This is a genomic window from Streptomyces rugosispiralis (assembly GCF_024505145.1).
Taxonomy (GTDB): domain Bacteria; phylum Actinomycetota; class Actinomycetes; order Streptomycetales; family Streptomycetaceae; genus Streptomyces; species Streptomyces rugosispiralis.
Map to the genome: position 1 here is coordinate 56,989 of NZ_JANIAA010000025.1, position 57,671 is coordinate 114,659.

The 57,671-nt window shown below is 70.3% G+C and carries 47 protein-coding genes and 1 pseudogene (1 of these 48 running past the window's edge); 27 read left to right on the forward strand and 21 right to left on the reverse strand.

Translation table 11 applies throughout. The features are described 5' to 3' along the window. A protein-coding gene (locus NP777_RS29925; protein WP_256653290.1) for a hypothetical protein crosses the window boundary here: on the forward strand, nt 1-530 show its 3' portion. 58 nt of this gene lie to the left of the window's left edge; the window shows 530 of its 588 coding nt (coding positions 59-588); its start codon lies off the left edge, out of view; the stop codon is at nt 528-530. Between the two features lie 524 nt (nt 531-1,054). Here NP777_RS29925 and NP777_RS29930 read toward each other — a convergent pair. Both NP777_RS29930 and NP777_RS29935 read right to left on the reverse strand, forming a co-directional pair. After that, the gene (locus NP777_RS29930) at nt 1,055-2,410 is read right to left on the reverse strand and encodes a diaminopimelate decarboxylase (protein ID WP_256653291.1); all 1,356 of its coding nucleotides are present in this window, start codon (nt 2,408-2,410) and stop codon (nt 1,055-1,057) included. A 105-nt stretch (nt 2,411-2,515) separates the two neighbouring features. After that, on the reverse strand, nt 2,516-3,532 hold the full coding sequence (locus NP777_RS29935; RefSeq protein ID WP_256653292.1) for an MDR family NADP-dependent oxidoreductase: 1,017 nt from the start codon (nt 3,530-3,532) through the stop codon (nt 2,516-2,518). Between the two features lie 222 nt (nt 3,533-3,754). Here NP777_RS29935 and hutU point away from each other — a divergent pair, with 222 nt between their 5' ends. From hutU to hutI, 4 genes are all read left to right on the forward strand, one after another. After that, nucleotides 3,755-5,413 (forward strand): urocanate hydratase, encoded by a 1,659-nt coding sequence (gene hutU / locus NP777_RS29940; RefSeq protein WP_256653293.1) that lies wholly within the window; start codon nt 3,755-3,757, stop codon nt 5,411-5,413. A gap of 161 nt (nt 5,414-5,574) precedes the next feature. After that, the gene (locus NP777_RS29945; protein ID WP_256653347.1) at nt 5,575-6,762 is read left to right on the forward strand and encodes an allantoate amidohydrolase; all 1,188 of its coding nucleotides are present in this window, start codon (nt 5,575-5,577) and stop codon (nt 6,760-6,762) included. Beyond that, nucleotides 6,753-8,195 carry a formimidoylglutamate deiminase gene (locus NP777_RS29950; protein ID WP_256653294.1) on the forward strand — a complete coding sequence of 481 codons (1,443 nt, stop codon included), beginning with the start codon at nt 6,753-6,755 and terminating at the stop codon, nt 8,193-8,195. Before NP777_RS29945 ends, NP777_RS29950 begins: the two co-directional genes overlap by 10 nt. Nucleotides 8,196-8,239: 44 nt before the next feature. Beyond that, nucleotides 8,240-9,418: an imidazolonepropionase gene (gene hutI, locus NP777_RS29955; protein ID WP_256653295.1), complete on the forward strand. Its 1,179-nt coding sequence runs from the start codon at nt 8,240-8,242 to the stop codon at nt 9,416-9,418. Between the two features lie 140 nt (nt 9,419-9,558). Here the strand turns inward: hutI and NP777_RS29960 are convergent, their stop codons facing one another. Then, complete coding sequence (locus NP777_RS29960; RefSeq protein ID WP_256653296.1) at nt 9,559-10,506, reverse strand: RNA polymerase sigma factor SigF; 948 nt, start codon at nt 10,504-10,506, stop codon at nt 9,559-9,561. Nucleotides 10,507-10,759: 253 nt separating this feature from the next. Here NP777_RS29960 and NP777_RS29965 point away from each other — a divergent pair, with 253 nt between their 5' ends. The 6 genes from NP777_RS29965 to NP777_RS29990 all read left to right on the forward strand — a co-directional run bounded on the left by NP777_RS29965 (nt 10,760) and on the right by NP777_RS29990 (nt 16,352). Beyond that, a complete protein-coding gene (locus NP777_RS29965; RefSeq protein ID WP_198280435.1) occupies nt 10,760-11,128 on the forward strand; it encodes an STAS domain-containing protein in 369 nt (122 codons plus the stop codon). A gap of 183 nt (nt 11,129-11,311) precedes the next feature. Beyond that, complete coding sequence (locus NP777_RS29970) at nt 11,312-11,821, forward strand: ATP-binding protein (protein WP_256653297.1); 510 nt, start codon at nt 11,312-11,314, stop codon at nt 11,819-11,821. Between the two features lie 170 nt (nt 11,822-11,991). Further along, a complete protein-coding gene (locus NP777_RS29975) occupies nt 11,992-12,759 on the forward strand; it encodes an LPXTG cell wall anchor domain-containing protein (RefSeq protein WP_256653298.1) in 768 nt (255 codons plus the stop codon). Between the two features lie 194 nt (nt 12,760-12,953). Continuing rightward, entirely contained in the window at nt 12,954-13,895 is a 942-nt protein-coding gene (locus NP777_RS29980; protein WP_391858601.1) for a COG1470 family protein, read from the forward strand. Beyond that, nucleotides 13,892-14,959 (forward strand): hypothetical protein, encoded by a 1,068-nt coding sequence (locus NP777_RS29985; RefSeq protein ID WP_256653300.1) that lies wholly within the window; start codon nt 13,892-13,894, stop codon nt 14,957-14,959. Before NP777_RS29980 ends, NP777_RS29985 begins: the two co-directional genes overlap by 4 nt. A gap of 1 nt (nt 14,960) precedes the next feature. Further along, the gene (locus tag NP777_RS29990) at nt 14,961-16,352 is read left to right on the forward strand and encodes a hypothetical protein (protein WP_256653301.1); all 1,392 of its coding nucleotides are present in this window, start codon (nt 14,961-14,963) and stop codon (nt 16,350-16,352) included. 87 nt (nt 16,353-16,439) lie between these two features. On the opposite strand, the gene NP777_RS29995 is transcribed toward NP777_RS29990, so the two are convergent. Then, nucleotides 16,440-17,966: a peptide MFS transporter gene (locus NP777_RS29995; RefSeq protein ID WP_256653302.1), complete on the reverse strand. Its 1,527-nt coding sequence runs from the start codon at nt 17,964-17,966 to the stop codon at nt 16,440-16,442. A gap of 326 nt (nt 17,967-18,292) precedes the next feature. Here NP777_RS29995 and NP777_RS30000 point away from each other — a divergent pair, with 326 nt between their 5' ends. Together NP777_RS30000 and NP777_RS30005 are read left to right on the forward strand one after the other, a co-directional pair. Continuing rightward, the gene (locus NP777_RS30000) at nt 18,293-18,973 is read left to right on the forward strand and encodes a response regulator transcription factor (RefSeq protein WP_020870789.1); all 681 of its coding nucleotides are present in this window, start codon (nt 18,293-18,295) and stop codon (nt 18,971-18,973) included. A 21-nt stretch (nt 18,974-18,994) separates the two neighbouring features. After that, complete coding sequence (locus NP777_RS30005; RefSeq protein ID WP_256653303.1) at nt 18,995-20,245, forward strand: ATP-binding protein; 1,251 nt, start codon at nt 18,995-18,997, stop codon at nt 20,243-20,245. Nucleotides 20,246-20,359: 114 nt separating this feature from the next. On the opposite strand, the gene NP777_RS30015 is transcribed toward NP777_RS30005, so the two are convergent. Beyond that, the gene (locus NP777_RS30015) at nt 20,360-20,887 is read right to left on the reverse strand and encodes a GtrA family protein (protein ID WP_256653304.1); all 528 of its coding nucleotides are present in this window, start codon (nt 20,885-20,887) and stop codon (nt 20,360-20,362) included. Between the two features lie 183 nt (nt 20,888-21,070). Here NP777_RS30015 and NP777_RS30020 point away from each other — a divergent pair, with 183 nt between their 5' ends. From NP777_RS30020 to NP777_RS30030, 3 genes are all read left to right on the forward strand, one after another. After that, complete coding sequence (locus NP777_RS30020) at nt 21,071-22,189, forward strand: 5-(carboxyamino)imidazole ribonucleotide synthase (protein WP_391858602.1); 1,119 nt, start codon at nt 21,071-21,073, stop codon at nt 22,187-22,189. After that, complete coding sequence (gene purE, locus NP777_RS30025; RefSeq protein ID WP_256653305.1) at nt 22,186-22,710, forward strand: 5-(carboxyamino)imidazole ribonucleotide mutase; 525 nt, start codon at nt 22,186-22,188, stop codon at nt 22,708-22,710. Before NP777_RS30020 ends, purE begins: the two co-directional genes overlap by 4 nt. Nucleotides 22,711-22,964: 254 nt before the next feature. Further along, nucleotides 22,965-24,164, forward strand: coding sequence for a dipeptidase (locus NP777_RS30030; RefSeq protein ID WP_256653306.1), 1,200 nt, complete (start codon nt 22,965-22,967; stop codon nt 24,162-24,164). An 82-nt stretch (nt 24,165-24,246) separates the two neighbouring features. Here NP777_RS30030 and NP777_RS30035 read toward each other — a convergent pair whose 3' ends face one another. Together NP777_RS30035 and NP777_RS30040 are read right to left on the reverse strand one after the other, a co-directional pair. Continuing rightward, nucleotides 24,247-24,615 (reverse strand): VOC family protein, encoded by a 369-nt coding sequence (locus NP777_RS30035; RefSeq protein WP_256653307.1) that lies wholly within the window; start codon nt 24,613-24,615, stop codon nt 24,247-24,249. 93 nt (nt 24,616-24,708) lie between these two features. After that, nucleotides 24,709-26,049, reverse strand: a complete 1,341-nt coding sequence (locus NP777_RS30040; protein ID WP_256653308.1) for a UDP-glucose dehydrogenase family protein — start codon at nt 26,047-26,049, stop codon at nt 24,709-24,711. A 165-nt stretch (nt 26,050-26,214) separates the two neighbouring features. Between NP777_RS30040 and NP777_RS30045 the strand changes: the two genes are divergently transcribed. The 3 genes from NP777_RS30045 to NP777_RS30055 all read left to right on the forward strand — a co-directional run bounded on the left by NP777_RS30045 (nt 26,215) and on the right by NP777_RS30055 (nt 29,334). Beyond that, a complete protein-coding gene (locus tag NP777_RS30045; protein ID WP_256653309.1) occupies nt 26,215-27,390 on the forward strand; it encodes an acyl-CoA dehydrogenase family protein in 1,176 nt (391 codons plus the stop codon). A 224-nt stretch (nt 27,391-27,614) separates the two neighbouring features. Continuing rightward, entirely contained in the window at nt 27,615-28,532 is a 918-nt protein-coding gene (locus NP777_RS30050) for a radical SAM protein (protein WP_256653310.1), read from the forward strand. 7 nt (nt 28,533-28,539) lie between these two features. Continuing rightward, entirely contained in the window at nt 28,540-29,334 is a 795-nt protein-coding gene (locus NP777_RS30055; RefSeq protein ID WP_256653311.1) for a protein kinase, read from the forward strand. A 309-nt stretch (nt 29,335-29,643) separates the two neighbouring features. Here the strand turns inward: NP777_RS30055 and NP777_RS30060 are convergent, their stop codons facing one another. Beyond that, the gene (locus tag NP777_RS30060; RefSeq protein ID WP_256653312.1) at nt 29,644-30,984 is read right to left on the reverse strand and encodes a tetratricopeptide repeat protein; all 1,341 of its coding nucleotides are present in this window, start codon (nt 30,982-30,984) and stop codon (nt 29,644-29,646) included. Between the two features lie 745 nt (nt 30,985-31,729). Between NP777_RS30060 and NP777_RS30065 the strand changes: the two genes are divergently transcribed. From NP777_RS30065 to NP777_RS30075, 3 genes are all read left to right on the forward strand, one after another. Continuing rightward, entirely contained in the window at nt 31,730-31,975 is a 246-nt protein-coding gene (locus NP777_RS30065) for a hypothetical protein (RefSeq protein WP_256653313.1), read from the forward strand. A gap of 157 nt (nt 31,976-32,132) precedes the next feature. Beyond that, nucleotides 32,133-32,579: a glycine-rich domain-containing protein gene (locus tag NP777_RS30070; protein WP_256653314.1), complete on the forward strand. Its 447-nt coding sequence runs from the start codon at nt 32,133-32,135 to the stop codon at nt 32,577-32,579. Nucleotides 32,580-32,661: 82 nt separating this feature from the next. Further along, entirely contained in the window at nt 32,662-33,510 is an 849-nt protein-coding gene (locus tag NP777_RS30075; protein ID WP_256653315.1) for a protein kinase domain-containing protein, read from the forward strand. A 349-nt stretch (nt 33,511-33,859) separates the two neighbouring features. Here the strand turns inward: NP777_RS30075 and NP777_RS30080 are convergent, their stop codons facing one another. Beyond that, nucleotides 33,860-35,179, reverse strand: a complete 1,320-nt coding sequence (locus NP777_RS30080; RefSeq protein ID WP_256653316.1) for an LCP family protein — start codon at nt 35,177-35,179, stop codon at nt 33,860-33,862. Between the two features lie 107 nt (nt 35,180-35,286). Between NP777_RS30080 and NP777_RS30085 the strand changes: the two are divergent. Together NP777_RS30085 and NP777_RS30090 are read left to right on the forward strand one after the other, a co-directional pair. Continuing rightward, nucleotides 35,287-35,541, forward strand: a pseudogene (locus tag NP777_RS30085) (acyl-CoA thioesterase); the annotation flags it as partial. Between the two features lie 113 nt (nt 35,542-35,654). Then, on the forward strand, nt 35,655-36,194 hold the full coding sequence (locus NP777_RS30090; protein WP_256653317.1) for an acyl-CoA thioesterase: 540 nt from the start codon (nt 35,655-35,657) through the stop codon (nt 36,192-36,194). A gap of 56 nt (nt 36,195-36,250) precedes the next feature. On the opposite strand, the gene NP777_RS30095 is transcribed toward NP777_RS30090, so the two are convergent. The 4 genes from NP777_RS30095 to NP777_RS30110 all read right to left on the reverse strand — a co-directional run bounded on the left by NP777_RS30095 (nt 36,251) and on the right by NP777_RS30110 (nt 42,363). Beyond that, nucleotides 36,251-37,390 carry a methyltransferase domain-containing protein gene (locus NP777_RS30095; RefSeq protein ID WP_256653318.1) on the reverse strand — a complete coding sequence of 380 codons (1,140 nt, stop codon included), beginning with the start codon at nt 37,388-37,390 and terminating at the stop codon, nt 36,251-36,253. Next, nucleotides 37,387-38,274 carry a radical SAM protein gene (locus NP777_RS30100; protein ID WP_256653319.1) on the reverse strand — a complete coding sequence of 296 codons (888 nt, stop codon included), beginning with the start codon at nt 38,272-38,274 and terminating at the stop codon, nt 37,387-37,389. The genes NP777_RS30095 and NP777_RS30100 overlap by 4 nt, the downstream gene beginning before the upstream one ends. Nucleotides 38,275-39,148: 874 nt before the next feature. Continuing rightward, nucleotides 39,149-40,378: a helix-turn-helix domain-containing protein gene (locus NP777_RS30105; protein ID WP_256653320.1), complete on the reverse strand. Its 1,230-nt coding sequence runs from the start codon at nt 40,376-40,378 to the stop codon at nt 39,149-39,151. Between the two features lie 527 nt (nt 40,379-40,905). Beyond that, entirely contained in the window at nt 40,906-42,363 is a 1,458-nt protein-coding gene (locus NP777_RS30110; protein ID WP_256653321.1) for an LCP family protein, read from the reverse strand. A 221-nt stretch (nt 42,364-42,584) separates the two neighbouring features. On the opposite strand from NP777_RS30110, the gene NP777_RS30115 reads away from it, so the two are divergent. Further along, nucleotides 42,585-43,601 (forward strand): glycosyltransferase family 2 protein, encoded by a 1,017-nt coding sequence (locus NP777_RS30115; protein ID WP_256653322.1) that lies wholly within the window; start codon nt 42,585-42,587, stop codon nt 43,599-43,601. A gap of 133 nt (nt 43,602-43,734) precedes the next feature. Here NP777_RS30115 and NP777_RS30120 read toward each other — a convergent pair whose 3' ends face one another. The 4 genes from NP777_RS30120 to NP777_RS30135 form a co-directional block, all read right to left on the reverse strand. Then, the gene (locus tag NP777_RS30120; protein WP_256653323.1) at nt 43,735-45,363 is read right to left on the reverse strand and encodes an LCP family protein; all 1,629 of its coding nucleotides are present in this window, start codon (nt 45,361-45,363) and stop codon (nt 43,735-43,737) included. Between the two features lie 69 nt (nt 45,364-45,432). Next, complete coding sequence (locus tag NP777_RS30125) at nt 45,433-47,124, reverse strand: LCP family protein (RefSeq protein WP_256653324.1); 1,692 nt, start codon at nt 47,122-47,124, stop codon at nt 45,433-45,435. Nucleotides 47,125-47,350: 226 nt separating this feature from the next. Further along, nucleotides 47,351-48,469 (reverse strand): LCP family protein, encoded by a 1,119-nt coding sequence (locus NP777_RS30130; protein WP_256653325.1) that lies wholly within the window; start codon nt 48,467-48,469, stop codon nt 47,351-47,353. Nucleotides 48,470-48,822: 353 nt separating this feature from the next. Beyond that, the gene (locus NP777_RS30135) at nt 48,823-49,575 is read right to left on the reverse strand and encodes a TIGR03089 family protein (protein WP_256653326.1); all 753 of its coding nucleotides are present in this window, start codon (nt 49,573-49,575) and stop codon (nt 48,823-48,825) included. Between the two features lie 128 nt (nt 49,576-49,703). Between NP777_RS30135 and NP777_RS30140 the strand changes: the two genes are divergently transcribed. Then, nucleotides 49,704-51,389: a peptidoglycan recognition protein family protein gene (locus NP777_RS30140; protein WP_256653327.1), complete on the forward strand. Its 1,686-nt coding sequence runs from the start codon at nt 49,704-49,706 to the stop codon at nt 51,387-51,389. A 71-nt stretch (nt 51,390-51,460) separates the two neighbouring features. Next, on the forward strand, nt 51,461-52,567 hold the full coding sequence (locus NP777_RS30145; protein ID WP_256653328.1) for a sugar phosphate nucleotidyltransferase: 1,107 nt from the start codon (nt 51,461-51,463) through the stop codon (nt 52,565-52,567). 397 nt (nt 52,568-52,964) lie between these two features. On the opposite strand, the gene NP777_RS30150 is transcribed toward NP777_RS30145, so the two are convergent. The 4 genes from NP777_RS30150 to NP777_RS30165 form a co-directional block, all read right to left on the reverse strand. Beyond that, nucleotides 52,965-53,876 carry a DNA-3-methyladenine glycosylase family protein gene (locus tag NP777_RS30150; protein ID WP_256653329.1) on the reverse strand — a complete coding sequence of 304 codons (912 nt, stop codon included), beginning with the start codon at nt 53,874-53,876 and terminating at the stop codon, nt 52,965-52,967. Nucleotides 53,877-54,211: 335 nt separating this feature from the next. Further along, nucleotides 54,212-55,546: a coenzyme F420-0:L-glutamate ligase gene (locus NP777_RS30155; RefSeq protein WP_256653349.1), complete on the reverse strand. Its 1,335-nt coding sequence runs from the start codon at nt 55,544-55,546 to the stop codon at nt 54,212-54,214. A gap of 119 nt (nt 55,547-55,665) precedes the next feature. After that, on the reverse strand, nt 55,666-56,652 hold the full coding sequence (gene cofD, locus NP777_RS30160) for a 2-phospho-L-lactate transferase (protein WP_256653330.1): 987 nt from the start codon (nt 56,650-56,652) through the stop codon (nt 55,666-55,668). 49 nt (nt 56,653-56,701) lie between these two features. Beyond that, the gene (locus tag NP777_RS30165; RefSeq protein ID WP_256653331.1) at nt 56,702-57,223 is read right to left on the reverse strand and encodes a cysteine dioxygenase; all 522 of its coding nucleotides are present in this window, start codon (nt 57,221-57,223) and stop codon (nt 56,702-56,704) included. Nucleotides 57,224-57,671: the final 448 nt, after the last annotated feature.

Sequence of the window (57,671 nt, forward strand, 5' to 3'; positions counted from 1 at the left end):
GGTGGCTGTGGTGGCCCGGTGTGCTGGCCGCGGGGATCGGGGCGCTGGTGCCGGGGTTGACCGGGCGCCGGATCGGAGTGCTCGCCGGGGCGGCGCTCTTCCTGATCGCGGGGGTCGTGGTGTTCGTGGTGCGCCGGAAGCGGTATCTGGAGCTGGCGCGCGACGCCTCGCGCGCGGGCAAGGCGGTCTTCCTCCAGGACCGCGCGGTGACCGTACGGACCCGGCGGCGCGCCCTGCGGTGGTGGCTGCTGTCGGCCTTCCTCGCCGCGGTGGGCTCGTCCTTCGCCGTTCCGGCGGCGGGCGGGATGCTGCTGGCGGGGCTGGGCGCCGGGCTGTGGGCCAAGGCGCTGTGGCTGGGCCGCTGGGAGCGTGCGCACGACGCGCTGCTGTGGGTGCGCACGGAGCGGGTCTCCCGTGGGCGGCCCGCGGGCAAGGCGGTGGACGGCTATCAGACGACGGGGATCGTGGCCGGTGACGCGGGGCCGGGTGGCGCGAGGCGCTCCCGCGCGGTCGCGGCGGCCGCGCGCTGAGGGGGTTGTCCCGGCGTGGTTGCCCCGGTGGAGTTGCGCGGCGTGGGTGCGTGCCGCGCCGTCTCGCGCCTTCGGCGCATCTGAGCATGGGGCCGGGGGTGCCCTGGCCGGGGTCCGTCGCCGGCGGACTGTCCGTGGGGGCGGGCCCCGGTTGCGGCGGCGCTCCTGTCCGGGCCTCGCGCCGATCCGGACAGCGGGGGTTGGGGTACCCCTCTCGAAAACGTTTGACAAATTAGTTGCGCCAGATCAAGCATTTTTTGAAGGGGGTGCCCCGCCCGGCGCCCGGCCATCCGGGGGGAGCGGCCCTGGGCGGCAACCGAGACCGTCCGCTCAGCAGCGGTCCGGCAACGGCCTCGGCTCCAGGTCACAGAGGCCGCCACCGGGCTTCGCCCCCACCGGCCGGTGGCGGGCGACGCGGCCCGCGCCCGCCGCCACCTGCCCCGATGCTCAATCAACGCCGGCCCAGACGAAAGCGTCACTTGTACGGCGGACTTCGGAGCCCCACAGCCTGGGCGCCCCGCGCCCTACCGCAACCGGCTCAGGCCCAGCGCATGCTTCGCGCCGCTCTCGGCCACGATCTCGTTCACCGTCTGCGGCTCCCGTACCGTCGCGAAGCGCACATCGGCGCCCGTCGCGTCGAAGCCGTAGATCCCCGGGCGGGGCAGGCTGTTGTACGCGAAGTGGTTGGAGAAGTAGTACGCGCCGGTGTCCAGCAGGGCCACCAGGTCGCCCGCCGCCAGTTCCGGCAGTGGCCGGTCGCGCGCGACCAGGTCGCCCGCGAAGCAGCAGGGACCGGCGATGTCCTGGGGGACCGGGCCGTCGCCGGTCTCCGCCTTGGGGCGGCCCTCCGCGTCGTAGGCCAGTACGCGCAGCGGCCAGGCGTCCGGGGCGAAGACCGTACGGGTGGCGAGTTGGGCGCCCGCGTGGGTGACCGCGATCGGGCGGCCGCCCGCGGACTTGGCGTATTCGACCCGCGCCAGCACCAGGCCGGACTTGGCGAGCAGGGACCGGCCGAACTCGGTCACCAGCTTGTACCGCCCGTCGAGGAGCCCCGGCACGGTGGTCCGCAGTAGCTGGGCGTACTCCCGGTAGCCGGGGGTGACCTCGTCGGAGGTGAAGTTCACCGGGAGGCCGCCGCCGATGTCGAGGGCGTCGATCTGCCGTCGGCCGACCGCCTCGTTGATCTCCTCGGCCAGTTCGTAGGCCGCCCGTATGCCCGCCGCCATCAGCTCCAGCGGACAGCCCTGGGAGCCGACGTGCGCGTGCAGCCGGGTCAGCCAGGGGCGCTCGGCGAAGGCGCGCACGACCCATGCGCGTGCCCCCGGGTCCTGGAGGGCCACGCCGAACTTGGAGGTCGCCGTGGCCGTGCTCATCGCGTCGATGCTGCCGCCGCCCACCTGGGGGTTGATCCGCAGGCCAAGGGGCGAGGGCGGGGCCGCGCGGTGCCCCACCAGCGCGTCGAGCCGCTCCAGCTCCTGGGGGTTGTCGGCGTTGACGGCGATGCCCAGGTCGAGGGCCTCGCGCAGCTCCGCGACGGTCTTGGCGGGGGAGTCCAGGACGATCCGGTCGGGCGTCACGCCCGCCGCGCGGGCCAGCGCCAGCTCGCCTGGGCTGGCCACCTCGCAGCCCAGGCCCTCGTCGGCCAGCAGCCGCAGAACGGGGACGAGCGCGGCGGCCTTGACCGCGAAGGCGTGCAGGATGGGGGTGCCGGGCGCGACGACCTCCTCGAAGGCCGCGCGCAGCCCGGCGGCCGCCGAGCGGATCCCGGCCACGTCCAGCAGCCCCACGACGGGCTGGTCCGGGCCGAGCAGCCGCTGTTCCACGGCCGCCCGTACGGCTTGTTCGCGCCGGGTGGCCATCGCAACCGCTTTCGACGTCATGCCTTCAGCCAACCATCCGGAGCGGCCGCGGACCAGCTCCGCGCGGGGTGCTCCGGGGGCGGCGGCGCCGGGTGGTCGTGGGGAGCGCGGTCTGCGGCCGCGGACCTACAGCTCCACCAGCACCGCCCCGAGATGGCGGCCCGCCACCAGCTCGCACAGCGCCCCCGGCGCCCGGTCGATCCCCGTCAGCCGGGTGTACGGGTAGATGAGCGCGCCCTCGCGCAGCGCCCGGCCGAACTCGCTCAGATACCCGGGCATGGCGTCCTGGTGGTCCACCGCGCTGATGCCGCACAGCGTGATGCTCCGGGTGATCAGGGCCAGGGTGCTGATCGCGGTCGGGGTCAGCGCGTCGTCGGAGAGCTGTGCGGCCAGCGCGCCGACCAGGGCGAACCGGGCGTTGCGGCGGGCCAGTGCCAGGGCGGCCCGCAGCTGTTCGCCGCCGACGGTGTCGAAGAGGACGTCGATGCCGTCGGGGGCGGCCGCGCGCAACTGCTCCTCGATCGATCCGGCGCCGCGCAGGACGACCGCGTCGTAGCCCAGCTCCCGCGTCAGCCGGTCGGCCTTGTGCCGGGAGCCGGTGGAGCCGATGACCCGGGCGGCGCCGTGCAGCCGGGCGAACTGCCCGGCCAGGGAGCCCACCCCGCCAGCCGCGCCGGTGACGAACACCGTGTCGCCGCGCCGCACCCCGGCCCCGCGCACCACCCCCAGCCAGGCGGTGAACCCCTGCGAGAGATGGGCGGCGGGGTCCGGCAGCACCTCGGGGTCGACGGGCGAGACCTCGGGGGCGTTCAGCACCGCGTACTCGCGCCAGCCCGCGCGGTGGCGGACGAGGGTCCCGGGGGCGAGATCCGTGCCCGGCGCCCGGACCACCTCGCCGAGGGCCGCGCCCCGCATCACCTCGCCTGCCCTGTGCAGCAGCTGGGGCAGGCCGAAGGCGTCCGGGTCGGCGAGCGTGAGCGGGCGCATCACGGCGGCGACGCTCATCAGCCGGTTGCGCACCAGCACCTGACCGGGGCCGGGGGTGGGTACGGGAGCGGTGACGACCTCGAAGTGACCGGGGGTGAGCTCCCCATCGGGCAGGGCCGCCAGACGGACCTCGCGGTGGGTGGCGGGGAGGGACACGAAGGGCTCCTCGGCGGGCGTGGGGGATACGACCTGGTGACGCTACCCCTTGGCCCCGGGGCGGGTCGGCCGCGACCAGCACGGTGAGCCGGTGCGCTGAACCACCTGGGCGTATGCGGAGCCCCGCGGTATTGACTAGTCATATTCATCAGCATCAAGATGTGAATAACTCGATCCAGTCGATTCGGTCGAATCAGTTGATGGCACAGGGAGGCTTGGCCCATGACAGGACCGCGACCCGTACGGGCGCCGCGTGGTGGAGAGCTCAGCGCCCGGGGGTGGCAGCAGGAAGCCGCCCTGCGGATGCTGCAGAACAACCTCGATCCGGAGGTCGCCGAGCACCCCGACAAGCTCGTCGTCTACGGCGGCACCGGTAAGGCGGCCCGCGACTGGCGCTCGTTCGACGCCATGGTCCGCACCCTGCGCACGCTGAAGCAGGACGAGACGATGCTGGTCCAGTCGGGCCGCCCCGTGGGCGTCATGCAGACCCACGAATGGGCGCCTCGGGTGCTGATCGCCAACTCCAACCTGGTCGGCGACTGGGCCAACTGGGAGGAGTTCCGCCGCCTGGAGGCGCTGGGCCTGACCATGTACGGCCAGATGACCGCGGGCTCCTGGATCTACATCGGCACCCAGGGCATCCTCCAGGGCACGTACGAGACCTTCGCCGCGGTCGCCGCGAAGAAGTTCGGCGGCACCCTGGCCGGGACGATCACCCTCACCGCCGGTCTCGGCGGCATGGGCGGCGCCCAGCCGCTGGCGGTCACGATGAACGACGGCGTCGCGATCTGCGTCGACTGCGATCCGCGCGCCATCGAGCGCCGTATCGACCACCGCTACCTGGACGTCCGCGCCGACAGCCTGGACCACGCGCTGCAGCTCGCGACCGAGGCCCGGGACGCCCGGCGCCCGCTGTCGATCGGCGTGCTCGGGAACGCGGCCGAGCTGGTCCCGCAGCTCCTCGCGATGAACGCCCCGATCGACATCGTCACCGACCAGACCAGCGCCCACGACCCGCTGTCGTACCTGCCGGTCGGCGTGGACTTCGACGAGATGGCCTCGTACGCCGCCGAGAAGCCCGCCGACTTCACCCAGCGGGCGCGCGAGTCCATGGCCCGGCATGTGGAGGCCATGGTCGGCTTCATGGACGCGGGGGCCGAGGTCTTCGACTACGGCAACTCCATCCGGGGCGAGGCCCAGCTCGCGGGCTTCGAGCGCGCCTTCGCCTTCCCCGGCTTCGTCCCCGCCTACATCCGGCCGCTCTTCTGCGAGGGCAAGGGCCCGTTCCGCTGGGCGGCGCTGTCCGGCGACCCGAAGGACATCGCGGCCACGGACAAGGCGATCCTGGAGCTCTTCCCGGAGAACGAGTCGCTGGCCCGCTGGATCAAGATGGCGGAGGAGCGGGTCCACTTCCAGGGGCTGCCCGCCCGCATCTGCTGGCTGGGCTACGGCGAGCGCGACAAGGCGGGCGAGCGCTTCAACGAGATGGTCGCCGACGGCACCCTCGCCGCACCGCTGGCGATCGGCCGCGACCACCTGGACTGCGGCTCGGTGGCCTCCCCGTACCGCGAGACCGAGGCCATGCTGGACGGCTCGGACGCGATCGCCGACTGGCCGCTGCTCAACGCCATGGTCAACGTCGCCTCGGGCGCCTCCTGGGTCTCCATCCACCACGGCGGCGGCGTCGGCATGGGCCGCTCGATCCACGCGGGCCAGGTCACGGTCGCCGATGGCACGGCGCTGGCGGGTGAGAAGATCCGCCGCGTACTGACGAACGACCCCGGCATGGGCGTCATCCGCCATGTGGACGCGGGCTACGACCGCGCGGACGAGGTAGCGCAGGAACGCGACGTCCGCATCCCCATGCGGGAAGCGGAATGACCCGAGTTGTGGGCAATCGTCCCGCGGAGGGGGCACCTCCCAGCGGTAGCTGGGGGAGGGACGGGTGGGCACAACCCACCCACCGGCCCGCACCCGCGCATGAAACGGAGGCTGAGACGGCAGTGGGCGCACCCCCCACCACCAGCGCGTCGTTCCACGACATGTGGCGCGACCTGGCCCCCATCGGCCGCAACACGACAACGAACGGCTACCGCCGCTACGCCTGGACAGACGCGGACGCCGACTGCAGAACGTGGTTCAAGGAGCAAGCCCAGAACCGCGGCCTCACCTACGACGTGGACCGCAACGGCAACCAATGGGCCTGGCTCGGCGACCCGGAAGCTGGAAACGCCGTCGTCACCGGCTCCCACCTCGACTCCGTCCCCGACGGCGGCGCCTTCGACGGCCCGCTGGGCATCGTCTCCTCCTTCGCCGCCCTCGATGAGCTACGAGCACGGGGCGCCCACCCCACCAAACCGCTCGCCATCGTCAACTTCGGCGACGAGGAGGGCGCCCGCTTCGGGCTGGCCTGCGTCGGCTCCCGGCTGACGAGCGGGCAGCTCAGCGTCGCGCAGGCGCACGCCCTCCGCGACGCGGACGGGCTGAGCCTCCCCCAGGCGATGGAACGCGCCGGATACGACCCGGAGGCGATCGGGCCGGACCCGGAGCGGCTGGCCCGTATCGGGGCGTTCGTCGAGCTGCACATCGAGCAGGGGCGCGCCCTCGCCGACACAAATGACCCCGTGGGCGTCGCCTCCGCGATCTGGCCGCACGGCCGCTGGCGGTTCGACTTCCACGGCGAGGCCAACCACGCCGGGACGACCCGGATCGAGGACCGCCGCGATCCGATGCTCACCTACGCCAACACCGTCCTCGCCGCCCGTAAGAAGGCGAAGCTCGCCGGGGCGCTGGCGACCTTCGGCAAGGTCAGCGTCGAGCCCAACGGGGTCAACGCGATCGCGAGCCTGGTCCGCGGCTGGCTGGACTCGCGCGCGGCCGACGAGGAGACCCTGGCCGCCGTGGTCGGCGAGATCGAGCGGGCCGCGGTCGAGCGCGGACAGCGCGACGGGGTGGACGTCCGGATCACCCGGGAGTCCTTCACCCCGGTCGTGGAGTTCGCCCACGACCTGCGTGACCAGCTCTCGGGCCTGCTCGGCGGCGTTCCGATCCTCCCCACCGGGGCCGGGCACGACGCCGGCATTTTGTCCGCGTCGGTTCCGACGGCCATGCTGTTTGTAAGGAACCCCACCGGCGTCTCGCATTCACCCGCGGAGACGGCGGCCGAGGACGATTGCCTCGCCGGTGTGGCCGCGCTCGCGGAGGTACTGGAGGGCCTGGCGTGTCACTGACGGCGCAGACGTACTGGGCGGAGCACGCCTGGGTGGACGGAAGCGTGCGGTCGGACGTGGTGATCGTGGCCGCGGCCAACGGGCGGATCGCGGCGGTGGTGCCCGGGAGCCCGCGGCCACCCGCCGGGTCGGTCACGCTCCGTGGTCTGACGCTCCCCGGGCTGGCCAACGCCCACAGCCACGCCTTCCACCGGGCCCTGCGCGGTGTCGTCCAGGCGGACAGCCGGGCGCACGGCGAGACGGGGGGCGAGACGGGAGGCGAAACGGGGGACGAGGCGAACGGCCAAGCCGACACGCGGCGCAACGGCGCGCCGGACTCCTTCTGGACCTGGCGCGAGGTGATGTACGGCGTCGCCGACCGGCTGACCCCGGACAGCTACTTCGAGCTGGCCCGTGCCGTCTACGCCGAGATGGCCATGGCGGGGATCACCTGCGTCGGGGAGTTCCACTACCTCCACCACGCGCCCGGCGGCGCCCGCTACGGCAACCCCAACGCGATGGGGGAGGCCCTGATCGCGGCCGCGGCCGAGGCCGGTATCCGGATCACCCTGCTCGACACCTGCTATCTCTCCTCCGGTTTCGGGGCCGAGCCCAACGAGCACCAGCTGCGCTTCTCCGACGGCACGGCCGAAGCCTGGGCCGAGCGGGTCTCCGGGCTGAAGGGCGACGGCAACACCCGCATCGGCGCGGCGATCCACTCGGTGCGGGCCGTCCCCGTCGACCAGCTGGCGACCGTGTCCGGCTGGGCCGACGAGCACACGGCGCCCCTGCACGTCCACCTCTCCGAGCAGACGGCGGAGAACGACGCCTGTGTGGAGGCGCACGGCTTCACCCCCACCCGGCTGCTCGCCGACCACGGGGTGCTGGGCCCGCGGACCACCGCCGTGCACGCCACCCATCTCACCCCGGGCGACATCCGGCTGCTGGGCCACACGTCCACCGGCGTCTGTATGTGCCCGACCACCGAGCGTGACCTCGCCGACGGGATCGGCCCGGCCGTCGAGCTGCAGAGCGCGGGCTCACCGCTCTCGCTGGGCAGCGACAGCCATGCCGTGATCGACATCCTGGAGGAGGCCCGCGCCATGGAGCTCGACGAGCGGCTGCGCACCCGCGCCCGGGGCCACTGGACCGCGGCCCGGCTGCTGCGGGCCGCCACCGTGGACGGTCATGCGGCGCTCGGCTGGGGCGCGGAGGCGGGCCGGATCGAGGTGGGGGCGCTCGCCGACCTCACCACGATCGCGCTGGACTCGGTGCGCACCGCGGGGCCACCGCCCCGGCTGGGCGCGGAGACCGCCGTATTCGCGGCGACCAACGCGGATGTCCGGCACACCGTGGTCGGCGGCCGCCATGTCGTACGGGACGGCGCCCATCAGCTCGTCCCGCGTGTGGCGCAAGCGCTGGCCGAGGCCATCGAAGCCCTGCACGGACCGTGATCCGGCCGCTACCGGCACGGCCGACGAAGGAGAGCACCCCCACGATGACGATCGCGACGCCCACGACGGCCATCACCGACATCGCCACTCTGGTCACCAATGACCCCTCCCTCGGTGAAGGCCCCCTCGGTCTGATCCGGGACGCGGCCGTCGTCATCGACGGCGACCGCATCGCCTGGGTCGGTGGGTCCAGCAAAGCACCCGCCACCGACAACCGGGTCGACGCCGGTGGCCGGGCCGCCATTCCGGGCTTTGTGGACTCCCACTCCCATCTGGTCTTCGCGGGCGACCGGACCGAGGAGTTCAACGCCCGGATGTCCGGCCGCCCGTACAGCGCGGGCGGGATCCGCACCACCGTGGCCGCCACCCGCGCCGCCTCGAACAACGTGCTGCACGCCAACGTCGGCCGCTATGTGGCCGAGGCGCGCCGCCAGGGCACCACGACCGTCGAGATCAAGTCCGGCTACGGGCTGACCTCGCACGACGAGGCCCGCGCCCTGACCATCGCCGCCGCCCATACCGACGAGGTGACCTTCCTCGGGGCGCATATCGTCGCCCCCGAGTTCGCCGACGACCCGGCCGGGTACGTGGATCTGGTCACCGGCCCGATGCTGGACGCCTGCGCCCCGCACGCCCGCTGGATCGATGTCTTCTGCGAGCAGGGCGCCTTCGACGGCGACCAGGCCCGCACCATCCTGACCGCGGGCAAGGAGCGCGGGCTGATCCCGCGAGTCCACGCCAACCAGCTCTCCTACGGCCCCGGCGTGCGACTGGCGGTCGAGCTGGGCGCCGCCTCCGCCGACCACTGCACCCATCTGACCGATGCGGACATCGACGCGCTGGCCCAGGGCGAGACGGTGGCCACGCTGCTCCCCGGCGCGGAGTTCTCCACCCGCTCGACCTATCCGGACGCGCGCCGGCTGCTCGACGCGGGCGCCACGGTCGCCCTGTCCCCGGACTGCAACCCGGGCTCGTCCTTCACCAGCTCCATGCCGTTCTGCGTCGCGCTGGCCGTACGGGAGATGGGGATGACGCCGGACGAGGCGGTGTGGGCCGCGACGGCCGGTGGGGCGCGGGCCCTGCGCCGTACCGACGTGGGCCGGGTGAGCCCGGGGGCCCGCGCCGATCTGGCGCTGCTGGACGCCCCGTCCCATGTGCACCTCGCCTACCGCCCCGGCGTGCCCCTGGTCTCGGCGGTGTGGCACGAGGGCACCCTGGTCTGACGGCACGGCAGAGACACCCATAAGCGCGAGGCACGCGAATAGCGGGGCACGCGAATAGCGGGGCACAGGAATAACAGGGCACACGAATAAGGGCCCGTCCCGGCGATCCGGGGGCGGGCCCTTATCCGTCTGCGGAGGCGTCACTCCTCGATCATCAGACCCTTACGGAGCCGACGGAGGGTGCGCGACAGCAGCCGCGAGACATGCATCTGGGAGATGCCCAGCTCCTCACCGATCTCCGACTGCGTCATATTGGCCACGAAGCGCAGGGAGAGGATCTTCCGGTCGCGGGCGGGCAGATCGGCGATCAGCGGCTTCAAGGATTCGACGTACTCGATGCCTTCGAGCCCGTGGTCCTCGTATCCGATCCGGTCCGCCAGCGCGCCCTCGGAGTCGTCCTCCTCCGGCTGGGCGTCCAGCGAGCTCGCGGTGTACGCGTTGCTCGCGGCCATGCCCTCGACGACCTCGGCCGTGCTGATGTCCAGCCGCTCGGCCAACTCGCCGACGGTGGGGGCGCGGTCGAGCCGCTGGGCCAGCTCGTCGCCGGCCTTGGCCAGGTCGAGACGGAGTTCCTGGAGGCGCCGCGGCACGCGCACCGACCAACTGGTGTCGCGGAAGAAGCGCTTGATCTCACCGACGATCGTGGGCATCGCGAAGGTCGGGAACTCCACGCCCCGGCCGGTCTCGAAGCGGTCGATCGCCTTGATCAGGCCGATGGTGCCGACCTGGACGATGTCCTCCATCGGCTCGCTGCGGGAGCGGAACCGGGAGGCGGCGAACTTGACCAGCGCCAGGTTGAGCTCGACCAGAGTGTTACGCACATAGGCGTATTCGTGGGTGCCTTCCTCCAGCACCTCGAGACGTTCGAAGAGGGTCTTCGACAGAGCCCTCGCGTCCACCGGTGCTACCGTGTCATACGGCGGGATTTCCGGCAGATCGGACAATTCCGGCAGTTCATCGAAGAGATGGCCAACGGTCGCCGCGGCGTCAACGTCGGGGGTGAACTGCTCGGGTAGGGGGGTCGACGAAACGGTGGTCCGAGTACTCCCCGAGGGTTCGGTACGCGTGTCGTCGAGGCGGGGTGACATAGTCTCCTCCATCGTTCTTCGGCATATGGCTGCCGGTGCCATAACGTGCTGCTCCGGTGAGCGGCGCCTCCAAAGCCGGGCCGTAAGCGGGTGTGACTCTCTAGCCCTACCTGCATCGGCCACGAAGTGGCAAGTCCACGTTGTCCATATTTGCCGAACTATGCGAAATGTTCGGCTACCGGAGCGGCGGGTAGAAGGCGTAGGGTTCGATGCGCGCAATCGAAAGCAACGAGACGCCAGAAGAGGTGCGCAGATGGACCGCGGGATGGTCGGCAGCGCCAGCAAGGGCCGACTTCAGGTCGAGGTTCGGCACCACGGGGCGAGTGCGGTCGTCACGCCGGTGGGTGAGCTGGACCACCACACCGCCGAGGTGCTGCGCGAGCCGCTTGAGAAATGCGTGGAGGGGGGACGTGTCCGGCTGGTGGTGGACTGCTCGAAGCTGGAGTTCTGTGACTCCACCGGGCTCAATGTCCTCCTTGGCGCGCGGCTCAAGGCCGAGGCCGCGGGGGGTGGCGTCCACCTGGCCGGAATGTTGCCGATCGTTGCCCGGGTGTTCGAGATCACGGGCGCGGATGCCGTTTTTACCGTGCATGAGTCGCTTGACGCCGCCCTTGTCGAGTGACATAGCTCACTCCTGTTTCCGGCGTGTCATCGATGGGTCATCGGTGCGTTGCCCGCGTCACATCGATGGGGCGGAAGTAGTGGGTGTTCTCACGCTATGGCCGGGCAGGAGACAGGCTGAAACTGTTGAAGAGATCAGGTATCCCTTGTCCCTGAATCGGTGAATCGGTGAGGTGAAGCGCTGATGAGCACCACCCGGCCGTACCCGCCGGGCGACCGCGGCCCGGACCCGGACGGCCCCGCCGCTTCGGCTTCCCCACCGGTCCCCCCGACCGCCGGCCCCACCCGTCAGATCCGCAGGCTCCATCTGATCGGTGCCAGCGGTGCCGTGCCGCGCGCCCGCGACTTCACCCGCCAGGCGCTGCGCGACTGGGGGTGGCTTCCGGCCGCGACCGCCGACCACCGGGCCGCCGCCGAGGACGTGCTGCTCGTCGTCTCCGAACTGGTCACCAACGCCTGTCTGCACGCCGACGGCCCCGAGGAGCTGCGCGTCAGCTGCAACGCCAAAGTGCTCCGGCTCGAGGTAGTGGACCTCGGCACCGGTACGCCCGCGCCGCGCACCCCGCACCGCGCCGGACGCCCCGGCGGCCATGGCATGTTCATCGTCCAGCGGCTGTGCCTGGACTGGGGGGTCGTGCGGAACGTGGAGGGGACCGGCAAGACGGTCTGGGCCGAACTGGCCGCGCCGGGCTGAAGAGCACGGCTCCGGCCCCACGATCCCGCTTTCCCCCACCCTTCCCCCGCCCCACGCCGATCCGGCGTGTTCTTTGTCTTCCCATGACAAGGTCCCCGGCGTACCGTCAGCGCCCAATCTGATGTGCCGTCAGTTACATCCGGCTGCGGCGCTTGACGAGAGGGGATCTCGTGGTGTCCCACAACCAACGCCGTCCGGCCGGCCGTGGCGGCGCCCTCACGCTCGCGGCGGCCCTGGCCGGCTCCGTGGTACTCCTCACCGCCCCGGCCGCGCACGCCGACACCGTGGACGTCGACTACAAGTGCAAGACGCCGATCGGCGACAAGACCGCCGTTTCGCCCATCGACATCAAGAGCGTCGCGAGCGGTGGCGCCTACAAGCTGACCATGTCCTTCCAGAAGGGCGTCTCCTCCAGCCCCGTCGAGCTCGGCAAGGGCGCCATGCACCCCAGCGCGCTCATCAAACTGGGCGGAGCGGAGAGCGGCACGCTATCGGTGTCGGGCCCGGCCAACGACAAGGCCATCCCCGCCAACACCCCGATCAAGATCAGTGACCTGTCGGGCACCTACACCCCCAAGAAGAGCGGAAAGGTCACCTTCACCGCCTCCACGCTCACCATCAAGGCGCTGGGCACGACCACGACCTGTACCCCGGGCAACAACCCCAAGCCCTCGCTGACGCTGGACGTCAAGGCCGCGGGCGGCGGCGGAGACTCCGGCTCCACGGGCGGTACGGGCGGTACGGGCAGCACGGGCGGCAGCGGTACGGGCGGATCGGACGGATCCGGCGGTGCGCAGGGCGGCTCCGGCAACGGCCAGCTGCCGCAGACCGGACCGACGGACTCCGCCGTCGCGCTCGGCACCCTCGGCGGCACGGTGCTGCTCGCCGGAGTGGCCGGGGCGCTCTGGCTGACCCGCCGTCAGCGTCCGACCTCCTGACACGCGCGGCAGCCGAGGAGCCGCCGATGCCGTCGCGTATCCGTGCAGCGGTCCATGCCGTCATCCGCCCGGCCGTGCGGGCAGCCGTACGTCCGGCAGTGCGTCCGGCGGTGCGTCCGGCCGTACGTCCGGCGGTGCGTCCGGCCGTACGTCCGGCGGTGCGTCCGCCTGTGCGTCCGGCGGTGCGTCCGCCCGTGCGGGCAGCCGTACGCCGGGCCGTCCGCGCCGGTGCCCCGGTCCTGCTGGCCGCCTCCCTGGTGGGCCCCGTGTCGTGGGCCTCCCCGGCTGCCGCCGCCGGGCCCGACTGGTCGGCCGCCCCCGCCGCCGGGGGCGGCGGCGCACCGGGCGCGGGCGACCGGCCGTACATCTACCTCGAAGGCGGGCCCGGCGCCGTCCTCGAGGACAAGCTCTCGGTCACCAACCGGAGCGAGCACCCCCGCACCGTCCGGCTGCGCGGCGGCGACGGCGCCCGGATCGCGCCGGCCGAACGGCGGGTGACGGTGCCGCCCCGCACCCGCGCCGACATCCCCTTCACCGTCACCGTCCCCGCCGACGCGGTGCCCGGTGAGCGCCCCGGCGCGGTCATGGTCTCCTCCGGCGGCCGGGAGATCGCGGTTCGGCTGCGGCTGCGGATCAGCGGCGCGACGCTGTCCGCCCTCTCCGTCGAGGACGTGACGGTCCAGGCTCACGGCGGCGGAGCGGTCATCCGCTACGCCCTCGTCAACCGCGGCAACACCGTGCTCACCCCTCGACTGGCCGTACGTGCCGACGGGCTCTTCGGCCAGGTGCTGCGCCGGGACCCCCGCACCCTGCCGGTCGAGTTGCCGCCGGGCAAACGCGTGCGGCTCACCGAGAGCTGGCCGGACCCGCCCGCGCTGGACTCGGTGGACGTACGGCTCACGGTCACCGCGGGCGGGGGCGCGCACGCCACCGCGACCGCCGGCTACACGGCCGTCCCCTGGTGGCTGCTCGCACCGGTGGCGACCGTCCTGGCGGGCGCCGGGGGAGGCGTCTGGCTGCTGACCAGACGGCGCCGACGGCACCGCACACCGCGATCGCAGCCGCAGCCGGAACCGCGGCCGCAGCCGGAACCGCAGCCGCAACCGCACCGCACAGGGGCAGGAGCGACCACGTGAACGCACGCCGACACCCAGCCACCCCGGCCCGGCCCTCCGCCGTGCTCACCGTGCTCGCCCTGGTCCTCCTCACCCTCGGTGCGCCCCTTACGGGCGGCGCCGCGGCGGCCGAGGGCCCGACCGCGAAGGTCTCCAAGGCCGAGGCGGGCACGGGCGGCACGGTCACCGTGACCGGCGCCCACTGGCGGCCGCGTGCCCTGCTCACCCTGCTCATCTGCGGGCAGAACATGATCGGCGGCACCAACTCCTGCGCCAATGGCGACGGCAGGGCGGTCACCGCGGGCAAGGACGGCACCTTCACCAAGAAGCTGCCGGTGTCCGAGCCGCCCAAACCCTGCCCCTGTGTCATCCATATAGCGACCGTCACCGGCGAAGCCGCCGCCGCGGACGTGCCGTTCAAGGTCGCCGGGCACCCGGTCGCGCCGCTGCCGAAGGAGCGGACCGGGGGCGAGCGGCTGAGCGTGCTCTCGGCCCGGCTCGACGGCTCCAGCGGGCTGCTGACCTGGTTCGGCGCACCGCCGAGGCGACAGCTCGTGGTCACCGTCGGCAATCTCGGCTCGACCCCGGCCCGCGACCCGGTTTTCGAGGTGGGCAGCTCGCACGGCGTCTTCGCCCCCTCCTGGGAGGAGCAGCGCTGGCGGGGGACCATCCAGCCGGGGAAGAAGGCGCAGGTCAAGCTGGGCGTCGAACTGTCCGCCGGGGCCCATGGCGACTATCTGGTCTCACTGCGCTACGGCCACAAGCTGCTCGTCGAACAGCCGTGGGCGGTGGGACGGCCCTGGGGCGTCACGCTCTTCTGGGTCCTGCTGTGCGTGGTGGTCTCGGCGACGGTCTTCCGGATCGGCATGGCCGTCGTGGACAAGGTACGGCCCCGTACGGCCCGGACCGCGCCACCACCGCCCCCGCTCCCGCCCTCGCCGCCGCCGTCCGGACCGGCCGCGGCGGACGGCGCACCACCGGCGCTGCCCTGGTTCACTCCGGACACCGCGCCGGGGGCACGGCCGCACCACCAGATTTCCGCACCGACCGAGGAGATCCGACCGACCCCGAAAGGAACCACGTGAGATGCGACCAAGAGTGAGTGCGGCGGCCGTCGCGCTGCTGCTCGGCGGTGCGGGCGTGCTGCTCGGCGCGGGCAGCGCGGAGGGCGCCGAGGTCTCGTACCAGACCGAGTGCTTACCGCCCCCCATCTCCGGTATGCCCCCGGTGGAGGGCACCACGACCGTGGCCGTGACGGCGCCGGAGACGGCCAAGGTCGGGGACGAGGTCGAGGTGGTGTGGAAGACGGTGCAGGCCGCCTCCAAGAACCCGCCCATCCTCGACCTGGAGGCCGACACCGTGCTGCCGACCGGCACCGTCACGGTGGGCGGCGCCCAGACCGGCGAACTGGCCATGGAGGGGCCGCGGGAGAACCCGGCGATCCCCAAGGGCGGTGACATGAAGCTCTCCGACATGAAGGGGAAGCTGAAGCTCACCAAGGCGGGAGAGGTGACGCTGACGCCCGGCGGCTACAACATCAACGTCAGCAAGCCGCTGCCCACGGACACCAAGTGCTCGGCGAAGGAGGACGTCAAGGCCGCCGCGACCATCAAGGTGACGGACGGCGGCAGCGGTCCGGGCGGCACGACCAGCGGCACCACGAGCGGGACGACCAGCGGTACCACGAGCGGCACCACCAGTGGTACGACGAGCGGCACGACCAGCGGCACGACAAGTGGCACCACGAGCGGTACCACCGGGGGCACGACCAGCGGCACCACCGGTGGCGGGGGCGGCGGTGGCGATTCATACACCGGTAAGGAGGTTCAGGTCGCCTACGCCTGCAAGACCCCCATCGGCGACAAGAACGCGACCTCCCCGGTCCAGATCAACGCCACCAAGAGCGGCGGGAACTTCGCGCTGACCGTGAAGTTCGGCAAGTCCGTGATGGACAGCCCGGCCGACATCCCCGCCGGTTCGGTCAAGCCGTCGATGGCCGTCAAGGTCGGCGGTGCGGACAAGGGCACCGTGGCCGTGGCGGGGCCGACCAACAAGGGGCCCATCAAGTCCGGTGATCCGATCGAGATCCCCGACCTCACCGGCACCTACAAGCCGGGTGCGAGCGGCAAGTCGACGCTCACCCCCGGGGTGCTGACGGTCAAGGCGCTCGGTACGACCACCACCTGCACCCCGGCCAAGGACACCGGTGTCTCGCTGGAACTGGACACCACCGGCCAGCCCGGCGGCACCACCGGCGGTGACTCGACCGGCGGCAGCGGCTCCGGTGGCGGCACCTCCGGTGGCGGCGGTTCGGGCAGCAGCGGCGGTTCGGGCACCAGCGGCGGGCTCGCCGACACCGGCGCCAGTGACCACGGCGGGCTGAAGGCGCTCGCCCTGATCGCCGGTACCACCGTGCTGCTCGGCGGGGCCATCTTCACCCTCACCCCGTGGCGCAAGCTGCGCGGCACCACCCGCTGAACACCGGCCCGTACGAAAGCACCCGAAGGACGAGGGGCCCGGCACGGATCACCCCGCGCCGGGCCCCACGTAACCGTCTTACGGACGTCAGTGGACGTCGGCCATCAACGCCACGACCTTCTTCCGGTACATGAAGACCGCGAAGCCCGCGAGCGCCGCCATCGTCGCCTCCAGCGCGATCACCCCGACCCCGCTCAGGTCGACCCCGGCGATGGACAGCAGGCCCGTGATGCAGTCGCCCGCGGTCACGGCCAGGAACCACACGCCCATCATCTGGCTGGCGTACTTCGCCGGCGCCATCTTGGTGGTCACCGACAGGCCGACCGGCGACAGGCACAGCTCACCCATCGTCTGGATCATGTAGATCGACACCAGCCACAGCGGGCTGACCTTGGTCCCGTCCCCGGCCATCCCCATCGGCACGACGAAGACGAAGAACGAGGCGCCGACCAGGACCAGGGCCATCGCGAACTTCAGCGTGGTGTTCGGCTCCCGGTCACGCCGCGCCAGCCACAGCCACAGCCAGGCGAAGACCGGCGCCAGCGCCATGATCAGCAGCGGGTTGACGGACTGGAACCACGAGGACGGGAAGTGCAGCCCGAAGATCGTGTCCGCGGTCTTGGAGTCGGCGAAGGCCGACATCGTCGAACCGCCCTGGTCGTAGATCATCCAGAACACGGCGGCGGCCACGAAGAACCAGATGTACCCGCTCACCTTGGTCTGCTCGACCGCCGAGAGCTCCCGGTCCCGCTTGATCCGGATCAGCACCCCGGTCGGGATGATCAGGCCGAGGATGGTGATCGGGATGAGCACCCAGTTGAGGGTCCAGCTGCCGCTGAGCACCACGCCGGTGTAGAAGACCGCGGCCACGATCAGCCAGATCATCGCCTTGCGCAGCCAGGAGCGGCGCTCCTCGGCGGCCAGCGGGGTGGGGACGACGCTGCTCTCCGCGCTGAGGTGGCGGGTGCCGATCAGGAACTGGGCCAGGCCCAGCGCCATGCCGAGGGCGGCGAGCGCGAAGCCCAGGTGCCAGTTGTACGACTGGCCGACGGTGCCGATCACCAGGGGAGCGGCGAAGGCACCGAGGTTGATGCCGATGTAGAAGATGGTGAAGCCGCCGTCCCGGCGCGGGTCCTGCGGACCGTCGTAGAGCTGGCCCACCATCGTCGAGATATTGGCCTTGATCAGACCGGAGCCGAGCGCCACCAGGCCGAGACCGACGAAGAAGGTCGCCTGACCGGGGACCGAGAGCGCCAGATGCCCGGCCATGACGACGCCGGACGCGATCACCACCGTCTTGCGCGGCCCCCAGACCCGGTCGCCGAACCAGCCGCCCGGCATGGCCAGCAGATAGACCAAGGCCAGATACACCGAGTAGATGGCCACCGCGTTGCCCTCGGTCATCCCGAGTCCGCCGCCCTGCCCGCCGTCCTTGGCGTCGGGACCACCGGAGATCAGATAGACCACGAGGAGGGCCCGCATGCCGTAGAAGCTGAACCGCTCCCACATCTCGATCATGAAGAGAGTGGCCAGGCCGCGGGGATGGCCGAAGAAGGTTTTGCCGCCGGCAGGGGTCCCCTGCGCGGTGGCGCCCTTCGTCAGGCTGGACGCCATGGTGGATTCCTTGTGTGCTCAGGGAGCGCTGCCAGGCGGGGCCAGCGCCCTGTGGGGGGATGGCTGAGCGACTGAGCGGCCGGGTGCGGCCGGGCCGGTTGTGCCGACCCCGTCCCGCTCCGGACATGACAGAGACCTTTGGGTGCGTCATCGCCACCAAAGGCCCCGGAGGAGTGCTGCAGACGTTGTTTCACCATACGACACGTTCTTGACACCTTTGGAGATGGTGAGAGATACCTCACGAGCGAGGTGTGCAACCGTCCGTGCTCCGTCCGTCGCGCCGTACGCGCCCCGTGCTCCGACCTCAGCGGACTACCATCACCCCCATGACCCGAGTACTGCTCGCCGAGGATGACGCATCCATCTCGGAGCCGCTCGCCCGCGCCCTGCGCCGCGAGGGGTACGAGGTCGAGGTGCGTGAGGACGGACCCACCGCGCTCGACGCCGGTCTGCAAGGGGGCGTCGATCTGATCGTCCTCGACCTCGGCCTGCCCGGGATGGACGGGCTCGAGGTCTGTCGCCGGCTCCGTACGGAGGGCCACGGCTTTCCGGTGCTGGTGCTCACGGCCCGCGCGGACGAGGTGGACACGGTGGTCGGCCTGGACGCCGGTGCCGATGACTATGTGACCAAGCCGTTCCGGCTCGCCGAGCTGCTCGCCCGGGTCCGGGCGCTGCTGCGGCGCGGTGCCGTCGAGACGCAGCAACAGCAGCCGGCCACCCACGGGGTGCGGATCGACGTCGAGTCGCACCGCGCCTGGATGGGCGACGAGGAGCTGCAGCTGACCGCCAAGGAGTTCGATCTGCTGCGGGTCCTGGTACGGGACGCCGGGCGGGTGGTCACCCGCGATCAGCTGATGCGCGAGGTGTGGGACACCACCTGGTGGTCCTCCACCAAGACCCTCGACATGCACATCTCCTGGCTGCGCAAGAAGCTCGGTGACGATGCGGCCAACCCCCGCTATATCGCCACCGTCCGCGGTGTCGGCTTCAGATTCGAGAAAAGCTGACCTGACTGACACGGTAGGGCAATGCGCCGTCGCTTGATCAACTCCACCCTGGCCGTGGTGCTCGTCGTCATCGCGGTCTTCGGCCTGTCACTGGTCATCGTCGAGACGCGGACCATCGAGAACAGCGCCCAGGAGAGCGTGAGCTCCGACGCCGTGCGCCTGGTCAGCATCGTCGACAGCCGGCTGCTGGGCGGCGAGGGGGTCACCACCAGGGTGCTGCGCGAGCAGATCGAGGCCGGGCGCTACGCGGTGATCAGGATGCCCGACCACCGCACGGTGAAGATCGGCAAGCGCCCCACCGGCAGCGTCATCTCCGCCCAGGAGCCGGGGGAGCAGGGCGAGGTCGTCCGCGTCGAGGCGTCCCGCTCCACGGTGAGCCGGGAGATCGGCCGCACCATGCTGATCATCCTGGCGGTGGCGCTGCTCGCCGTGCTCGCCGCGGTGGCCCTCGCCGTACGCCAGGCGCACCGGCTCTCCGCCCCGCTCACCGATCTCGCGGAGACCGCCGAGCGGCTGGGCTCCGGGGACCCCCGGCCGCGCCACCGGCGCTACGGGGTGCCGGAGCTGGACCGGGTCGCCGACGTCCTGGACGCGAGCGCCGAGCGCATCGCGCGGATGCTCACCGCCGAGCGGCGGCTGGCCGCCGACGCCTCCCACCAGCTCCGTACGCCGCTGACCGCGCTGTCCATGCGGCTGGAGGAGATCACGCTCACCGACGATCCGGAGACGGTCAAGGAGGAGGCGACGATCGCGCTGGGCCAGGTGGAGCGGCTCACCGATGTCGTCCAGCGGCTGCTGACCAATTCGCGCGATCCGCGCAGCGGCTCCGCGGTCGCCTTCGACCTGGACGAGGTCGTCAAGCAGCAGATCGAGGAGTGGCGCCCGGCCTCGCGCAGCGAGGGCCGCGCCATCGTCCGCTCGGGCAAGAAGGGGCTGCGCGCGGTGGGCACCCCGGGCGCGGTCGCCCAGGTGCTGGCGACGCTGATCGAGAACTCGCTGATGCACGGTGACGGCACGGTCGCGCTGCGTACCCGCGTCACCGGCAACCAGGCCGTGGTGGAGGTCTCCGACGAGGGGCCCGGGGTGTCGCCGGACCTGGGGGCGCGGGTCTTCGAGCGGACGGTCAGCGGGCGCAACTCCACCGGGCTGGGGCTCGCCGTGGCGCGGGACCTGGCGGAGGCGGACGGCGGCCGGCTGGAGCTGCTCCAGCAGCATCCGCCGGTGTTCGCGCTCTTCCTCAGCCGGGAGGCCGAGGACCCCACGGCCTCCTGAGCCGCCCTGTCGCGCCGCCGGGCGCCGCTTCCGGACCGGCCGCCTGGGGACGGGCCGCTTCGGGACGGGCCGCTTCCGGACCGGCCGCCTCGGGACGGGCCGCTTCCGGACCGGCTACTTCCGGACCGGCTGCTTCCGGGTGGCCTGGGCGGGCGGCGCATCGGACAGGAAGGCCTCCGCGCGCTCGACGGCCTCCCGCGCGGGCAGCGTCCGGAACACCCAGGTCCGGTAGGACCAGAAGCGGAAGAGGGTGCCCAGGCCGATGCCGAGGAACTTGAACACATTGCTCTGGAGTGAGCTGTCCCACTCGAAGCCATATGTGGCGGTGTAGAGCACACCGTTCTCGATGATCAGGCCGATGGCGCTGAACAGCAGAAAGAGGCTGAGTTCCTTGGTGCGGCCCTGCTTGTCGCGGTCCCGGTAGGCGAAGTACCGGTATCCCAGGTAGTTGAAGCCGGTGGCGACCACCGTGGCCACGATGCTGGCCCGCACCACGGGGAGTTCGGTGACCCCGCGCACCAGGTTGAACACCGCGAGATTGACGAAGACGCCGGCACCGCCGACCACCCCGAACTTCGCGATCTCGCGGGACAGTTGCCCCATCCGGGCACGCAGCCCACCGAGTGTGCTCCGTTCACTCATGGTGATCGTTCTGCCCCGTCCCGTCGGCGTCATCAATCCCCCCATGCTAACCAGCGGCCGCGCCCCGCGCCCTTCAGGCCGCGATGCTGGGCCCGGCGGAATATCTGGAGGTTCCTCCAACGCAGGTCAGGGCCGGTCGAAGCGGGAAGTTACCCTGGGAGGGTGACATTCCCGGTAGTCGGCATGGTCGGCGGCGGCCAGCTCGCCCGTATGACCCATGAGGCGGGCATCCCCCTCGGCATCAGGTTCAAGCTGCTCAGTGACACCCCCCAGGACTCGGCGGCCCAGGTGGTCAGCGACGTCGTCATCGGCGACTACCGTGACCTGGACACCCTTCGTGCGTTCGCACAGGGCTGTGATGTGGTCACCTTCGACCACGAGCACGTCCCGGCCGAGCATCTGCGCGCCCTGGAAGCGGACGGCGTGGTCATCCGCCCCGGAGTCGAGGCGCTGCTGCACGCCCAGGACAAGGGTGTGATGCGCGAGCGGCTGCGTACGGCCGGGGTGCCCTGCCCCCGCCACCGCATCGTGGCCGACCCCGAGGACGTGGCGCGGTTCGCGGACGAGGGCGACGGCTTTCCGGTCGTCCTCAAGACGGTGCGCGGCGGCTACGACGGCAAGGGCGTCTGGGTCGTCCGCGGCGCGGCGGAGGCGGCCGAGCCGTTCCGCGCGGGCGTGCCCGTCCTCGCCGAGGAGATGGTCGACTTCGCCCGTGAGCTCGCCGCCAATGTCGTACGGTCCCCGCACGGCCAGGCCGTCGCCTACCCCGTCGTGGAGTCGATCCAGGTGAACGGGGTCTGTGACACCGTGATCGCCCCGGCCCCCGGCCTCTCCGAGGAGCTGTCCGGCCAGGCGCAGGAGATGGCGCTGAAGATCGCCGCGGAACTCGGGGTGGTCGGCCATCTCGCGGTCGAGCTGTTCGAGACCCGCGACGGCCGGCTGCTGGTCAACGAGCTGGCGATGCGCCCCCACAACTCCGGCCACTGGACCCAGGACGGCGCCGTCACCTCCCAGTTCGCCAACCACGTACGGGCCGTGCTCGACCTCCCGCTGGGCGACCCGCGCCCGCGTGCGGGGTGGACGGTGATGACCAATGTGCTCGGCGGTGACTTCCCCGACATGTACGGGGCGTATCTGCACTGCATGGCGCGCGACCCGGCGCTCAAGATCCATATGTACGGCAAGGACGTGAAGCCCGGACGCAAGGTCGGCCACGTCAACACCTACGGCGACGACCTGGCCGACGTCCGCGAGCGCGGCCGCCACGCCGCCGACTACCTCCGAGGGACCATCACCGAATGAGCGCTCCTGTGATCGGCATCGTCATGGGCTCCGACTCCGACTGGCCCGTCATGGAGGCAGCGGCCAAGGCCCTCGACGAGTTCGAGGTCCCGTACGAGGTGGATGTCGTCTCGGCCCACCGCATGCCGCGCGAGATGGTCGCCTACGGCGAGAACGCGGCGGACCGCGGCCTCAAGGCGATCATCGCCGGTGCGGGCGGCGCCGCCCACCTTCCCGGCATGCTCGCGTCCGTCACCCCTCTTCCGGTCATCGGGGTGCCCGTACCGCTGAAGTACCTCGACGGCATGGACTCCCTGCTGTCGATCGTCCAGATGCCCGCGGGGGTCCCGGTGGCCACGGTCTCCGTAGCCGGCGCCCGCAACGCGGGCCTCTTGGCCGCCCGCATTCTGGCCGCCCACGACTCCGGCCTCCAGGCCCGGATGCGCGAGTTCCAGGACGAACTCAACGCCCAGGCCACGGAGAAGGGCAAGCGGCTGCGCGCGAAGGTGGACGGGGCGGGTTCGTTCGGCTTCGGCCACTGAGCCCCATTCCAGCGCCTCCGGGGTAACTCCAGCCCTTCGGGGCAACCTCCAGCGCCTCCGGGTAACTTCCAGCCCCTCCGGCGTTTGAGGAGCGGGGTCCGGGGCGGAGCCCCGACGGGGGCCCGGGGGCGGAGCCCCCGAAAACGGGGTCCGGGGCGGGAGCCCCGGTTTCGGGAAGGGGCGGGGTGGGGGCAAGCCCGCCGCAGGCGGCCCCAACACGTGACTTCCACCGCGCCCCATACGAAACTACGAGGATGACCGATCACCTCGCGCAAGCCCGAGACCTGCTGGCCACCCACCCCATCGTGGACGGCCACAACGACTTCCCCTGGGCCCTGCGCGAGCAGGTCCGCTACGACCTCGATCAGCGCGACATGGCCACCGACCTCACCGCCTACACCCACACCGACCTCCCCCGACTGAGGGCCGGCGGCGTAGGCGCCCAGTTCTGGTCGGTGTTCGTCCGCTCCGACTTCCAGGGCGACACGGCGGTCAGCGCCACCCTCGAACAGATCGACGTCGTCCGCCGGTTCACCAACCGGTACGCGACCGACCTGCGCCCCGCCTTCACCGCCGACGACATGGAGGCGGCCAGGACCGAGGGCCGGATCGCCTCCCTCATGGGCGCCGAGGGCGGCCACAGCATCAACTGCTCCCTGGCCACCCTGCGCACCCTCTACGACCTCGGCGTGCGCTATATGACGCTCACCCACAACGACAACGTCCCCTGGGCCGACTCGGCGACCGACGAGCCGAAGGCACACGGCCTCACCCGCTTCGGCGAGGAGGTGGTGCGCGAGATGAACCGCCTGGGCATGCTCGTCGACCTCTCCCATGTCTCGGCCGACACCATGCGGGACGCGCTCCGGGTGACCGAGGCGCCCGTGGTCTTCTCGCACTCCTCCGCACGCGCCGTCTGCGACCATCCGCGCAACATCCCGGACGATGTGCTGGAACTGCTGCCCGCCAACGGGGGCGTGGCGATGGCCACCTTCGTTCCCAAGTTCGTCCTGCCCGAGGCGGTCGCCTGGACCCGGGAGGCGGACGAGAACATGCGCGCCCACGGGCTGCATCCGCTGGAGATGACGCCCGCCGCCATGAAGGTGCAGCGCGCCTTCGAGGAGGCCAACCCGCGCCCCATGGCCACCGTGTCGACCGTCGCCGACCACCTCGACCACATGCGCGAGGTGGCGGGGGTCGACCACATCGGCATCGGCGGCGACTTCGACGGCACCGCCTTCACCCCGGAGGGCCTGGGCGATGTCGCGGGCTATCCGAACCTGGTGGCCGAGCTCCTCGACCGCCGCTGGTCACCGGCCGACCTGGCCAAGCTGACCTGGCAGAACGCGGTCCGTACGCTGCGCGGCGCGGAGGACGCGGCACGCGCGGCGCGAACCACACGCGGCCCGTCCATCGCGACCATCGACCAACTGGACGCCGCGGACGCGGCCTGACCCGAAGCCACCCGGCGCCGCACCACACCACCCGACACGCCAACGGCCGGGGACGGAAGGTGCTCAGGGATGGATCAGGGGCTCAGGGATGGATCAGGCAGAAGGGGTGCCCCGCCGGGTCGGCGAAGACGCGGAAGTCCCGCTTCCCGCCCTCGTCGTCGAGGTCCAGCGCCCGAGCCCCCAGCGCCAGCACCCGCTCCTGCGCCGCTGCCATATCGGCCACCCGCAGATCGAAGTGCAGCTGCTGCGACTCCTTCGCCGACGGCCAGCTCGGCGCGACGAAGCCGGGCGCCTCCTGGAAGGCCAGTCGCGCCCCGTCTGGCAGGCGGAGATCGACCCAGGACTTCCCCTCGTTCTTGATCTCACCGCCCAGCACCTGCTGGTAGAAGTGGGCCAGCGCGGTGGGGTCGGGGCAGTCGATCGCGGTGACGTCCAGTTTGGCGATGGGCATGGCTCCTCCTCGGGTCCCGTCCCGGGTTGACCGAACGGGCCCCGTCAAACGGGGAGCCTCACACCCCGTGAATCAGAGGGTCTTGCGGCGGCCTCACGCCATCGGGCGCCCGAGCGCCCGGTAGGTCCACCCGGCATCCCGCCAGACGTCGGGGTCCAGCGCGTTGCGCCCGTCGAGGATGCGGCGCTCGGCGACGACCGCGCCGAGGCTCGCCGGGTCCAGCTCCCGGAACTCGCGCCACTCGGTGAGGTGCAGCACCGCATGGGCGCCCTCCGCCGCCGCGGCCGCGGTCGGGGCGTAGGCGAGGGTCGGGAAGAGGGCTCGGGCGTTCTCCATGCCCTTGGGGTCGAAGACGGTCACCTGGGCGCCCTGGAGCTGTATCTGACCGGCCACATTGAGCGCGGGGGAGTCCCGGACGTCGTCGGAGTCCGGCTTGAAGGTCGCGCCCAGCACCGCGACCCGCTTGCCCAGGAAGGCGCCGCCGACGGCCTCGCGGGCCAGCTCGACCATATGGCCCCGGCGCCGCATGTTGATCGAGTCGACCTCGCGGAGGAAGGTCAGCGCCTGGTCGGCGCCGAGCTCACCGGCCCGCGCCATGAAGGCCCGGATGTCCTTCGGCAGGCAGCCGCCGCCGAAGCCGATCCCGGCCCGCAGGAACTTCTTGCCGATGCGCTCGTCGTAGCCGATGGCCTCGGCGAGCTTGACCACATCGCCGCCCGCGGCCTCGCAGACCTCGGCCATCGCGTTGATGAACGAGATCTTGGTCGCCAGGAAGGAGTTGGCCGCGACCTTCACCAGCTCGGCGGTCGGGAAGTCGGTCACCACGAACGGCGAGCCCTCGCCGATGGGCGTCTGGTACACCTCGCGCAGCAGCTTCTCGGCCCGGTCGCCCGCGACGCCGACCACGATCCGGTCCGGGTGCAGGGTGTCCTGGACGGCGAACCCCTCGCGCAGGAACTCCGGGTTCCAGGCGAGCTCCGCGTCCGCCCCCACCGGGGCCAGCTCGGCCAGCCGGGCCGCGAGCAGATCGGCGCTGCCGACCGGCACCGTGGACTTGCCCACGACCAGCGCGGGGCGGCGCAGATGCGGGGCAAGCGACTCCACCGCGGAGTTCACGTAGCTCATGTCACAGGCGTACTCGCCGTGCTTCTGCGGGGTGTTCACGCAGATGAAGTGGATGTCGCCGAACTCCCCGGCCTCCTCGTAGGAGGTGGTGAAGCGCAGCCGCCCGCTGGACCCCTCGATCCCCGCGGTGTGCCGCCGCAGCAGGTCCTCCAGTCCGGGCTCGTACATCGGCACCCGGCCCTGGGCGAGCATCGCGATCTTCTCGGGCACGACATCGAGGCCCAGCACCTCGAAGCCCAGCTCAGCCATGGCCGCTGCGTGGGTGGCGCCGAGGTAGCCGGTGCCGATCACAGTGATCTTGAGGGCCATGCAGTGCTCCAGAACGGTCGATCGCAGATGCGGTGCCTGAGCATAGTCGGGACCCGAGGACGGGCTCAGCCGACTCTGTCAGGTAGCTCACGTATACCTATCGAGGCGTCGCCCCTAGAATTCAGTTACTTAACGGTAGTTAGCGCTCTATGGGGAGTGAGAGGCTTGGCGTCCTCGGTGAACGACTTCGACCTGTACCGGCCGTCCGAAGAGCACGACATGCTCCGGGACGCCGTCCGCTCTCTCGCCGAGGCGAAGATAGCCCCCTATGCCGCCGAGGTCGACGAGGCGGCCCGGTTCCCCCAGGAGGCGCTGGACGCCCTGGTCGCGAACGATCTCCACGCGGTGCACGTCCCCGAGTCCTACGGCGGCTCGGGCGCGGACGCGCTGGCCACGGTGATCGTCATCGAGGAGGTCGCCCGGGTCTGCGCCTCCTCCTCCCTGATCCCCGCGGTCAACAAGCTGGGCTCGCTGCCGGTCATCCTCTCCGGCTCCGAGGAGCTGAAGAAGAGGTACCTGGCCCCGCTCGCCAAGGGCGACGCGATGTTCTCGTACTGCCTCTCCGAGCCGGACGCGGGCTCGGACGCGGCGGGGATGAAGACCAAGGCGGTCCGTGACGGCGACTTCTACGTGCTCAACGGCGTCAAGCGCTGGATCACCAACGCCGGCGTCTCCGAGTACTACACGGTGATGGCCGTCACCGACCCCGAGAAGCGCTCCAAGGGCATCTCCGCCTTCGTCGTCGAGAAGTCCGACCCGGGCGTCTCCTTCGGCGCCCCGGAGAAGAAGCTCGGCATCAAGGGCTCGCCGACCCGCGAGGTCTACCTCGACAACGTCCGCATCCCGGCCGACCGGATGATCGGCGCCGAGGGCACCGGCTTCGCCACCGCCATGAAGACCCTCGACCACACCCGGATCACCATCGCCGCCCAGGCCCTCGGCATCGCCCAGGGCGCGCTGGACTACGCCAAGGGGTACGTCCAGGAGCGCAAGCAGTTCGGCAAGCCGATCGGCGACTTCCAGGGCGTCCAGTTCATGCTCGCCGACATGGCGATGAAGCTGGAGGCCGCCCGGCAGCTCACCTACGCGGCGGCGGCCCGGTCCGAGCGGGTGGCCCTCGGCGGCGGCAAGGAGGACCTGACGTTCTTCGGCGCCGCGGCCAAGTGCTACGCCTCCGACGCCGCGATGGAGATCACCACGGACGCCGTCCAGCTGCTCGGCGGCTACGGCTACACCCGTGACTACCCGCTCGAGCGGATGATGCGCGACGCCAAGATCACGCAGATTTATGAGGGCACGAACCAGGTGCAGCGCATCGTGATGGCGCGCAACCTTCCGTAGAGCCTTTGCTGCGGGTCAGCGTCCCAGGGCGTCTTCGATTGCCTGCCCCGCGGCAGGCAATCGAAGACGCCAGAGTCACCGTGCCCTAGCGGCGGTCCACTCCCGTTCAACCTGCCTTCGTAAGCTGGTCTTTGAGCGTCCCCCTGTTGAGCGCCACGCGGTGGCGTGAGCGATCGCGGGGCAAGAAGGGACAGGCCAGTGACAACGGTCGCGGAAGCGCAGAGATGACACCCCGGTTCCTGTGGCTGGACCTGACACGGAAGTGCCAGCTCCGCTGCACGCACTGCTACAACTCATCCGGGCCCGACGGTACCCACGGTGCCATGGCCCGCGACGACTGGATCAGCGTCCTGGACCAGGCCGCACGCCTGGGCGTCCGCAGCGTTCAGTTCATCGGCGGCGAGCCGACCGTGCACCCTCACGCCGCCACCCTTGCCGAGCACGCGCTGGTCCTCGGCCTGCACGTCGAGATCTTTAGCAATCTCGTCCACATCGCGGCGGAGTGGTGGACGCTCCTTCAGCGAGAAGGGGGCGGCCTTGCCACGTCGTACTACTCGGACCAGGCTGCGGACCACAATGCGATGACCGGCCGCCCCAGCCATGCCCGGACGCGGAAGAACATCGCGAAAGCCGTTCGACTGGGCATCCCGCTGCGTGTGGGGGTCATCGGCGATAGCGAGGAGACCATCGACGCGGCCCGGCGTGATCTTGAGGCCTTGGGCGTGACGAGGATCGGTGTGGATTACGTTCGCCCCTTCGGACGGGGTGGGCAGGGCCAGGACTCGGACGCATCTGGGCTCTGCGGCCGATGCGGCTCCGGCAGAGCTGCCATCGGCCCTGGTGGCGAGGTTTCCCCGTGCGTCTTCTCAGGTTGGATGAGCGTAGGGAACGTTCAGGAAGACGCCTTGGCCGCCATCCTCGGCAGCGCTGCCATGACCGAGGCGAACGTGGCGATCCGCAGCGCGGTCCGCACTCGGCCCGAGCTGCAATGCGAGCCCCAAAGCTGCTATCCCGACCAGAGCCCTTGTTACCCTGCCCAAACCCCCTGCGCCCCCCAAGGACAAGTGCCTGCCGCATGCGGCCCTGATGATCAGGAATGCAGCCCAGGCAGTCCGTCCACCTACTGCAACCCAAGGAGATAGCGTCCTGATGCCTCTCGATCCCGGCCCCGGGTTCAGGGCGTTGATCAGGCCGTACACGGGCCAGGTGACCCGTATCGGTCCGCCTGACGGGCACGGGTTCAGCACGGATCTCCTTGCCGTCGTCGATTGCGAGAACGGGCCCTTCTTCGTCAAGGCGATGAAGAACCGCCCCGGTGGTCGGCGTGATCAGATGGTGCGGGAGAAGGTGATCAACCCGTTCGTTCGATCGGTCGCCCCGGCCCTGCTCTGGTCAGTTGAAGACGAGGAATGGATCGTCCTCGGGTTCGAGTTGGTCAAGGGACGAGAGACCGACTTCACGCCTGCCTCAGCAGACCTGCCGGTGGTTGTGGATCTTCTCAATCGCATCCACGACATGGAGCTTCCGAGGGTCGTCCGGGGCTGGACAGAGACCAGGTGGGACTGGTTCGCCGACAGGGGCGCTCCAGCCCTGTTCCGGGGCGACACGCTCCTCCACGCGGATATCAACCCGAGCAACCTGCTTATCGGCCAGCGGTCCTGGGTCGTGGACTGGTCTTGGCCGACCAGGGGCGCGGCGTTCATCGATCCGGCCATGCTCGTGGTGCAGCTCGTTGCCGCCGACCACACGCCGGAGAGTGCTGAGTCGTGGGTGTCCACATGCGCGGCCTGGGCGAACGCCGACCCGAAGGCCATCGACGCCTTCGCGGTGGCCTACGCCCGTATGAACCGCCACAGGGCTCTTCGAAGGCCCGGAGAGCGGTGGCTGGCTGCCATGGCTGAGGCAACTGAGGCGTGGGCCACACACCGAGGCGTGTACCTGTGAACCAGGTGATCGGCGGTGACTCGTGGCCTGTGCGGACGGGTAAGTGAGCACGGGGAAATCCTGGAGGATGCCCTCTGGGGGGCGTATGCGCAGGCCAGAGCCGGGTGATGGGTAAAACACAGATCTACGAGGGCACCAACCAGGTCCAGCGCATCGTGATGGCCAGGAACCTCCCCTAGCAGGGTTACTGCCCAGTCCGTGAAGTGGCCCACCCCTCTCAACCGATCCAACAACCCCTTCCGTGCTCTCCTCTGACCAACCAAAGAAAGTGCCCCGGCCGGAGTTATCCGGTCGGGGCACGCGCATTTCTCAGTCCAGCAGCGAGGCAGGCATGACCATTCGTGCGCGGTCATTCAGGTCGCGGGCGGCATGATTCTTTAGGTGCGGTTTGATCAGTTTCAGCATGCTTTGCATTCGCTGATCGGCCCTCCCTGATTGGACTAGCGGGTAGTCGTCAAGCGCGCTGTGCCAAGTGGCGCATGCTGCTTCCACGTGTCCTATAGCGATTTGCCGTTCGGCCAGAATGGCCCGCTCCTTGACGCGAGTGCGCCGATAAACGTCATACCTCAATCGGTCTGATTGCTTCATTGCTTCGACTGCACCAGTCACATCACCGAGCTCATAGCGAACCTGGCTGGTGTGATAGTTCAAGGCCGCCGGATCATATGACCCGAATGCTTTCTGTTGAGACTCGGCCTTATCCATAGCAATTTCTGCTTCCCGAAGGTACATGAGAGCCTTGGTCTTTTCGCCAATCTGCGCCGAAGCGTGCGCCTGTTGACCAGCGAGAAATGCCCGCATCCTGGGACCGGCCTTGGGGGACGCAGCAGCAGCGGCATCGGCAAGCCGCATCGCGGTCCTGCCATGCCCTAGATCGACTGCCTGGACGCTCATACCTCGCAGCGTGGTGCAATAGGTTAGGTGATCCTCTGAGGCTCCAGCCAACTCCAAAGCCTTCAAGTAATATTTCTGAGCCAGTCCGTGAACCCCTTCATCCACAGCCATGTACCCGGTGAGGTAACACAGATCCGACGCAGCCGACATCATCGCTTTGCGGACTTCTTCTGTGGCGTCGGCTCGAAGGTACGGAGCCACCGTATTGACAAGGAAAGCTGCGGCCATGGGGCGTGCGTGTCGGCCACCGAACTGATCATCAAGCTCTGAGATCCGTTCGGTCATGGCCACGACCGTATGGACGTCAGGCATCCCTATGCGCTGCACTTGCCCTGTCTGAATGGCTTCCATCCGGCCTGCAACGTCCGGCCAGTTGGGCACAGTCAACGCGACAGAGAAGAGGCTCACGCCAAGGACACTGCGGCGCGAAGGGTCCATGTCCCGCCTCCCCAAGTCGATCAACGCCTCAACGGTACTCGGGCGTGCGTTCGACTCGTTGGCAGGCAGGGGGAATCCTGCCTCAGCGTGCGTGATCGGTCGGCCCAGCTTCCGGGCGAACGCCTCCAAGATCAGCGGTCGGGCAGCCTCTTTCGGCATGTGCCCCTTAAGCCACTGATGGGCGGACGGCTCCCGGTACTTCTGTGGCGTTCCGCGTTCGGTGCCGATGCGGTTGACCTCCTGGACGAGCTGCCGCAGCGTCCACCCGGTCTCTTGGAACAGCCGTTCCAGGCCCTCGTTCGGCTCCCGCTCACTCACGACACGCTCAACTCCCCGGCTAAAGCAGGCGCTTAAAGCTCTTGAAAACTGCCGCTCTTGCCACGGTATCGCGATGCGTAGTGGAGCGGTTGCCTAGAGCGAGAAGGACCCCCGCAACCGTGCGACCGGTCCGGGGGCATGGCCAACGCTACGAAGGAGCGTCAACATGAGAGAGCGTATCGCCCGATCCATGAGGCCGTGGCTGCGGAGGTTATTCCCCGCCACCGGTCGCCATCGGACAGTCGATACCTCAAGGTTCGCACCGGCACCCGCTGCCGTGCCCCTACCCGCCCCGGCCTGCGTGCCTGTCTGTAACGCAGACACGCCCACGCTTCAGCTCCCGCGCATCGCGGCCGGAGAACGTTTCCCGATCGCTTGGGACACCGACCCCGTGCCGTTGTACGTCCTGCGGCACGAGCGGCAGCGAGCCTCGGGGATCTCGCGGTGAGCGCGATCGAGCCTCCAGCCCAACCGCAGGAGGCACAGCAAGGCCCGCCCAAGCCCCCGACTCAGCAGGAGTTGGACGAGCGTGCGGACGCCCTGAATCAGAGGATTGACAAGCACCTTGGGCGCGACGGGCTGACCCGATGACCTCATGTGCCACGTGCGCCCGGCTGAAGCAGGAGAAGGCCAAGGCCATGGAAGCCGGTGACTATCGGCTGGCCGCCGATCTTGAACTGAAGATCCGGCACCATCCGGACGGTCACACGATGCCTCCGTTCGGACCTCGATGGGGGTGGATCGGGTGAACGAGCCGACGCCGTACAACGGGCCCCAGCCGGGCGAGGAGGCTTACGACGCCGCCACGGGACGTCTGGGCGTTCTTCAAGCCGTCTGTGACATCGATGAACTCATCTTCGATCACCAGATGCCGGGCCCACTCATCGCGTTCCTCCGCCCCCAGAGGGGCGGACAGGAGTGGATGACTGACTCCAGGAACGTCAAGTTCCCCAACGAGGCACGGCCGCATCCCGACTCCAGCGGCGAGTAGCCCTGACGCATCCCATGACTCCACCCGCCGGACGGTGTTGATTCCCGCCTGGTGGGTGGGTGAGCCCCCGCCCCGATCGTGCGCAACAGGAAGGGCTAGCGGTCGGGGCGGGTCAGCAAGTGCCATGCACCACTTCAACCAGGGAGGGATCACAGCAATGACAACAGTAGTGAACGACCAGCGGACCGGCCGCTCACTGGTCAGCGAAGAGTTATTCGATAGCCTCGCTCACTTCGTGGCCACCCACAACGGGCAGACCCCGGAGCGGGCCGAGCGCATCGCCGACCAGGCGATTGCGTTCCTCGCGACCGTGGCCACCGCCACCGTGCCCATGGTCCCGTCGGACGACGTGGACATGGGTCTGCACGCCTTCATCCTGCACACCAAGGCGTACGGGGAGTTCTGCGACCAGCACGCCGGGCGCTTCCTGCACCACAACCCCGCCCCCGGTGGCGGCGGGCGCACCCTGGAAGCGGTCACGGCCAGCGCGCACGCCATGAAGGCGGCGGGCTTCATGGTCTTCGATGACCTGTGGACCGTGAACGGCGAGAACGCCGCGCAGTGCGATTCCGACTGCGGACGGCCGTACGGACAGGCGGAGTAATCTCCGGCCGGTGATGTGAGACAGGGCCGCCCCTCGGCACATGCTGAGGGGCGGTTCGCTCTTCTAGAGAGGATCAGATTTCGTGGCCGAAGCAGCGTCGTACGAGATCCCCACCAGCGTCTTAGAGACGCTGGTGGCTTCAGGAAGGCGGCTCGTACTCGACCGGCGCGGGTCAACTGTTTGGGAGGTTGAGACGCAGCAGGGCCGGTACGCCGTGAAGCTCGGCTACCCAATCAAGGCAACAAGCGAATGGGAGGCCCAGGAATGGACGGCCCTGGCCCCCGCCCGCGAGGGTGCGATCTTGCAGCAGCTCGACAGGGGCAACGTCAGCTACGGCGAATGGGAACACGGCACCTGGAACGTCCAACCCTGGTACCAGGGCGACAGCCTGTACGACCTGTGGCAGCCGCACCGCGCCGAAGGGGCCTCATCAGAGCCCGACCTAGGCGAAGCACTGTCGTGCGCGGAAGCCGTAGCCGCGTTGCACGCCACGGGGTGGGCGCACGGAGACATTCAACCCGCACACCTGATCATCAGCGATGAGGGAACGGCCCTTATTGATCTCGCCCTGGCTCACGGCGGCGCCATCCCTGCCGCGTATGACTTCAGCTATCGGGGCTGTCTGGTCCACTACGAGAGCCCCGAGATTTCCCGGAGCGTGCTGGAGACTGGTACGGCCCTCCCGACCATGGCAGCGGACGTCTACGCCCTTGGCGCCTCGCTCTTCATCAGCGCGACCGGACTGCGCCATGTCGCGTACCCGGACGACGCCAGCCGCAAGGATCAGCGGCAAGCCATCGTGGACGGACCGCACCGCCCGGTGAATGTGCCCGGAGTGCTCGGCAAGCTCATCGAAGCCATGCTCAGCCCCGATCCGGCCGACCGGCCCACGAGTGCCGAAGTCTGTAAGGAACTGAGCAGCGGGCGCTGAGCCCCCTTGATCGCCCCGCCCATCCGATCTACCCCCTGGGACGGATGGGCGGGGCTCGCCGCAGTTCAGGCAGGGCTGGTCACGTGACCAACGCATGACCAACAGCGGCCCCGGGAGCCCAGTGATCATGGGGAAATCCTGGGGAGACCCCCTCTGAAGGGGTCGTTCATGCAAGTCACGGCCCTACGGCCTGTAAAGCACGCAGATTTATGAGGGCACGAACCAGGTGCAGCGCATCGTGATGGCGCGCAACCTTCCGTAGCCGGCCGGAACGCTTCCGCGGTCGGCCGGAACGAACGAGCGGCGCCGGGCCCATCGGGCCCGGCGCCGCTCGTCTCTCCCGTTCGGATCAGTTGCTGGAGACGGTGACCTTGTCGTCGTTCTTCAGCTCGCCCATCAGCTGCTTGACCTTCGCCATGTCCCACTGCACGGCGCTGCCCTTGGAGGTGGCCAGGCCGGGGTTGGAGACCGGCATGTTCATCTGCTTGCCGTCGCCGCCGGAGACGCTCTTCATCGCGAAGAACATGTCCTTCACGTCCCACAGGCTCATGCCCTTGTCGACGACCAGGTTGTCCAGGCCGGCGCCCATCGTCGGGTAGAGCTTGAACGGGTTCAAGATCGTGCTCGGCGAGGCCGCCTTGTTGGCCAGCGCGGACAGGAACTTCTGCTGGTTCTTGGTGCGGTCCAGGTCGCCGCCCGCGAGGCCGTAGCGCTGCCGGACGAAGGCGAGCGCCTGCTGGCCGTTCAGCGTCTGCTTGCCCTTCTTCAGGTCATTGCCGGACTTCTTGTCCTTCATGTCCTGCGGGATGTCGATGTCGACGCCGCCGACGCCGTCCACCAGGTTGGCGAAGCCGTCGAAGCCGATCTCCGCATAGTGGTCGATCTTCAGGCCGGTGTTGTACTCGATCGTGCGGACGAGCAGTCCGGGGCCCTCGGAGGAGTACGAGGCGTTCAGCTTGTTCTGGCTCTGCGGGATCCGCCGGCCGCTCTCCGAGCCGGTGAAGGCCGGGATGGTGACCCAGGAGTCACGCGGGAGGCTGACCATGGTGTTGCCGTTGTCACCGACATGAAGAAGGATCATGGAGTCGGTGCGGCGGCCGTCGGCCGAGCCGGTGTGCAGCTTCTTCTTGTCCGCGTCGGACATGCCCTCGCGGCTGTCCGAACCGACGATCAGGTAGTTGGTGCCCTTGCCGCCGCCCGGCCGGTCCTCGACCTTGCTGAGGTCGACCTCGCGGCGGAGCTTGGAGTCGGCCCAGAAGTAGGTGCCGATGCCGACGGCGAGCAGCAGGACGATCAGGGTGACCAGGCCGATGGTTATCCGGCGCTTCCAGTTCTTCGGCCTCACCGGACGCGGGCCGCGGCCGCCGGGGCCACCCGGGCCGTGGTCGCCGCCGCCGGGTCCGCCGTCGCCGCGGCCGTAGACCTGACCGGTGTTGTAACCGTCGTCGTAGTCGTCATAGCCCTGGGACGCCTGCTGCCGCGGAACGGTGCCGCGGGGCGAGAGGTCGGGCGGCAGCGGGGGCTCGTCGTACGGCGGTGGACCGCCCGCACCGGGCGCGCCGCGCCTCACCTGTGGCATCGCGCGAGCCCCCTCCGGCTCGGAGCTGCCGCTACCACGTCCGTACCGGCCGCTACCGTCGCCGGACCATCCCTGGGGCCATTCGCTCATGCGATGCAGTGTGCCTGGTCGGGTGGGTCGCATTACAGGGCGGGTGCCGGATCGCGGCAGGGCTGTTGCAGACCTGATAAGAATCTGGTCCGCATAAGGTGGACGACATGACCAAACAGGCCCAGGGTGCGGAACCGGAGCTTCCGGGAAAGCCCACCTCCGCCTCTCGTACCACACTGTCACACATCATGACCGGCAGTGACACCAATCTCCTCGGGACCGTCCACGGCGGCGTGATCATGAAACTGGTGGACGACGCCGCCGGAGCGGTCGCCGGACGCCACTCCGAGGGGCCCGCGGTCACCGCGTCGATGGACGAGATGGCCTTCCTCGAACCGGTCAGAGTCGGCGACCTCGTCCACGGTTAGTCCCCTAAGACATAAACCCGCTGACCAGCGGGAACGCGGCAAGCAGCTACAGGCGGCCCCGACGCTGTCACAGTAAGGCGTCGGGGCCGTCCGCTTATGGTGGTGTCATGACTGATCAGGGCCCTACGTCGGCAGGGGACGACCTTCCCGGCAAGCCGACATCGGCGTCGCGTACGACGCTGTCCCACATCATGACGGCCGCCGACACCAACCTGCTCGGTACCGTCCATGGTGGCGTGATCATGAAGTTGGTGGACGATGCGGCCGGAGCAGTCGCGGGTCGGCACTCGGGCGGCCCCGCCGTAACGGCGTCCATGGATGAAATGGCGTTTCTCCTGCCCGTCCGTGTGGGCGATCTTGTGCATGTTCACGCACAGTGCAACTGGACTGGCCGTACGTCCATGGAGATCGGCGTACGGGTCGAGGCCGAGCGCTGGAACGAGTCGACGCCGGCGCAGCAGGTCGGATCGGCTTACCTGGTGTTCGCCGCGGTCGACGCCGACGGCAAGCCGCGCACGGTCCCCCCTGTGCTTCCGGAGACAGAGCGCGACAAGCGGCGCTTTGAAGAGGCGCAGATCAGACGTACGCACCGGCTTGCCCGGCGCCGCGCCATTCGAGAGCTGCGCGAGCAGCGTCCGAGCGAATAAGACGCGGACACCCCCGCCAGGAAATCCCGACGGGGGCGTGTGGTGGTGCGCTCAGGTCAGCTCAGCTCGGCTTGCCACTTGCCGCGGCCGAGGAAGGTACGGCCGTCGGGCATGATGTCCACCCGGGCCCCTCGCACCGGTAGCTCGCCGTGACTCAGCCAGTAGTCGCGGACCTTGTCGAGGGCGTCCCACAGTCGGCGGGGGCCGCCCTGGTGCACGGTGGGCCGCTCGTTCCCGGTCGCCGTCGCACGGGCCCACGATCCGTCGGCATGTGCCATGAGCGCGACGCGCTGCTCGCCGTCCTCCCGGTACTCGTGCTCGATACCGGGCGCCTCGACGTCGAGCATGGATGCGAGGTCCCACGCGTTCGCCACGTCGACGACGGGGTACGGACCGCGGGTCACTTCATCTCCGTCCAGCTCCGCGGCCTTGGCGAGACGAACGGCCACACCGGGCGGGTAGTCGTCACCGTGACGAGCGTGCATGAACCCTGCCCGGTCCCACTCGACGCGCCCGGTCGCGCCGCCGTCCTCGTCCTTCTCGGCCGTGACGAGAAGGGAGGTACCGGCGATCGTGGTCACCAGCCGACCGCCGGGGCGAAGGACCCGGAGCCAGCCTGCGGGGATGGTGCGTACAGACACGGTGGCGACGATCCGATCGAAGCTCGCGGGGTCGTACGGCAGGTCCCCGGTCGCGTCGATCGTGTCGAGCGTGGGAGCGACCCCAGCCTCGCCTACCCGCTTGCGGGCGGCCTCGGTCAGGTAGAGGTCGACATCGACGCTCGTCACCTGCTCGTCGCTCAGCCGGCGGGCAGCGAGGGCGGCCCCGTACCCGCTTCCCGTGCCCACATCGAGCAGCCGGTCGCCATCGTCGATGCGGGCATGCTGGAGCATGCCCACGACCAGGCTCGGCAGGGTGGCCGAGGACGTCGGCCGGCCGTGCGGCCGGTCGGCCTCCGTGGCGTGGTCGGCGTGTAAGGGACCGACACGGGTCACGAGCGAGGTGTCGCGGTACGCCGCGTCAAGCCAGCGATCCGGGTCTGAGGGGCCGTCGTGCAGCTCCCAGCCGTCCGAACCGCGCTCCCACCATCGGGGGACGAACAGATGCCGTGGCGTAGCGGCGACGGCCGGTGCCCATCGGGAGTGCCGGTGTGTCGCGGCGCCGGCCAGAGCGACGGCGCGGGCGGACCAGTTCACGCGTGAACTCCAAGGGAGGGAGGCGGGGCGGGTGCGAAGTGCTTCGGGGCGCAGGCGGGTGTGCGGGCGGGGTCGCAGTCGTTCGAATCGGCCGGGGTACAGGCATCGGCGCGCGGCTCGGGCACGGCTGCAATCATCTCGCCCCACCGGTCGCTGTGCAGGATCTCGGCGAGACGCTGTTCGCGGACGTTGCCGGCGACCATGAAGCGGCTGAGGATGCAGCCGGACACGGCCCCGTCGGGGGAGACGGACACGCGGTGCCGGAAGCAGTGCCCGCACAGCTCGGCGGCGGTCGGCATGCTCGTGTCCGGCTCGGCCGCACGTCCGACCTTGCGCATACGGTCGACCTGGATTTCCTTGATGCCGAGCCGGTGCAGCTCCGCTTTGGCCTGCTCGACGCGCTGCCCCTCGATCACTTCGACGATGCCGGCACGCATCGGGATACCGCGGCGGACCGCTTCGACGATGTTCGCCCTGGTGCGATCGAGGCTTCCCCGCGTGCGGGTGATCTCCTCGTGCTGCGCCCGGTCGTCGCTGTAGTAGGACGTGGCGAGGCAGACGCCCTTACGGCTGAACGAGTCCCAGAGAGACGGCCGTACGTGGGTGAGGTTCGAATACACCTCGACGCCGAGGCCGGCGTCGAGCGCCTCGTCGATGAACTGCGGCAGGTGCGGCGAGAGGGTCGGCTCGCCGCCGATGAACTGGACCAGGAGGATGCCCAGTTCGGCCACGTCCGCGATGACGTGCGACCAGTCGTCGCGGGTCATGTGCCCGGAGGGCGCCTGCGGGCTGCTGTCGGTGCAGCAGTGGGTACACCGGAGTTGGCAGGTCCCGGTGATCTCCAGCTCAACGGATTGGATACCGATCACGGTAGCTGTGCTCACGTGAGTGCCTCCATGAGTAGACGGGTGCGACCCTGACCCTGCGGTCGCCTGGGGTGGTGCACCGCCCCCGCGCCGCGGGGGAACCGGTAAAAACGCGGGGGCGGCGGTCAACGGGCGGCGTGCTTCGCCGGTTTCCGACGGCGCCGGCCCGCCCTCGCCGGGGAGGGTTGGCACCCGGTGTCGAACAGGCGGGCGAGGCGCAGCGCTTCGGCTTGCATCCATCGGGCGGCCAGTCGAGGCGTGGGCGCTCGGTAGGTGGCGAGTATGACCTCGCGGGTGCCGCTTAGGTCGTGGGCGGTCGCAGAACAGTGGGAGGCGAGGGGGAGCCGCGCGGAAGTGTGTGCCGAGCCAGGCGGAGCGAGCGTCAGCACAGCCGCGCTCACGGCTTACCCCTCGGGCCTGGTGCCGCTGCTCGATGATGTGGTCGAGCTGGATTCGGTACAGCTCGACCTGCGCGGGCTCCAGAATCAGGACCGACTCGGACATGCCGCCGTCTTCGTGGTGGACCATGACCGGTAGGGCGGCCTGCTGCGCCCGGTGGTCGTAGATGACATCCCGTTTCAGGGCACTGACGTGGGTGACCGGCACGGGCACGGGGCGCAAGGTGGCACCGCTGGACGGGGCCGACCATTCCCGGCCACCTCCCGGCGGGCGCAGGTGGTAGGACGCCGAGCTTGCGCCCGGTACTCGGGCGACGACGCCGATCCGCCCGTTCTCCGCGAGGTCTGAGGCGAGGTCGCCGAGCCGGGGGCGAAACGGGGTGCCTGCGCTTAACTCGGCGCCCTGCGCGGAGAGTTGCTTCGAAGTCTGTTCGGCCATGCCCCGAAGCTAGGAGCAGGGCAGCAGCCGAATATGAACCGCAGGAATATCACCCTCATCCATCGAGGTGAAAGCGGTCTGACATGCGGCGCAGCTTCTCACGGGTGGTCGCTCGTTCGGCGTAGACGAGGCTACGCAGGGTTGACCGCGCAATGGGGTGGTTGCGGATGAGCTGGGGCGCGATGTGTTCGGCCTTCTCCAGTTCCTTCAACGCCTTGTCCCGGTTTCCATCCCAAAGCCAGGCGCGGGCAAGGTCCATGTGGTGGTGCCCCTGGCGGGAGTTGGGGAGCCCGGCGACAAGTTCGGAACTTGTCTTCCGGTTTATGGCCAGAGCCCTTCGCTGCTCGCGCATCTCGAGCGCAACGCTGATGGCGTGGATCTGGACGTTGCCCGGCGAGAACGTGAGCGAATGCCGGTCGTACACAGGGGGACCGGAGCATTCGCCCAACCGGTCTGCGGCGTCCTTGGCGTGCGCGATGCGGTCTTCGGCCTCCGCCCGGAGTCCGCCCCGTGCTGCCGAAACCGCCGCGCGCAGTTGCAGCGAGCCCCATGCGCGAATGGCCAGCGGTTCGCCCTGGTCGTAACCCTGCTGCACGCTTCGAAGCGCCTTGTCCGAGAGGGCGACGGCGTCCGCCCAATCTGCGGTTGCCCACATGTCCCATACCCGCATCCAGTCGGCCACGGCTGGCATGACGGAGTCGCCGGATAGCCGGGCCGACCATGCGGCTCGTTCACAGGCCATGGCGACCAATTCGGGGTGGCCGAGGGCGTGCGCGGCGGTGTGCGCGAACTTGCAGCACACGGCGTAGATCGCGAACGCTTCCTCGCGCTCATGGCCGGTGGAGACCTCGGCGAGGGCGCGAGCCTCCCGGAACAGGTCGGGAAGCACCTGCATGATCGCCACGTTCGCCGCGGCGTCGCGTAGGCGGTGCAGTCGAGTGGTCTCCTGCCAGAGCTGACCAGCCGGCCGCGGGGTGCCGTCGAAAATGGGAGTGAGGTCGTACCGTCGCAGTTCCCGCAGGACTGATGACGCGGCGACCTGCCATTGATTCTCGTCGGGTGAGTTGTTGTACGGACGGCCGATCAGGTCGTTCGGGTGCACATGCAGCTCGGCGGCAAGCAGATTGAGCAGGCCGACCCGGTCCAGTTCGATGAGGCCGCGTTCCATCTTCGACACCCACCCCTGAGACTTCCCCAGGGCGGCGGCGAGGTCAGCCTGCGGCATCCCGAGACGAAGCCGTGCGCGACGTGCGCGGCGACCGATCTCCTCGGCTTCTTCCAACATCAGTGCGCCCCCTTTGCGGTGTGGCGCCGGCGGGGTTCAAACGGGTGGCGAGGCATCCGTGCTCCATCCGTCGGGCGTATACCTCAGAACGGTACCCATGGTGCGGGGCGGGTGTGGAGCGCTACAGAGCAGGAAGGGCAACAGGAAAACAGGAACGACAAAGGCGCCCCCGCTCCGGCGCGAGACCGGGCGGGGGCGGTGCGGACGGCCCGCGTGATCTCCTCGCGGCGCTGCGTGTGGTGGTCGCCGAACACTATCGGTGTGAGCCCTCGCCTATGGCATACACGCCAAGTCCGTCCATGACGTCGGCTGGGCCTCTTTCCTCAGCATGCTTGCATACAAGATGACCCGGTACGGGCGCACATTCACGAAGATCGCCCGGTACTTCCCCTCCAGTCGGGTGTGCTACCGGTGCGGACAGAAGAGCTCCGCGCCCGGCGAAACACCGCCGGGCGCGCCGACGACGCCGTCGACGATGCCGTCGAGGGCGCCGACCGGCCGTGACCGGGGCCGAATGGCCGTGACGGTCAGAGCGCGCGGGTGGCGCCGCCCTCGGGGCAGACGACCTCGTCGCCGGTGACGGCCCCGAACCCGGCGGCGTCGGTCTTCGGCGCCTCGGCCCGGACCGGCCGTACGCCCTCGTAGTCCGCGCCGACCGTGATCTGCATCACCGCGCCCTGCCCGACCACCGGCTTCAGCCGGGCCTCGGGCAGCGCGGCCGCCAGCGAGCGCACCGAGCGGTCCCAGATGGGGTCGTACGCGATCACCGTGTGGCGGACGTCGGGCGTCGCGGCGTCGGCGGGGGAGCCGGTGGTGGCGAAGCCGGTGGCGTGCAGTGCGCGGTCCGCGCGGCGGGCGAGCCCCGTCGTATTGGTGCCGTTGAGCACATGCACCTGGATCCGGGCCGGGTCCACGTCCACCGGGGTGGCCCGGACACGCTTCGGGCGGTGGGTGACGAGCCGCCGGTCCTCGCGGAGGGCGGTGAAGAGCCGCTCGGCCTTGGCCTGGTCCCAGCGGAGCGTGGAGCCGGCCCCCTTCACCGGCACACCGGGCAGCACCACCGGGACCGAGGCGAACTCCGAGGACGCGGGGGTGACCCCGTTCATCGCCCGCCCCAGGGCGACCAGATCCTCCGCGCTGAAGCCGTGGTCGGCGCGGACCGAGCCCAGCAGGGCCCCGGCCACCCGGTTGAACCGCACCGGGTTGAGCAGGATGCCCCCGGCCGTGGTCTGGTGGACCACGGCGGCCATGAAGCGCTGCTGCCGCTGGATCCGGCCCAGGTCGGAGGTGCCGTCCACATGGCGGGAGCGGACGTACTGCAGCGCCTGGCCGCCGCCCAGCACATGGGTGCCGGCCGGCAGGTCGAGGCCGGTGTGGTCGTCCTTGAGCGGCCGCGCGGTGCAGATCTTCACCCCGCCGAGCACATCGACCGTCTTCATGAAGCTGGTGAAGTCCACCTCGAGGTAATGGTCGATATGGACGCCGGTCAGCTGCTCCACCGTGCGCACGGTCAGACTCGGCCCGCCCTCGGCGTACGCGGCGTTGAGCTTCCGCGGATGGCTCGGACGGCGCTTGCCGGTGGCGTCGGTGTACGCGGGGATCCTGGCGTACGAGTCGCGGGGCAGGCTGACCGCGCTGACCCGGTGGTGGTCGCCGGACAGATGCATCAGCATGATCGTGTCGGTGCAGCGGCAGGGGGCTCCGCCCAGCCGGTACAGCGCCTTCTCCCGAGGCGTGATCTTCTCCCGCCCGTCCGTGCCGACCACGAGGAAGTTGACGCCCCCGCCGGTGCTCTTCGGCCGGTTGTCCAGGCCGCCGAAGGCATCCACCCGGTGGATCCCGGAATCGAGCTCCCTGACCAGCAGATGCCCGATGCCGCTGACCGCCAGCACCAGACAGGCGCCGCCCGTGGCCAGCCGCAGCCCCCAGCGCGGGCGGCGGGAGCGGGGACGCGACGGGCGCGGCGATCGGGCCGGTGCATTCACTCCGGGGACCTCCGTGAACTTCGGCGGACTGGGCGGAACCGCCTCACCGTAGGCCCATACGACGATCGCCTTGACGGCCCCACGCCGCCCGTACCGGGCGCTGCCACCCGGGCGGCGCGTTCCGGAGTCCCCCATTCGCGGTAACGTGGCCCGGAAACCGCAGTCTTTTGGGGCCCCCGCCGCCAGTCTTCTGGGGCCCGGCCCCCGAACCCCGAGGTGCCATGCCCCCGCATCAGCTCCCGGCCGTCTCCGTGATCATGCCGGTGCTCAATGAGGAACGCCATCTGCGCAATGCCGTACGGCACATCCTGGAGCAGGAGTACGACGGTGAGATGGAGGTGGTGATCGCGCTCGGCCCGTCCGCGGACCGCACCGACGAGATCGCCGCCGAACTGGTGGCGGAGGACCCCCGGGTGCATACGGTCCCCAACCCCACGGGCCGCACCCCCGCCGCCCTGAACGCGGCGATCAAGGCGTCCCGCCACCCGGTGGTGGTCCGGGTCGACGGCCACGGCATGCTCTCGCCCGACTACATCGCGACCGCCGTACGGCTCCTGGAGGAGACCGGCGCGCAGAACGTCGGCGGGCTCATGCACGCCGAGGGCGAGAACGACTGGGAGAAGGCCGTCGCCGCCGCCATGACCTCCAAGGTCGGGGTGGGCAACGCGGCCTTCCACACCGGCGGTGAGGCGGCCCCCGCCGAGACCGTCTATCTGGGCGTCTTCCGGCGCGAGGCGCTGGAGCGGCAGGGCGGGTACAACGAGGAGTTCATCCGCGCCCAGGACTGGGAGCTGAACTTCCGGATCCGCGAGGCCGGCGGGCTGATCTGGTTCTCGCCCGAGCTGAAGGTCTCCTACCGGCCGCGGCCGAGCGTGCGGGCCCTGGCCAAGCAGTACAAGGACTACGGCCGCTGGCGCCATGTCGTGGCCCGCTTCCACCAGGGCTCGATCAACCTGCGCTATCTCGCCCCGCCGACCGCCGTCGTCGCCATCGCGGCGGGCATCGTGGTGGGCGCGGTCGTCACCCCGTGGGGCTTCGTGATCCCCGGCGGCTATCTGGCCGCGATCGTCGCGGGCTCGCTCCCGGCGGGCAAGGGGCTTCCGGTGGCGGCCCGGCTGCGGATCCCGGTGGCGCTCGCGACCATGCACATGTCGTGGGGCTGGGGCTTTCTGACCAGCCCGCGGGCGCTCGCCAAGAAGGTCATCGCCAGCCGCCGCCCGGCGGTCATGGCGCCGTAGCCGTAGCCGTAGCCGCGCCCGTACGCCTGGTACGCCTGGTACGCCTGGTACGCCTGGTACGCCACGTACGCCACGTACGCCGAAGGGGCCGGACCCGCATCGGGTCCGGCCCCTTCGCATGCCGTGACGGACGTCAGAAGGTGTAGCCCGTGTTGACCTTCATACAGCCCTTCTCCTCGCCGTTGAGCGCGTCCGCGCTCTTGGGCGTCTTGTCGCCGTCGTCCGCCGCCGCCTCCGGGTAGGCGGTGCCCTGGCGCCAGTCGTTGCCGACCACCAGGGTGATCTCCTGCACCGACTTCGACGACTTCACCGCGGACTTCGGCAGCTTCAGCGCCTTGGCCACCGCCAGGGCGTCGCCCTGCCGGGGCTCGGCCGGGTAGAGGACGGTGGTGTCGGCCTGCGAGATGAGCACCGCGTTCGCGGTGGCCTTGGCGTAGCCCAGCCGGGCCAGTTCGGAGGTGATCTCCGAGGCACGGCCGGAGGCCGGTCCCAGGACGGTGCTGGCGGTGCCGTTCTGCACCACCACCGGGAGCTGGTCCTTGGGCGCGGTGGGCGCCGGGGTGGCGTCGGGCTTCTTCTTGTCCTTGCCGTCCAGCGCTGTGTCGTTGCGCAGCAGCGAGAAGGTCTGCTCGGCGTCGCCCGGCTTGGGCAGCACGTACTTCTGGCCTTCGCCGTACACCCAGGGCATGGTGATCATGGTGGTGCGCTTGGTCGGCACCCGCTTGAGGTCATTGCCCAGGTCGTACAGCTTCTTGGGGGAGCCGAGGCCGTGGTCGACAGTCAGCGCCTTGGTGGCGGCCTCCGTGAGGTCCATCAGCTTGCCCGGGTCGCTGAGCTTGGTCCCCGACTTGAGCTGGCGGATCATCGAGGTCATGTACATGTGCTGGGCCTTGGCCCGGCCTATGTCGGTGTTGTCCTCGAAGCCGTAGCGGGTGCGCAGCCACTGGAGGGCCTGGACGCCCTTGACGTTGTGGGTGCCCTTGGTCAGCTTCAGACCGGAGCCATGGCCATCGCTGTCATGGGAGTAGACGTTGTTGTTCACGCACACCGGTACGCCGCCGATGGCGTCCGCAATGGAGACCACCCCGGAGAAGTCGATCATCATGAAGTGATCGATGTAGACGCCGGTGAGTTCCTTCCAGGTGGCGACCGTGCAGCCCGGACCGCCGTACTGGAGCGACTCGTTGATGGGCCCCACGGTCTTCGGGTAGACCGTCCCGTCGTCCGGATCGGTGCACCGGGGGATGGTCACCCGGGTGTCGCGCGGAATGCTGACCACCGACATATTGCCGCGGTCGGCCGAGACATGCACCAGCATCTGCACATCGGCCAGCGGTTTGCGGTCCGCGTCCCGCTTGGCGCCGCCGAGCTTGACGTTCTCCGCGGTGTTCCGGCCGTCGGAGCCGATGAGCAGGATGTTGAGGGGGGTCTGTCCGGCGGCGTTGGGCTCGGGTTTGCCGAGCTTGCTGTCGCCGAGGTCCAGATCCGCCTTCTTCAGATTGCCGTTCAGATGTTCGTAGTAGAAATATCCGGCGCCGGCCCCGCCGAGTACCAGCACGGCCAGCGTCAGGGCGGTCCAGCGCAGGATCCGTACCCCGCGACTCCGCTTTGGCTTTGGCCGCCCCCGACCGCCCGGCCGGCGCCCCGCGCCGTTCGACGCGAGGCCCTCCCCTTCCGGCGGGCTGTCGTCCTCACCGTGTTCACGGGGTTCGGGAACGGTGGCCCGCCGCCCTCTCTCCCCCCGCACACTGCTCTGCCGCATCGGGCCCTCCCCGCAGTCTCTCGGTCGTCCGGCCCGATGGACGAGGGTGGATCCGCTGGCCGGCGACGGTCACTTGGCGCAGACGTCCTTGTCGTCGGCCTCGACCCTCTGAATGTCTTTCGGCGCCTTCGACGGGGCGGAGATCGGTGTGCCGGCGCCCTTGAAGTCCGCGCCCAGCGTCAGGGTCATCTCCGCCATCGGCTCGGCGTCCTTCGTGCCTTCCTTCATGGCGGAGGCGGGCAGCCCCATGCTGTCGGCCAGCCGACGCGCCTGGTCGGCCTGGTTGGGAGCGTACTCCAGCGTCGACTTCTTCAGTTCTGACGGAGCGTTTCCGCCGTTGCTGGTGCGGAGCATCCCCTCGGTGTTCTGCATCCAGTCGACGGTCTCCTGGGCGGCGCCGAACTGCCCGCTGCCGTTGAGCACCTTCACCCGGACATCGGCGGGATCGGCCTTCGGCCCCTTGAGCCGCGCCGCCTGCTCGTCCTTGGCCGCCTTCTCCTTCTTCTTGACCTCGGTCAGCGAGACGTCCTGCCGGACCATGGAGAACAGCGGCTCGGCCTTGGTCTTGTCGAGCAGCACGGTCGCACCGTCGGTGTTGTCGACGACCGGAACCGTCGCGAAGGTGACGTTCTTGAGATCGACCTTGCTCAGGTTCTTCCCCAGCGAGGCCAGCTTGGAGACGGTGCCGATCCCGGTGTCCACGGTGAGCGCCTTGGTGGCGGTCTGGGCCAGGTCCCACATCTTGCCCGGGTTGGTGAGCGTCCCGCTGGCCTTCATCTTGCGCATCAGCGAGCTCAGGAACTGCTGCTGGAGCTTGATCCGGTCCAGGTCGCCGCCGAAGCCGACGGCGTGCCGGGTCCGGACGAACGCCAGGGCCTGCTCGCCCTTGACGGTGTGCCGCCCCTTCTTCAGATTCAGGTGCGACTTGGGGTCGTTGATGTCCTTGCCGAGGCAGATGTCCACCCCGCCGACCGCCGTGGACATGCTCTTGACCGCGTTGAAGTCGGCCATCATGAAGTGGTCGATCTCCAGCCCGGTGAGCTTCTCGACCGTCTGCCAGGTGCAGCCGGGGTTACGGCCCTCCTGCCCCAGGCTGGTGTTGAACCGCACTTCCTTCTCACCCGGGATCGTCTTCTCCTGACCGTCTTCCTTCACGGTGCAGTCCGGGATGTCGGTGATCATGTCGCGCGGGATGCTCAGCACCGTCGCGTTCGACCGGTCCTCGGAGACGTGGAACAGCAGGGTGGTGTCGGCGTGGCCCACGCTACCCGCGTCACCGTAGCCCTCGTTCCCCTTGCCGTCCCGGCGGTCGGTGCCGATCAGCAGGATGTTCATCGGGCCGTCGGAGACCGCGGCGTTGTTCTCGCCGACGTCCACCTTGCTGATGTTGTTGTTCAGGTGCTGATAGACGAAGTACGCCGCGGCCGAACCGCCCACCAGCAGGAAGGCCAGGGTGCCGCTGCCCCAGTAGAGCGCCTTCTTCGTCTTCGACTTCTTCGGCTTCGGCTTGCGACGGCTGGCCGGGCCCGTCGCCTTCTCCTTCTCCGCCTCCCGTTTGGCCGCGCGGCGGCGGCCCGTGGGCTCGGAGCCGGTGGCGTCGTCATTGTTCGATTGTCTGGAGACCCGTCGCAGCTCCGTGGTGTCGTCCGCCGATGTCTCGGCGGGATTCAGCCGCAGCTCGTAGTTGCCCGTATTCGGGTCGAACACCCACTGATCGGCTGGGTCGAAGTCACCCGCCCCGCCAGGGCCTTGCGCGTCCACGGTCGCCTGTGTCCTCCGTCGGTGCCACGCGGCGCCTCCCCCTCAAGGCGCTCAATCCGTCTCATGCAGTGCGCGGCCACCTCGTAGAGCGCACCGGATCGCTCACACTATCCGTCCAGATCAGCGTCAAGCGACGCCGGTGACAAATTCCACTTCCCTACAACTGGGCAATCTGCCCAATCCTTATCTGATCCTTCACGATTCATGGGTCGCCCTTATGGTTCTTTTACTCGCAGATGCCGTGCGCCGCGGTCGTCCCCTGGTACCCGGTGAGGTCGGCGGCCTTGGGCCCGCCGCCCGCCGAAGCCGTGACGGCGTGGGACACCGGCACCGGCCGATCCAGCCGCAACTGCCGGAACAGCCGGTCGGCATCGGGTTGGACGAGCTCATCGCGGTTCTTGTTGTACGTGTAGGGCTGCCGCGGAATCGTCAGGAAACGGATCTTGTCCCGGGGAATGTCCCGCACCCCGCGCACCAGAGCGTACAGATCTTTGAGCGAATCCAGGCCCGGATCCGTGGTCAGCGAGGACGTCGCGGCGTTGAGCACCGGATACAGCTTCGCGGGATTGAGCAGCACACCATTGCTCTGCACTTTCTTCACAAGCGAGCTCATGAACTCCTGTTGCCGCCCGATGCGCTCCGTGTCGCTCCCATCACCGATGCTGTACCTGGCCCGCACATAGCCCAGGGCCTGCTCGCCGTGGAGGACCTGACGGCCCGCGGGCAGCTTCAGATGCGCTTCGGCGTCGTCCACGGGCTCCTTCAGGCACATCTCCACCCCGCCGACCGCGTTCACCAGCCGCTTGAAGCCGTTGAAGTCCACGATCATGTGGTGGTCGACGCGGATCCCGGTCAGCTTTTCGACGGTGCGGATCGAACAGGCCGCGCCACCCGATTCGAACGCCCAGTTGAACTGGGCGAACCGGGCCTGGGTGCGCTTTCCGTCCGCCCCCTCGCAGGCCGGGATGTCCACCATCAGATCGCGCGGGATGGAGACGGCGGTGGCGCTCTTACCCCCGGCCTGAAGATGCAGCAGGATCGTGGTGTCCGAGCGCTGGGTGCCGGTGTCCTTGCCGTATTTGCCGTTGCCCTTGCCGCCCCGGTTGTCGGAGCCGATCAGCAGGATGTTCTGCGCGTCCCGCACCACCGACACCGGCCGCTCGGCCTCGTGCTTCTTCAGCTCGTCCGCGGTCCGGGTATCGGTGTGGATATTGCCGTCGAGGCGCTCGTAGAACCACCACCCCACCCCGGCGACCGACAGCACCAGCGAGGCCACGCCCAGCGCGAGGACGCGCGGCCAGCGGCGCCTGCGTCTCGGCGCAGGCTCAGAGCTGTCGGTCGTCACGTCCGCGTCCTCCCACCCGTCTTCCGCCCGGGGGGCGGAGCGGCATCGCATGCCGGGATACCGATTAACGGAACAGACATGCGAAGCCCGTACATGGTTGTACGTATCCGTAGATCATCGCGCGGGGTGGGTGGCGCGACCTGTGGGCTCGGCTCTCGGTCCGCCGGACGGGTCAGGGGAGGGATCGGGCTTCGGCCGGGGGCTGTGGCCGGGGGCTGTGGCCTTCTGGGAGGGGGTGGCTGCGGGGGTGGTCTCAGGGTGTGTGTGAGGGCTCAGGGTGTGGTGGCTCAGGGTGTGCTGGGGCTCAGGGCGTGTGGGGACTCAGGGTGCGGTGGGCTCAGGGTGTGGTGGGCTCAGGGTGTGGTGGCGGTGACGCGCTCGCTCTCCTTGCGCCCGGACAGCCCCTTCTCGTCCAGCCGGTCCAGATGGCGGCAGAGCACCACCGAACCGCCACTGACCAGCGGCGCGTACAGCCCGTACGACAGCCCCTCCCAGGTGCCGTACGAAAGCCCCGACAGGATCCGCGAACCGGGCCCGAGCCCCCGCCCGGCGGCGTCGGCGGCCGCCCGCTCCACCACCTCGGCGCTCGTCAGCTCCGCGCCGCCGACGGCGAGCGCGGGCGTATCCGGGTCCACGGGGGAGTACGGGGCGAAGCGGTCGCCCTGGCTGGGCACTTCCACGGCGTAGTCCGCGAATCCCTCCGGTAGCTGGGGGAAGCGGCCGCCCAGCGGCTGAAGCGACAGCGCCACCCGCTCCCCGGAGCACTCCCGTGCCTCCTTGAGGCTGTCCGGTCCGCTGACCACGAGGTCGGCGGAGGCCGGGTCGCCCCCGATGTCCACGAGGACCCCGACCGAGGAACAGGCCACCAGCCACACGGCGGTCTGCCAATGGGCGGGGAGCAGTAGTGCGCATCTGTCGCCGGGCGCGGCGGCGAGATCGTCCTGGAGGAGATTGGCGGTCTTCGCCACCCAATTGGCGAAGGTGGCCACGGAGAGTTCGACGCGTTCGCCCGTGGCGTCGTCGTAGAAGGTCACGAGCGGGCGGGAGGGATCCGCGTCGAGCGCGGATCCCAGCAGGTCGGCAGGGGTGCGATCGGTGGCGTTCACCCGCGCAAGCCTACGCGCCGAAGATGCGGCGCGGACGGGGTCGGTGGGGTCCGGGTCACCGGACGGTCCGCGACGTGTGCGCTCTTCCGAATGGACAGTTTTGTCCCCTTATGTAGACGATTTCAAGCATGCGTGCATACCTGGCATCCTCGATCGGCGTCGCGTGCACCGCCGCCCTCGCCCTTCCCCTCGCCCTCCACCCCGGTCCCGCCCACGCACGGACCGAGCGGACCGTAGCCGCCGGCTCCACGCGGTCGCTGCCACTGCGCCCGCCGCATTCGCTCGTGGACGGCGGGCCGGACCGGGGCGTGGCCGCCGGGCGCGGAGACGCCGCGGTCGAGCGGGGCGTCACGGCGTCGGGCGTGCGGCCGTTCTCGCTCGTCGGCGTCGTCTGGGACCGGCCCTCCGCGGCGCTCCGCGGCCGGGCGCAGGTGCGCACGCGCGCGGTCGGCGGCACTTGGTCGCCGTGGCGCGAGCTGCTGCCGTACGGGGACGAGGCCCCCGACCCGGACTCGCCCGAATTCCGGAGCGCACGGGCCCACGGCGGCACCGCGCCGCTGTGGGTCGGCGCCTCGGACGCGGTCCAGGCGCGGGTACGGCCGGAGCGGACGGCGACGGCGGATGGGCGGGCGGCGGGCGCGGGGTCGGCGGGTGCGGATGGGCGTGCGGCGGACTCGGGGTCGGCGGGTGCGGGGTCGGCGGGTGCGGAGGTGGCGGCCCTGCCGTCCGGGCTGCGGCTGGAGCTGATCGACCCGGGTGAGCCCCCGGCGCCGCCGCCGGGGCCGCCGCCGGAGCCGGACCGGGCCGCGCTCCGCGCGCTTCCGGGGCATCCGGCGCATCCGGCGCTTCCGGCGCCGACGACGGGACTGCCCGGGAAGCCGTCGTGGGAGGTCTCCGGGTCGCCTGCCGCCTCCAGGGCGCCCGGGGCGTCCGGGGCCTCCGGGTCGCCCGGGGTGTCCGGGGTGTCCGGGGTGTCCGGGGCCTCCGGGGCCTCCGGGGTGTCCGGGATGTCCGGGGCCTCCGGGGTGTCCGCAAAGCAGTCCTCGCCCACCACGCCGCCCGCGAAGCCGGCCCCCAGACCCTCCGTACCCGTACCCGTAACCACCACCCCGCCGCCCAGCGCACTCGACACCGACACCGAAACCGAAACCGACACCGACACCGGCTCCGACACCGACACCGAGGCGGCCAAGACGAACGCCGCCCGCTACAGCGCGCCGCGGCCCAGCATCGTCACGCGCGCGGGCTGGGGCGCCGACGAGAAGATCCGTGAAACGGGCCACGTCTACAGCAAGACCGTGAAGGTCGCCTTCATCCACCACACCGTGACGGGCAACAACTACAGCTGCTCACAGGCGCCCTCCGTTTTGCGCGGTATCTACCGCTACCACGTGAAGAGCCTGGGATGGCGTGACTACGGCTACAACTTCACCATCGACAAGTGCGGAAAAATCTACGAAGGCCGCTCCGGCGGTGTGACCAAGGCCGTACGCGGGGCGCACACGCTGGGCTTCAACACCAACAGCATGGGCGTCGCCGTCCTCGGCACCTTCACCTCCAAGAAACCCTCGGCCAAGGCCGTGAAGGCCGTCGCCAAGCTCACCGCGTGGAAACTGGGCCTCTTCAAGCGGAACCCGCGCGGTACGACGCATCTGGTGTCGGGCGGCGGTAACAAGTACAAAAAGGGTGCCAACGTGAAGCTCCATGTGATCGCGGGTCACCGCGACGGCTTCGCCACCGAGTGCCCCGGCAAGCGTCTCTACGAGAAGCTCGGTTCGGTACGGAAGACGGCCGCCCGCCTCCAGGGGCGCTGATCAGGCGCGGTCCGGGGATCTGCATACACTGGCCGCCGACCGGCGAGCCCCAGCAGGAAGCAGAGACGTACGTGACCAATGCGCCAGAAACGCCATCGCCAGAGGCGATCCTCCTGGTCGGCGGCAAGGGAACCCGGTTGCGCCCGATGACGGTGCACACTCCCAAGCCGATGGTCCCGGCGGCGGGCGTTCCGTTTCTGACCCACCAACTCGCCCGCGCCCGCGCCGCCGGGGTCGAGCACATCGTGCTCGCCACGTCCTATCTGGCGGAGGTCTTCGAGCCGTACTTCGGTGACGGCTCCTCGCTGGGCCTGCACCTGGAGTACGTCACGGAGGAGGAACCGCTCGGCACCGGCGGCGCCATCCGCAACGTCGCCTCCCGGCTGCGCTCGGGCCCCGACGACCCGGTGCTCATCTTCAACGGCGACATCCTCACCGGCCTCGACATCCGCGCCCTCGTCGACAACCACCGCACGACGGGCGCCGATGTCTCCCTGCACCTCACCCGGGTCCCGGACCCGCGCGCGTACGGGCTGGTGCCCACGGACGAACGGGGCAGGGTCACCGCCTTCCTGGAGAAGCCGCAGACCCCCGAGGAGATCGTCACCGACCAGATCAACGCGGGCGCGTACGTCTTCAACCGCTCGGTCATCGACACGATCCCCGCCGACCGCCCCGTCTCCGTGGAACGCGAGACCTTCCCCGGTCTGCTGGCGGAGGGGGCGCATTTGCAAGGCATGGTGGACTCCACGTACTGGCTCGACCTGGGCACCCCCCAGGCGTTCGTCCGCGGCTCCGCGGACCTGGTGCTGGGCCGTGCCCCCTCCCCGGCCGTACCGGGCCGCTGCGGCGACCGCCTCGTCCTGGACAGCGCCTCGGTCGCGGTCGACGCCAAACTGACCGGCGGCACGGTCATCGGCCGCCAGGCCCGAGTGGGCGCGGGCGCCCGCATCGACGGCAGCACGGTGCTGGAGGGCGCCATCGTGGAGGAGGGCGCCCAGGTCCACGACTCCCTAGTCGGCGCCGGCGCCCGAATCGGCGCCCGCACGATCCTCCAGGGCGCGGTGGTCGGCGACGGCGCTTTGGTCGGCCCCGACAACGAGCTGCGGGACGGCGTCCGAGTGTGGTGCGGAGCCGACATCCCGGCAGGCGCGGTCCGCTTCTCATCCGACCGGTAAGGAGCCCGACGCCCTACCGCCCCACCGCCCCAAGCCTCCCCGCCGGAGACCCAGCCTCTCCGGGAACCCCAGCCCCTCCGGCGTTTGAGGAGGCGGGGTTCGGGGCGGAGCCCCGGAGGGGGCCGAGGGGGCGGAGCCCCATCGTTTCGGGAAGGGGGCGGGGTGGGGCTCACCGCCGGAGGCACCCACACCCCACACCCGGAGGCACCCACACCCCACACCCGGAGGCACCCACACCCCACACCCGGCCGCACCCACACCCCACACCCGGCCGCACCCACACCCCACACCCGGCCGCACCCAGCACCCCCGCCTCCACACCCAGCACCCCCGCCCTCACACCCGGCAACGCCGACGCCGACACCGACGCCAACCACACCCAAGCACCCCCAGGCCCCTACATCCCCCGAAAGTCCCGCACCGCCAAACGAGGCCCCCGCCGACCCGGCATCCGCCCGGACAGCAAAATCAGCCGCGCCGCCCGATACCGCTGCCCCGCATAAGGCGCCAAAAGCTCAAGCATCGCCTCATCGTCAGCCCCCCGCACCCCCGCCAGCGCATACCCGACAATCCCCGGCAAATGCAGATCGCCAACCGTCACCGCATCCGGCATCCCACTGCTCCGCTGCAACGTCTCCGCCGCCGTCCAAGGCCCAATACCCGGAATCAACCGCAGCCGGGCCGAGGCCGCGGCAAGGTCCATGGACACGGCCTCCTCCAGCCGCCGAGCAACCCGCACCGCCCGCAGGATCGTCGAGGAACGCTTCGCGTCCACGCCCGCCCGATGCCACTCCCACGACGGGATCAGTGCCCAGCCCCGCGGATCGGGCATGACCCGCATCCGCATCCCCTCCGCCGGCCCGGGCGCGGGCTCGCCATGGCGCTGGAGCAGCAGCCGCCAGGCCCGGTACGCCTCGACGCCGGTGACCTTCTGCTCCAGGATCGAGGGGATCAGGGACTCGAGGACCAGCCCGGTCCGGATGAGCCGGAAACCGGGATGACGCCGATGCGTCTCGTGAACGAGCCGATGGCGGGGCACGAACGCCGACGGGTCGTCGTCCGCCCCGAGCAGAGCGGGCAGACCGTCCAGCAGCCACTCCGCCCCCGGCCCCCAGGCCCGCCCCTCGATCTCCGCGCCCTTGCGCGCGATCCGTAGGGTCCCGGGCCCGGCCGGAGTCCGGCTCGCCCGCCAGAACGCGCCGTCCGCGCCGACCTGAAACGCGGGATCCCCCGGCCCTCGCTGCAGCACACCGAGGTTACGCGCGAGATCACAGGGCCCCGGAGGACTCCACACACGTCTCACACACACGCGGCCACCCTACGACCCACCACCGCCAGACCGGCTCGGCACCCACCACACCACCGACCACGCATCCCGCCCTACGCGGCGCCCAGCGACCCCGCCTACGGCGCCCAGCACCCCCGACCAACCCCAAGGCGCACCCCAGCAACCACCCCCGCACCCGCACTCCCACTCCGCACAACGCGCGCCCCCCATCCCCGCGCACGCGACCCCACCGCACAACCGGTCCGCACAACCCCGACCAAAGGCAACCCAGCCCCGCGCAACCCGACCCCGGACAACCCAGCCCCAAAGCCCGCACCGCAAGCACCCACAACCACCTACCGAACCACCACGACCACCTACCGAACCACCACGAACCCCTCGACCCCCCGCTCCGGCCGTGCCGCCGGCGGCACCGCCGCCTGGCCGACCGCGACCGTGCCCATCGGGTCCCAGTCGTCCGGCAGACCCAGGACCTCGCGCACCACCGGCCGGCAGAACATCGTGGACGACACCCATGCCGAGCCCAGCCCCTCGCCCGCCAGCGCGATCAGCAGGTTCTGCACCCCGGCCCCGGCCGCGACCACGAACATCTCGCGCTCCGCCGTGTTCCGCCGCGGGTCGGGATACGTATGGGCACCGTCGGCGACCAGGCACGGGATCACCAGATACGGCGCCTTGCGCAGCACATCCCCGCGCCGCACCCGCTTGGCGATGCTCTCCTCCGAGAAGCCGTCCCCGCGCAGATCGGCGATCCAGGCGTCCCGCATGGCGTCCAGCAGCCGCGTCCGCGACTCCTCCGACTCCAGCAGGACGAACCGCCACGGCGTCGTATGGTGCGGCGCCGGCGCGGTGACGGCCGCGGCGACCGCGCGCCGCACCGCCGCGCCGTCCACCGGCTCATCGGTGAACTCCCGCACCGTACGACGCAGCGTCACCGCCTCCCGTACGGCCTCGGAGGTGCCCAGCCGGAACATGTCGTCCGCGGCCCCGCGCACCAACGCACTCGCGCCCGCATCCTCGCCCGCATCCCCGCCAACGCCCGGCCGCCCGCCGGACCCCTCAGCCCCGTCCAGCCCCTCGAACGCCACCACCTGCGGAAGCCCCCGCAACACGGCCACCGGCAGCCCCTCGGCCTTGCCCTTGACCAGGTCACCCGCGGCGGCCAGCTCGTCAGCGGTGGCGACGATGGTCGCGCTCAGCGCGTTCCCGTACGCGTCGACTCCGCCACGCAGATCGTCCAGCACCCGCACCCCGGCCGCGCCGATGGCGACGTCGGTGACCCCGGTCCGCCACGGCCGCCCGAACGTGTCGGTGACGATGACGCCGACCTCCACGCCGAGCACCTCCCGCAGCCCGGCCCGGATCGCCCGCGCCGAGGCGTCGGGGTCCTCGGGGAGCAACAGGACCGTCCCGGAAGGGGTGTTGGAGGCATCGACCCCGGCGGCGGCCATGACCAGACCATGACGGGTCTCGACGATCCGCGTACGGCCGCGCCGCGCCACGACCCGCACCGTCTCGGCGTCTATGGCCGCCTCGCGGTCGGCCGCCTCGACGACGCGCCCCTCCGCCTTGCTGACGATCTTGGACGTGACCAGCAGCACATCGCCGTGCGCGAGCCCCGGCAGACCACCCGAGGTCGCGGCGTCGGCGATCAGCTTGGCGAGGTCGTCACCGGGCCGCACCTCGGGCATCCCGGGCAGGGCCCACACCTGATACGACGCCGGCTCGCCGGACGAGCCCCCGGAGGGGCCCCCGGACGAGCCCCAAGACGAGCTCCCGGAGACGTCCCCCGACCCGCCCCGCACCGCGCTCATCCCCGCACCTCTTCCGCCAGCGCCAGCGCCTCGGCCGCCATCGCCGCCGTGGCCTTGAGGTCCGTCATCATCAGCGGGATCGCCCGGCACCGGATCCCGGCGGCCTCGACCTCCTCGACCGCGCCCGCGTCGACGGTGTCGACGAGCCAGCCGTCCAGCAGCCCGGAGCCGTAGTGCTTGGCGACGGCGGCCGCGGTGGACTCCACGCCGACGGCGGCGAGCACCTTGTCGGCCATGCCGCGCACGGGCGCGTCGCCCACGATGGGGGACAGGCCCACGACCGGGACCCCGGCGTCGGCGATGGCCTCGCGCACGCCGGGCACGGCGAGGATCGTGCCGACGCTGACCACCGGGTTGGACGGCGGGAAGAGGACGACATCGGCGTCGGCGATGGCCTCCAGGACGCCGGGCGCCGGTTTGGCCTGGTCGGCGCCGACGGGAACGACGGCATGGGCGGGCACGGAGGCGCGCAGCCGCACCCAGTACTCCTGGAAGTGGATGGCCTTACGGCCTTCACCATCGCCCCCGGCGGAGCCGTTGATGTCCGCCGTGTCGATCAGGACGTGGGTCTCGACGCGGTCGTCCGTCATGGGCAGCAGCCGCACCCCCGGCTGCCACCGGGCGCACAGCGCCTCGGTGACGGCGCTCAGCGGATAGCCCGCGCCCATCATCTGCGTACGGACTATGTGCGTGGCGAAGTCGCGGTCGCCGAGGCCGAACCACTCGGGCCCCACCCCGTACGCCGCCAACTCCTCCTTGACGGTGAAGGTCTCCTCGGCCCGGCCCCAGCCCTGCTCCTCGTGGATGCCACCGCCGAGGGTGTACATCACGGTGTCGAGGTCGGGGCAGACCTTGAGGCCGAAGAGGTGGATGTCGTCGCCGGTGTTCCCGATGACCGTGATGTCGGCGTCCGGAGCCGCCGACATCAGACCGCGAAGGAAACGGGCGCCGCCGATACCGCCTGCCAGAACCACAATGCGCATGAAGCACAGTGTTGCAGCAGCCCCGGACATCGGGGGCGTTCGGGGCGGCTCAGCCGCCGAGGGCGCCCAGCGCGTCCGCCCCGGCCCCGGCGGGCAACTCGGCGCTCTGGGTGGGGTGCAGCGGCATCTCGGTCAGCCCGGGGAAGTAGATGTGCAGACTGACGGCCGGTTCGAGGGCGTCGTTGACCACGTCGTGCACATAACCGGGCGCGAAGACGCGCTGTGCGCCGGAGCGCAGAGTGTGCCGCGCGCCGTGCGTTCCCACCCGCTCGGTGAGCTCGCCCCGGAGCACGGTCAGCACCCCGGAGGAGCGGCCGTGGTCATGGGCCCCGCTGCCCTGTCCGGGCACCCAGCTGAGCAGCCACACCTCATAGCCGGGGCCGGTGCGCAGCCGGTGGTACCAGCGGCTGGTGGCGTCGTACTGGACGAGGGGTGCCCAGCCGTCGCGGTCGGCCGCGATGGTGCGGGCCAGGCCCGCGAAGGCGGAGACGGTGGAGGGGTGCGCGGGTACGGGCGGCAGCAGATGCGGGATGTCGAGCGGGTCACCGGCGATCTGGACGTCGCTGTTCATGCGGTGGGGTTCCTCGGCGGGAGGGGCGCGGAGAGAGCGCCGTAAGGGCGAGAGCGCCGTAAGGACGCGATGGGACAGTGGGGGCGCGGTAGGGGCGCGAGGTGCGATCTGGACGCGGTGCGCGGTCTCAGTACGAGACACCGCGCGCGGAACGCGGAGAAAGCTGGAGCTCGGGAGGCATCAACAGCTCGAACAGCGACAGCGAGCCCGCACAGCGCAGCGGAACCCGTGGTCACGGGTCGGCAGGGGCGCGTGGGTCACTGACATGCGACCAAGGAGACCCGGATCGCCGCGCCGCTGTCAACTTCATCTCACGTTTCAGGTCAAGGTTCACCTCATCCGGTCGCTGTGGAGGCAGAAAGGTTTGTGCGCGCGTTGTATTGGTGACACGGCGCATCAAGCGCATCACTCCCGCACCACCCCGCCCACCCGCCCACTCCGCACCATC

Coding starts and splice junctions, on each gene's coding strand:
- cofD (WP_256653330.1), bottom strand. CDS start 56,652: ATGCGCATTGTGGTTCTGGCAGGCGGTATCGGCGGCGCCCGTTTCCTT.
- NP777_RS30040 (WP_256653308.1), bottom strand. CDS start 26,049: ATGGCCCTCAAGATCACTGTGATCGGCACCGGCTACCTCGGCGCCACC.
- NP777_RS30155 (WP_256653349.1), bottom strand. CDS start 55,546: ATGCCCGAGGTGCGGCCCGGTGACGACCTCGCCAAGCTGATCGCCGAC.
- NP777_RS30165 (WP_256653331.1), bottom strand. CDS start 57,223: ATGAACAGCGACGTCCAGATCGCCGGTGACCCGCTCGACATCCCGCAT.
- NP777_RS29965 (WP_198280435.1), top strand. CDS start 10,760: ATGGACCGCGGGATGGTCGGCAGCGCCAGCAAGGGCCGACTTCAGGTC.
- NP777_RS30115 (WP_256653322.1), top strand. CDS start 42,585: ATGCCCCCGCATCAGCTCCCGGCCGTCTCCGTGATCATGCCGGTGCTC.
- hutI (WP_256653295.1), top strand. CDS start 8,240: ATGACGATCGCGACGCCCACGACGGCCATCACCGACATCGCCACTCTG.
- NP777_RS29970 (WP_256653297.1), top strand. CDS start 11,312: ATGAGCACCACCCGGCCGTACCCGCCGGGCGACCGCGGCCCGGACCCG.
- NP777_RS30005 (WP_256653303.1), top strand. CDS start 18,995: ATGCGCCGTCGCTTGATCAACTCCACCCTGGCCGTGGTGCTCGTCGTC.
- NP777_RS29945 (WP_256653347.1), top strand. CDS start 5,575: ATGTGGCGCGACCTGGCCCCCATCGGCCGCAACACGACAACGAACGGC.
- NP777_RS30080 (WP_256653316.1), bottom strand. CDS start 35,179: ATGAGCGAATGGCCCCAGGGATGGTCCGGCGACGGTAGCGGCCGGTAC.
- NP777_RS30000 (WP_020870789.1), top strand. CDS start 18,293: ATGACCCGAGTACTGCTCGCCGAGGATGACGCATCCATCTCGGAGCCG.
- hutU (WP_256653293.1), top strand. CDS start 3,755: ATGACAGGACCGCGACCCGTACGGGCGCCGCGTGGTGGAGAGCTCAGC.
- NP777_RS30090 (WP_256653317.1), top strand. CDS start 35,655: ATGACTGATCAGGGCCCTACGTCGGCAGGGGACGACCTTCCCGGCAAG.
- NP777_RS29960 (WP_256653296.1), bottom strand. CDS start 10,506: ATGTCACCCCGCCTCGACGACACGCGTACCGAACCCTCGGGGAGTACT.
- NP777_RS30035 (WP_256653307.1), bottom strand. CDS start 24,615: ATGCCCATCGCCAAACTGGACGTCACCGCGATCGACTGCCCCGACCCC.
- NP777_RS29990 (WP_256653301.1), top strand. CDS start 14,961: ATGCGACCAAGAGTGAGTGCGGCGGCCGTCGCGCTGCTGCTCGGCGGT.
- NP777_RS30055 (WP_256653311.1), top strand. CDS start 28,540: ATGCCTCTCGATCCCGGCCCCGGGTTCAGGGCGTTGATCAGGCCGTAC.
- NP777_RS30070 (WP_256653314.1), top strand. CDS start 32,133: ATGACAACAGTAGTGAACGACCAGCGGACCGGCCGCTCACTGGTCAGC.
- NP777_RS30140 (WP_256653327.1), top strand. CDS start 49,704: ATGCGTGCATACCTGGCATCCTCGATCGGCGTCGCGTGCACCGCCGCC.
- NP777_RS30015 (WP_256653304.1), bottom strand. CDS start 20,887: ATGAGTGAACGGAGCACACTCGGTGGGCTGCGTGCCCGGATGGGGCAA.
- NP777_RS30105 (WP_256653320.1), bottom strand. CDS start 40,378: ATGTTGGAAGAAGCCGAGGAGATCGGTCGCCGCGCACGTCGCGCACGG.
- NP777_RS29995 (WP_256653302.1), bottom strand. CDS start 17,966: ATGGCGTCCAGCCTGACGAAGGGCGCCACCGCGCAGGGGACCCCTGCC.
- NP777_RS30120 (WP_256653323.1), bottom strand. CDS start 45,363: ATGCGGCAGAGCAGTGTGCGGGGGGAGAGAGGGCGGCGGGCCACCGTT.
- NP777_RS30020 (WP_391858602.1), top strand. CDS start 21,071: ATGGTCGGCGGCGGCCAGCTCGCCCGTATGACCCATGAGGCGGGCATC.
- NP777_RS29930 (WP_256653291.1), bottom strand. CDS start 2,410: ATGACGTCGAAAGCGGTTGCGATGGCCACCCGGCGCGAACAAGCCGTA.
- NP777_RS30050 (WP_256653310.1), top strand. CDS start 27,615: ATGACACCCCGGTTCCTGTGGCTGGACCTGACACGGAAGTGCCAGCTC.
- purE (WP_256653305.1), top strand. CDS start 22,186: ATGAGCGCTCCTGTGATCGGCATCGTCATGGGCTCCGACTCCGACTGG.
- NP777_RS30030 (WP_256653306.1), top strand. CDS start 22,965: ATGACCGATCACCTCGCGCAAGCCCGAGACCTGCTGGCCACCCACCCC.